Genomic DNA, 57,671 nt, shown 5'->3' with positions numbered 1-57,671 from the left:
CTTCAGCACGACGAAACTCCCTCAGCTCGGCGTCGGTACGGTGGTCAGGCCAGCAGCGCGCGGCGCCGCTCGGCCGCCTGGCCCCAGACGTCCGGGTTGAGGACGGCCGGCGGCTGCTTGCCCTCCAGCGCGCTCAGCAGCTGGGTGGCGGCGGAGAGCGCCAGGGCCCGCTTGGTCTCCACGGTGAAGTCCGCGATGTGCGCGCTGAGCACGAGGTTCTCGATTCCCAGCAGCTCGCTGTCGGCGGGCAGCGGCTCCTCCTCGTAGACGTCCAGGGCCGCGCCGGCGAGGTGGCCGCTGCGCAGCGCCCGGGCCAGCGCGGCGCCGTCGACGACCCGGCCGCGCGAGGTGTTCATGAAGTAGGCGCCGGGCTTCATCTGCGCGAAGGTCTTGTCGTTGAACATGTGCTCGGTCTCGTCGTTGAGCTCCGGGTGGCAGGTGACGAAGTCGGCGCGGGAGAGCAGCTCCTCCAGCGTCTCGACCTTCTCGGCGCCGACCTCGGCCATCTTCTCGGCGGAGACGTAGGGGTCGTAGGCGAGCACGCGCATCAGGAAGCCGCCGTGGGCGCGGCGGGCCATCCAGCCGCCGACGTTGCCGAGGCCGACGATGCCCAGCGTCTTGCCGGTCAGCTCGACCCGGTGGGTGGTCAGGCGGGCGTCCCAGGCCTTCTCGATGCCGTTCCGGCTGATCGCCGTGAGGCCGCGGGTGACCATCAGCAGCAGCCCGAGGGCGTGCTCGGAGACCGGCTTGCCGCCCAGGCCGGGGTTGTTGGCGACGACGACGCCGGCCGCGGTGGCCGCGTCCAGGTCGATGTTGTCCACGCCGCGGCCGCTGGAGAGGACGGCGACCAGGTTCGGGGCGGCGGCGATCAGTTCGGCGTCGATCCGGGCGGGGTAGCGCGCCACGATGCCGTGCGCCCCGGCGACGGCGGCGAGGATCGCCGGCCGGTCCTGGTCGTCCACCCGGACGACGTCGGCGTGCTGCTCCAGCAGTTCCTCGGCCTCGGCGGCGTACATCGAGCCGATCAGCACCACGGTGGGTCGCATGGCGGGGTCTCCTCAGGCAGGGGGGTGGAAGGGGGGTGGGGCCGCGTCACGCGGCCATGGCGGCGGCGAGCAGGTGCTCCAGCGGCTTGAGCTCGCCGCCCCTGCTGGCGGCCAGGAACCGCCGGGTCAGCTCGGTGCGCTCGGTGGGCGCGGGGGTGAAGCGGGAGCGGTCGGCGGCGAGGCGGTCACAGGCCCGGCCGTACAGCTTGCGGCTGTAGGCCTCACTGATCCCGAGCGCGTCGGCGATCTCCCGGTGGCTGTAGTCGAAGGCGCGGCGCAGCAGCAGCACGGCGCGTTCGGCCGGGCCGAGGCGTTCAAGCAGCCAGGTCATCCTGCCGCGCAACGCGTCCTCGTCGCCGACCAGTTCGTGCGGCTCGACGGTGCTCGGCAGGGCCTCCTCGGGCACCAGGGTGCCGACGTAGGAGACCTTGCGGGCGTGAGCGGACTTCAGGTGGTCCGCGCACAGCCGGCTGACCACGGTGGCGAGGTACGCGGCGTGGTTCTCCACGTTCCTCGCGGCGGACCAGCGCAGCCACGCCTCGGAGACGATGTCCTCGGCCTCGGCGACGGATCCGAGCCGCCGGTAGGCGAGCGCCATCAGGCGGGGGCGCTGGCTCTCGAACCGCTCGTCGTGCTGCTGTTCGGGTGCTTGTTCTCGCTCTTGGACGGGGCGGGACAACGGTGCTGCCTCCCAGGGCTGTTCCGGTGCGGGGCCGCGGTCACGGACGCGGCCGCGGCCCCGCACCGGACTCAGGCTCGTGTCAGCGGCCCTCGGCCAGGACTTGGCCCAGGCTCTTGGCGAATGCCGCGGAGTACTCGGCGACCTCCTCCTCGCCCATCGGGGTGGAGATGCAGCCGAGGCCGCTGTCGCCGAGGTGGATGCCGTTCTCCAGCAGCTTCCAGTACAGGGCCTTCATCGCGGTGGCCGCGCTGTCGTACCCGGCGGGGGCGCTGTTGGCGACGACGCGGAACAGCGAGCCGAGGCCGTTGACCTCCCAGTCCAGGCCGGCCTCGGCCAGCGCGGCGCGCATCGAGACCCGGGCCTGCTCGCCGAGCAGGCCGATCCGCTCGTGCGCCTCCGGGGTGAGCAGGCGCAGCGAGGCGATGCCGGAGCTCATGCTGACCGGGTTGGCGTTGTACGAACCCGAGTGCGGCAGGGCGGGCTTGCCCTTGCTCGGGTCGAAGACGCTCATGAAGCGGCGGCGGCCGGCCACGGCGCCGATCGGCATGCCGGCGGCGATGACCTTGCCCATGACGGTGATGTCGGCCTCGGCGCCGAGCAGCTGCATCGCGCCGTGGTAGCCGACCCGGTAGGAGCCGACCTCGTCGGAGATCAGCACCGCGCCGCTGGCGTCACAGAACTCGCGCAGCGCGTCCAGCCACTCCTTGCTGGCGGGCAGCAGGCCGATCCGCCACGGCACCGGGTCGATCAGCACGCAGGCCAGCTCGTCGGCGTGCTTGCGCAGCACCTCCAGCGAGCCCTCCGGGTCGTTGAACGGGATGACCACGGTGTTGCCGACGACGCCCTGGGGGTTGCCGGTGACGGCGTGGCTGATCAGGTTGCCCGAGCCGTCGTTGTTGACCGCGACGGCGTCGTAGGCGCCGTGGTAGGCGCCGGCGATCTTGGCGATCTTGGGGCGCTCGGTGAAGGCGCGGGCGGCCTGGACGGCCATCATCACGGCCTCGGTGCCGGAGCTGGTGAAGCGGACGTGTTCGAAGGTCTCGTTGCGGGCCGACAGCGCCTCGGCGTACTCGACCTCCACCGGGGTGGGCATGCCGAAGCTGGTGCCGTGGCCGACCGCCGCCGCGATGGCCTCGACCATCTCGGGGTGGGCGTGGCCGTGGATCAGCGTGGTGCTGTTGTTCAGGAAGTCGATCCGCTCGACACCGTCGACGTCGGTGACCCGGGCGCCGCTGCCGGAACGGACGTAGACGGGGTAGGGCGAGCTGTAGACGGCGGTGCGGCTGTTGCCGCCGGGCATGACCTCGACGGCGCGGGCGTACAGGGCGGCGGACTTCTCGGTGTTCACGGGCAACCCTTCGGAACGGGCCTGGACGGCTTTCGGAATCGGGCAGGGGTGCGCTCGGCGCGGGGTGCGGCGGGCCGCCGGCGCGCCGGGCGGGTGCGAGCGGTCGGTACGGGGGGACCGGGTCAGTGCGCGGGGCCGGCCGGCGTGTCAGGGGAGAAGTACGGCCCGGTCAGGGCGACGGCGGTGCCGGGCGCGACCCACCGCACGGGTGCGTCCCCGGGCGCCGGGGCGCTCTCTCCCAGCTGCCGCGCGAGACGGGCCGCCAGCTCGGGCAGCAGCGGCTCGGCCGCCACCGCCAGGGCCCGGACGGCTGCGAGCTCCAGGGCCATGCAGGTCCTCGCGGTGGCCGTGGCCGGCTGCACCAGGAGGACGTCCTCGCAGACCTCGGTGAACCGGCGGGCTTCGGCCACGAACTCGCGCAGTTCGCGCGCGGCGGCGCGGGCGGAGAAACGTTTCGGCTCCAGGGCGTTCGCCAGCCGGGTGGCGAACGCGCGGATCCGGCCGTAGAACTGCTCGGCCTCGACGTTCCAGCTGCCCGCCTCCGGCGCCACGCCGCCGAAGTGCTTGCGCAGCCGGCCGTCGACCGAGGCCAGCCAGCCCTCCCACTCGCCGAGCAGCTCGGTGCGGACGAACTCCCGGTAGTCCGCGACGACGAAGTCCCGGCGCCGGATGTCCGGGCTGGTGGCGGCGAGGTAGAGCCGCAGCTGGTCGCTGGTCTCCGGGCGGAAGGCGTCCCGGCCCCAGATCGCGTGCTTGCGTCCGGTCGAGAACTTCTGCCCGTCGAGCAGGTAGAACTCGTTGCACACCATGGTGTCGGCGAGCGCCAGCTTGTCGGTGAAGGCCCCCAGGACGGCGGGGAAGACCACCGCGCGCAGGAAGGCGTTGTCGAAGCCGAAGAACAGCACCGTGCGCGGCGCCTCGGCCTCGGCGTACTCCTCCCAGCCGGACAGGCCCTGCTGACCCGCCAGGTCGTCCACCGCGGTGAGGAAGCGGGCGGCCAGTTCGAAGGCCGAGTACATCCGCTGGCCGTCGGTCGCGCCGGACGGGTCGGCGGGCAGCAGGATGCCGTCCGTGGCGACGGTGCTGACCGGCAGGTCGGGCAGCGGCGAGGCCAGCACCCGGTCCACGTAGGACCGCAGCCGGGCGCTCATCGAGACCGACCGCAGGTAGCTGGTCAGCCGGGCCCGCAGCGGCTCCAACGGCATGTAGTAGCGGGTGAGTTCGCGCTGCCCGGCCGGCGTGCCGCAGGTGCGGCAGCTCGGGTCCACCAGCTCGTCGTCGGCGAAGGGCAGCGCACAGGCCTCGCACTCGATGCCCGCGGTGTCCCGCGAGCCGCAGTGCGGACAGGCCCCCGCGACGAACGCCTCGAACAGGTAGGTCCCGCACGGGGCGCAGTAGTTGGCCTGGACGGTCTTGGCTGTCACCGTCCCGTCGGCGCGCAGCCGCTCGAACACCTCCAGGGCCAGCTGCGGGTAGCGCGGGGAGGACGGCCGGACGAAGACGTCCCACTCGACCCGGGCGGCGGCCAGCGCCTCCTGGATCGCGTCGGTGTTGCGCTCGGCCAGCTGGTAGAACGTCAGCCCCTGTTCCCGAGCGGCGGCCGCGACCTGGCTCTGGTGCCCGACGGTGCCCAGCAGCAGCCGCACCGGGGTGCCCCGCGCGACCAGGCCGCGGCGCAGCAGGTCGGCGTTGAGGAACGGCCCGGCCAGGTGCCCCAGGTGGAGTTCGCCGTTGGGCGTCGGGAAGGAGGGCAGCAGCAGGACGGGGCTCCCGGTCTCCGCGGTGCGGGCGGCGCGGCGGTCGTGCTCGGCGTCCAGCGCGGCGAGGTCCTCCCACCAGAAGGTGAGGAAGGACAGCGGCCGGTCCTCGGCCGGGTTGTGCAGGGTGTGCACGCCCAGCGGCGGGATGCGCAACGCGTCGCCCGCCGTCACCGGCACGGTCTCGCCGTCCGCGGTGACCTCGCCGCTGCCGTCGAGGATCACCCAGACCTCGATGTCGTGGTGGTTGTGCGGGGCCGTGGTCTCGCCGGGCCGCAGGGTCACCCTGCGGACGTTGACGGGGAGTTCGGGGTCCTGGGCCCAGGCCGGCTGGACGCTGCGGACGAAGTCCGGCAGGCTCATCTCGTTGACGGTGCGTGGAACGGTCACGATGTCCATCGTGTGGTGGGGGTGGACTCGCCCCCGGCTCCTCTCCCGGAGTCGTTGGTGCTCGGTCGGTGCTCGGTGCTCGATCGGGTCCGGTACTCGGTCGCCGCCCGCTCAGTACCCGGCGTGCAGGGCGAGTTCGACGGGCGCGTCGTCCTCCTCCTGCGGACCGGAGGAGGCCCAGTCCAGGGCCGTGCTCACCGATCCGGTGTGGTAGCGCGGACGGCCGAGCAGGCTGTTGGTGATCACCGCGCTGCGCCAGGCGAGCAGGCTGAGGTTGGGGTCCGCGACGCCGTACTCCCGCCGCGCGGCGTTCTGGACGAAGATGCGGTTCTCCGCCGGACCGTCCCACTGGAGGCTGAAGTCCGGCCCCACCACCGGCAAGCCGTCGCTGATCGCGAGCCGGTCCTTGAGACCGAGCAGCAGGTCGGGCATGGCGTGCTCGTAGCCGGTGGCGCAGATGACGATGTCCACCGCCTCCCGTACCGGCTTCCCGCCGCGGGCCGGGCGCCAGCCGACGACCAGCCCGTCGTCGCTCTCCTTGAGGTCCTCCAGGGTGTGGTCGAGCAGGATGCGGCAGCTGCGCCCGCGCCCCTCCAGGAGTTCCAGGTCGTAGAGCCGGCGGTAGAGGTCCTCCAGCAGCGGGATGGAGATGCCGTCGCTGGTGAGGCGCAGCCGCTGGACGATCTCCTCGCGCTCGTGCTCCGGCAGGCCGTAGAAGTGGTGGCTGTAGTCCGGCAGGTAGAGCTCGTCGACGAACGGGCTGTCGTCCAGCGGGAGCAGGTTGGTCCGCCGGGTGCCCCAGATGATCTGTGCGGGGCGGCGGTCCTCGCCGGCCAGCAGGTAGTTGACCACCTCGGCGCCGCTCTGCCCGCCGCCGACCACGGCGACCCGCTTGCCGGCGAAGTCACGCGGCCGGCGGAGCAGTTGGTCGGTGTGGAAGACCCGCTCCGGGTCGTGGCCGCGCAGGCTGTCCGGCAGTCTCGGCGACAGGCCGGTGCCCACGACCAGGTTGCGGGCCTGCAGCAGACCGTCGCCGGTGTGGACGACGAAGGCGCGGCCGTCCCACTCGACGTTCTCGGCCCGTACGCCGAAGCGCAGGTTGTCCAGGCCGGACACCACCCATTGGCAGTACTGCTCGAACTCCCGGCGCGGCACCTTGGACCGGCCGGTCACCAGCAGCCGGTAGAGCCGCTTGGTGTCCACCTGGAAGGCCAGGAAGGAGAACGGATTGGTCGGGTCGACCGGCGTGACCAGGTCCTTCAGGAAGTGGACCTGCATCTGGGCGTCCGGCAGCATCAGGCCGGGGTGCCACTCGAACCGCTCCTTGTGGTCGACGAAGACGCTCGACAGGCCCGGTTCCCCCGACGTCAGTGCCGCGAGACTCAGATTCGAGGGACCTATGCCGACACCCACCAGATCGAAAGTCTCCGGCATCTCACTCATGCTGTCTCTCCCGTAGTCACTAGCGTGCTGGGTCAGCCGATCTCGTGCGCCGGCAGCCAGGTCACTCCCCGGTCGGTGAGCGACCGCATCAGTCCGTCGAACTGCTCGGCGGACAGGGTGCGGTGCGGCTTGTGCCAGCCGGGGCCGGTGACCGACCGCCCGGCGAGCAGCCCGGTCGCCCCGGCCAGCGCGAACCCGGTGGTGCGGGCCATCGCGGAGAGGCCGGTCGTCTCGTCCGCGGAGTCCAGGACGGTGCTGCGCAGGCTGGCCGGCGCACCGGCCAGGCGGCCGTGCGCGGTCACCTCCAGGACCACCAGGTCCCGATCGCCGCTGCGGGCGCGCACCTGCGGGGCCAGCACCCGTTCGACCACCCGCTTGGGCGGCACCTCGACGCCGTCCACGTCCACGGCGTCCTCGGCCAGCAGCCCGAGCCTGGCCAGGTCGGAGACGGTCTGGGCGAAGCCGGGCCAGCGCAGGGTCTTCTGGGTGCAGTCGACCCCGTGCAGCAACGGGTGCTCGCCGAGCCAGGGCGCCATGCCGTCGTGGTAGGCCTCCAGTCGGCCGACCCCGTCGATGTCCCGGGTCTCGACCCCGGAGAACCGGGCGTGCCGCACCCTCCGGCCACCGCTCAGGGCCAGCGCCTCGCGCTGGGCGATCGGCAGGTGGTGGTCGTTCTCGCCGCCGAAGAAGGCGGTGTAGCCGAGCGGTTCGCGCGGCTGCTGGGGCACGCCGCCGCAGCAGATCTCCAGCCTCCCGACCTGGTCCAGGCGCTGGGCCACGTGCACCGCGAGCAGCTCGGTGAGGCCCGGTTCGAGCCCGAGCGGCAGCAGCACGGTGGCGCCGGCCGCCCGGAACCAGGCGTCGAGGCCGGGGAGCTCCTCGGTCGGCGGCCGGGTGATGCCGGCCACCGGCACCCTCGGGTCGGTGCGCACCACGGTGCGGATCACCGCCCGGGTCGCCGCCCACGGCAGTGCCGTGGCGACGGCGTCCCGCCCGGCGAGCGCGTCGGCCGGATCGGTCTCGACCCGGACCGGGCGGTCGCCGAACCCGGCCAGCCACCGGGCCACTTCCTCGGCCCGATCGCGGTCCCGGTCGACCAGCGTCAGCTCGGTGGTGTCCGGGCCGGTCGCCAACGCGTACGCGGCGGCCCGGCCCATCTGCCCGCAACCCACCAGCGCCGCCCTCACGAGCGCCGTCCCCGCGCCACGACGCCCCCTGGGGTCGCCACGGCGCCTACTCGCCGTCGACCGCGGTCACCCGGGCCACCGCCTCGGCCGACACCCGGTCCAGCAGCTCGTCCAGCCCGGCCCGGTCGACGTGCCGGGCGATCACCGCGGCGACCCGCTGCTGGCCGAAGTTCTCCGGCGGCAGGGCGACTTCGGTGCCGGCCGGGACCTCGTAGAAGACGTGGTCGACGCCCGCTTGCTCGCAGAGCCCCTGCAGGCCGCCGACCTCCTCGAAGCGGCCGGCCCGCTCGGCGAGCACGAACCGCAGACCCGCGTTGATCCGCCGGTCGTGCTCCAGCCGCAGCGGGTCCCCGGTGGCGACCCGGATGACGTTCTCGAAGTAGTCGACGCCGGTGGCCAGCGGCACCAGGTGCGAGCCGATGTAGTCACCGGCCGGGCGGGCGGCGATCTCGATGAACCGCAGGCCGCGCTCGCCCCACTTGGCCTCCAGGTGGAAGGCGCAGTGGTCGAAGCCCAGGCCGGCCACGATGTCCTTGGTGGTCGCGGTGATCTCGGCCCAGGCGTCGGCGGGCAACGCGCTGGGGACCTTGTGCGACAGCTCCAGGTGGTACGGGACGCTGGTCACCTTGTCGGTGACGGTGACGACGTGGACCTCGCCGTCCGAAACGAAGCCCTCGACGCTCAGCTCGTCGCCCTCCAGGAACTCCTCGACGATGAACTCCGCGCCGAACTGGCGGAACACCGGGTCGAAGTCCGGCTGGGCGATGCCGGCCAGCCGCGCCATGGCCGGTTCGAGGTCGGCCTGCTCGCGCAGCTCGAAGATGCCCTTGGAGCCCGAGGCCCCGGTGGGCTTGACGACGGCCGGCAGCCCGACCTCGTCCAGCGCGGTGCGCAGCTCGTCCAGGCCGGTGACCCGGGCGAAGCGGGGGAGCACGCCGCCGAGGTGGCGCAGCGCCTCCTTCATCGCGTACTTGTTGCGGGCCCGGAGCGCGGCCGTCTCGGACATCCCTCGCAGGCCGAGGTCGGCGGCGATGGCCGCGACCAGCTGGACGTCGACCTCGGTGAAGTTGGCGACGCCGGCCAGGTCGTAGCTCTTGGCGAGCTCCCTGGCGGCCGTCAGGGACGCCTCCCGGTCGTAGGTGTCGACCTGGCGGAATTCATCCACGAGCGGCTTCGCGAATTCGGGGACGGAACGGCCGAGAAGCACCACACCATATCCGAGGCGACGGGCCGCGAGAAGGGATTCCAGGCCCTCCCGCTGAATCCTCCGCAGGTTCACGAAAAGAACATGGCGCTTCGCCACAGGATCCTCCACGTTTCCTTGCCGATTGAGAAAGCCGAGCAGTCTCGACGATGACCCGAGAGGCCTTCAATTGCCTCTCCGCCCTGACTCGCGACCAAACCTGGTTGTCCGTCAGGAACGTGTGGGTCATTCCGCCGCCCGGTAAAGCTCTCGCAGGAAGTTCCGTGCATGACTCCGCGGGTCGCGTCCAAGTGGCACGCGACCGTTCGCGGAGAAGCACACGGAAGGATGATTGATGGGAATCCCGAGTCGGCGGCCTCGGTAGCACCGCGCAGCCCCGGCCCCGGACCGGGCCCCAGGATTCTCCAGTAACACGGGCATCGTCCACAACGCTGCCCTCGGGCTCACCACCAGCATGATTTGCCCTCAGAGACATGTCAACCGGTCTCTTCCAGTCAGCGCCGCCGCCCCGACGGCCACCGGTCGACCCCCGGGGCCGCACCGGCGGGACCGGCGCCGGTGGGCCGTCAAAGGATGTCAGCGGTGGGGCAGTTGGCGGACGCCTCCGTTCCCGCGGCGGGCGGCCCCCGGTCGCGGCGTCCGGGCGTGCGCTGCTGCCCCGGTCCGGCTCGCCCGCCGTGCCGCCTGGCCGAATCCTTTCTTCCGGCGGGAAGTTGTCCGGACCTCGGGCGGGACCGGTCCGCCTCTGGCAGGATGACCAGTCCGACCACGGGCGATCCCGGTGGCCTCCCGTTCCGGCCGTCCGCCTCGTCGACACCACCGAACCCGTCTGCGGCGCAAGCGACTTCCGTCGTGTCCGTGCGCCTCCGTCGGCCCGCCCGCGCCCTCCCGCCCCCGGTCCCGTGTCCGACCCGGCCCCCCATGACTGCCGAGGAGAACGCATGTCAGACCGCGCCCGAAGCGCGCCGTACGGCACCTGGCCCTCCCCCGTCACCCCCGCCGACGTGGTGCGCAGCGGGGTCCTCGTCGAGTGGGTCGGCTTCCTGGGAGCCGACCCCTGCTGGACGGAGGTGCTCCCCGAGGACAACGGCCGCAACGCTCTGATGCGGCGCGGCCCGGGCGGCACCGCCGTCCAGGTGCTGCCGCCCGGCTGGGACGTGCGCAGCGGTGTCATCGAGTACGGCGGCCGTCCGTGGACGGCGGTGTCCGACCGGGCCGAGCACGGCGTGGTCTTCAGCCACCGCGGCGACCAGCGGCTCTACCGCTGGCGCCCCGGGCAGGAGCCCGTCCCGTTGAGCCCGGTGCCGCCGGCCGGCACCCAGCTGCGCTACTGCGACTTCGCGGTGCGCGGCACGGAGGTGTGGTCGCTGCGCGAGACCGTCCTGGACGAGGCCGGCACCGAGGTCGAACGCCACCTGGTGGCCCTGCCGCTGGACGGCGGCGCGGCCGAGGACCCGAAGGCCGTCCGCGAACTCGCCGCCACCCACGCCTTCCTGTCGGGACCACGGATCTCGCCGGACGGCGGCCGGGTGTGCTGGCTGGGCTGGGACCACCCGAACATGCCCTGGGACGGCAGTGAGCTGATGGCCGCCGACGTCCTCCCGGACGGCACGCTCGGCGAGCCGGTCCGGCTGCTCGGCAGCGCCCGCGAGGCCGTGGTGCAGGCCGACTGGGCCGTCGACGGGTCGGGACGGCTGTACGCGGTCTCCGATCCGCAGGGCTGGTGGAACGTCCACGAGGTGGGCCCGGACGGCTCCGTCCGCACCCTCCACCCCGCCGAGGAGGAATTCGGCGAGGCCCCGTGGCGGATCGGCCTGCGCTGGCTGCTACCGCTGCGCGACGGCACCGTCGCCTCCGTCCACGGCACCGGCCGGCGCCGGCTCGGCCTGCTCGGGCCGGACGGCGCGCTGACCGACCTCGACCTCCCGTACACCGAGTGGTCCTCGGTGGCCACCGACGGCCGGCGGATCGCGGCGGTGGTGGCCGGTCCGGAGCACCGCCGCACCGTGGTGCTGGTCGAGCCGGCCCGGGGCACCGCCGAGGTGGTCCGGGCACCGCTGCGGGTCCACGAGGAGTACGCCTCCGCTCCGGTGGTGCGGACCTTCCAGGGCCCGGAGTCCCCGGTGCACGCCTACGTCCACCCGCCGTACCACCCGGAGTACGAGGGGCCGGCCGGCGAGCTGCCGCCGTACCTGGTCTTCGTCCACGGCGGGCCCAACAGCCGGAGCCAGCCGGTGCGCAACCAGGAGTTCACCTACTTCACCAGCCGGGGCATCGGCGTGGTGGACGTCCAGTACGGCGGCTCCAGCGGCTTCGGCCGGGCCTACCGGGAGCGGCTGCGCGGCCGCTGGGGGCAGGTGGACGTCCAGGACTGCGCGACCGTGGTGCGCGCCCTGGCCGCCGAGGGCCTGGCGGACCCGGCCCGGATCGCCATCCGCGGCGCCAGCGCCGGCGGCTGGACGGCGATCCTGTCGGCTCTCGCCGAGCCGGAGCTGTACCGGGCCGCCGGTCTCTACTTCCCGGTGCTCGACCCGGTCGTCTGGCGCACCGGCGGCACCCATGACTTCGAGTCCCGGTACGCGGACGCCCTGATCGGCCCGTGGCCGCAGCGGCGCGCCGCGTACGAGGAGCGCTCGCCGGTGCGGCTGGCGCAGGGCCTGAACGTCCCGGTGGTGCTGTTCCAGGGCGAGCTGGACACCGTCTGCCCGCCGGCCCAGGCGGACCGGCTGGTGGACCGGCTGGTCCGGGCCGGCCTGCCGCACACCTACCTGCTGTTCCCCGGGGAGCGCCACGGCTTCCGCCGCCGGGACACCGTGGTGCGCTGCCTGGAGGCCGAACTCGCGCTGTACGGGCGGGCGCTGGGATTCGAGCCGGCGTGACCGGGCCGTGAACGCGGTGAGCCCGCGGCCCCCGGGTGGGGTCCGCGGGCTCAGCCCCGTCCGTGCGTCACAGCGTGTCGAGCAGCCGGCCGGCCCGGTCGAGGGTCTCGCGGAAGTTCTCCTCGGTGGTCCGCCCGCGCGCCTCGGCCACCGTGAGCCACTCCAGCGGCGACTCCGGGTTCTCCGGCCGGGCCTGCTCCGGTGTCCCGGTGGCCAGCAGGAACCGCAGGTCCGCGTGCTCGTGCGCGGGCTCGCGCGGCGAGGCCGGCACCGGCACCACGGTGAGGTGCACCAGGGAGGCGTCCGGCCACGGCACCAGGTCGGTCAGGTGGGTCTCCTCCCTGCCCTCCCGAAGCGCGATCTCCAGCGGCAGCGTCTCGCCTGGGTCGCCGTGGCCGCCGACCTGCAGCCAGGCCTGCTGGCGGACGTGCCAGCGCAGCAGCACCCGCTTGGTCTCCGGGTGGACGATCAGGGCGGAGGCCGTGAAGTGCAGCGGGGTCGCGCGGTCCCAGGCGTCGGGCTTGCCGACCAGGCCCAGCAGCCGCTCGTGGTCCGCCGTCTCGGCCGCGCCCTGGGGCCGGTAGCCGCCGAGCAGCTCGGCCAGGCCGGGGGTCTGCGTCCCGCTCGTCATCCTCAGCACTCCTCGTTCCGTCGATTCCGCGTCACCGGCCGTCCCCGACCGGGACGTTGTGCCTGTCCGAGTCCCGCCTGGGGGAACGGACCCACCCTACCCGGTGACCACGGAGGGACGTTCGGTGAGCACCGCGGGCCGGCTCGCCCGCGGGGTGTTGCGGCTGGCCAGGAAGCGCACCTCGCCCGCCGTCACGACCGCCGAGACGCCGGGCATGTCGCCGATCGCCAGGGCCTCCAGCGCGGTGCCCGCCGCCGAGCCCCGGGGGGCGTCCAGGACCACGAGGTCCGCCTCGTCGCCCACCCGCAGCCGTCCGGCGGGCAGGCCCCAGACGTCGGCGACGTTGCCGGTGGCGAGCGCCCAGACCCGGGCCGGCTCCACCGGCCCCAGCGCGGACAGCTCCACCACCGTCTTCAGCACCGCCAGCGGGATCACCCCGAAGCCCGAGGGGGTGTCCGAGCCCAGCACGATCCGCTCCAGCGCGTCCTCCTCCACGGCCCGCCGGACGATCCGCAGGGCCGCCCGCAGGTTCCCGGCCTGGACGATCTGCAGCGCCATCCGGCTCTCGGCCAGCAGCCGGTCCACGGCGGCGTCGGGCAGCGCGGTGGGGCCGCCGTTGGCGTGGCCGCAGATGTCCGGGTCGAGCGCCAGCAGGTCCTCGGCGCCGAGCGAGGCGGAGCCGGCGGCGCTGGCGCCCCCGGCGTGGCACATCACCTTCAGGCCGTACGCCTTGGCCCAGCGGATCTGCTCGACGCCGTCCACGGCCTTCTCGTAGGCGCCGAAGCCGAACTTCGCCAGCCACACCCCGCAGCTCGCCAGCTCCGCGAAGTCGGCTTCCTCCAGGGTGGGTTCGAGCAGCACGTTGCCGGCGTGCACGCGCATCCCGCCGGGGCGGAAGTTGTCGTAGGACGCCCGGGCCGCGACCGCGAGCGCCTTGACCCCGGCCCGGTCGCGCGGGCGCCCGGGGACGTGCACCTCCCCGGCCGAGATGCTCCGGGTGACACCGCCGTGGACGTACCCCTCGAGGTAGTCCACGGCCTTCTGGCGGGGCGAGTAGTCGCCGAAGGCGACGTGCCCGTGCGAGTCGATCAGGCCGGGCGCCACGGTGGCCCCGGCCGCGTCCAGGACCCGGTCGGCGGCGGCCAGTCCGTCCGCCAGGTCGGCGGCCCGGCCCACCGCCGTGATGAGGCCGTCCACACACAGGACGGTGTCCGCGCCGTCGACCAGCGGAGCGGTGAGGTCGCCGGAGACCACGCATCCGGCCCCCGTGACTGCCAACGTGCCCATGCCGTAGTCCTCTCCTCGTCCCGTCTCACACCGCTGCGAAGCGCTCGGGCCGGAACGCCGCCGCCAGGTCGGACGGCTCGCCCAGCACCTCCCGCGCGACGATCTCCCCGAGCACCGGTGCCAGGGTGAGCCCGCTGTGGGTCACCACCACGTACAGCGAACCGGCGCCGGGCACCCAGCCCAGCACGCTCATCCCGTCCGCCGGCATCGGGCGGACCCCGACGAAGGCGTCCTCGACCGTGACGTCCGTCCCGGCCGTGCCGGGCAGCACCTCGGCGAGGCGCGCGAGCACCTCCTGCGCGGCGGCCGGCGCCTGCCCCTCGTCGGTCAGCTCCTCGTCCACGTCGTGACAGTGCAGCACCAGCCGCCCGCCGCTGTGCGGACGGATGCTCAGGTGCGGTGCGTGCAGCACCCGCTCCACCCGGACGGGCACCGGGGAGGTCCGCACCAGCAGCCCCCGCACGGTGACCCCGGAGCCGTCCCCCGGCTCCACCAGCGGCACATCCGCGCCGGCGTGGCCGAGCAGGTCCCGCGTGCCGCGCCCGGCGCAGCTGACCACGGCGTCCGCCTCGATCCGCTCGCCGGAGGCCAGCCGGACGCCGCGCACCCGGTCGGTGCCGAGCAGCCCGGTGACGGCGTCCCCGGTCCGCAGCCGGACGCCCACCGCCCTGGCCCGGTCCTGGACGGCCGAGATCAGCCGGTCGCTGACCACGTGGGCGTCGTCCGGGTAGTACAGCAGCGGCCCGTGCAGGCCGTCGAGCGCCAGGCCCGGCTGGAGTTCGCGCAGGGCCCGCTCGGCGTCCAGCTCCTCGACCGGGTAGCCCTTGGCCCGGTAGCCGGCGGCGACGTCGGCGAGCCGCCGGGCCCCGTCCGCGCTGTCGGCCCAGTGCAGGTTTCCGTTCCGGAAGAACCAGGGCTCGCCGTCGGTCGCGGCGGCCAGCCGCTCGTGGGCGCGCAGGCCCTCGGCCGAGAGCCGGTAGTAGGGGTCGAACCCGTTGTCGACCGCGTTGACCCAGCCGAAGCCGTGGGCGGAGAGCCCCTCGGCGGGCTCCCGGGCGTCCACCAGCAGGACCTCGGCGCCCTGTTCGGCCAGGCGCAGGGCCACGCAGCTGCCGATCGATCCGGCACCGACGACGACGATCCTGGTCACCGCTGCTCCTCCTTGCCGAGCGCGGTCCCGCACAGGTAGCCGCCGACCAGGGCGGGCCCGAGGGTGCCGCCGGAGCCCGGGTAGCCCGGACCCATCACCGGCGAGGTGACGTTCCCGCAGGCGTACAGCCCGGGGATGGGCGTGTCGTCGTGCCGCAGCACCCGGCCGCGCTCGTCGGTGACCAGGCCGCCCTTGGTGCCGAGCATGCCCGGTTCGACCCGGACGGCGTGGAACGGCGGCTCGACCAGCGGTGCCAGACAGGGGTTGGGCTCGTGCAGCGGGTCGCCGTAGTAGCGGTCGTGGCTGGTGGCGCCGCGGCCGAAGGCGGTGTCGACGCCGCGGACGGCGTCCGGGTTGAAGGCGGCCAGGGTCTCGGTCAGGCCCTGCTCGTCCACCCCGATCAGCCGTGCCAGTTCGGCGGGGGTGTCGGCACTGGTGTACCAGTCGGGCACCGGGCCGCCCGGCTGCGCGCCGGCGATCGGGTAGCTGCGGCGGAACGCCTCGTCGAAGACCAGCCAGGCGGGCAGGTTGGGGCGCTCGTGCCGGGTGGGGTCGAAGGCCAGGAAGGCCTTGGTGACGTCGTTGTAGTTGACGGCCTCGTTGACGAAGCGCCGACCGTGCCGATTGACCATGATCGAGCCGGGCAGGCAGCGCTCGCCGACCAGGTGCCGGGACATCGGCACCCCGTCGTACTCCTCGCCCCGGCCGGACACCGCGGGCACCCACCAGGCCTGGGACATGGTGCCGAGCGCCGCCCCGAGAACGGTCGCCATCAGCAGGCCGTCGCCGTGGTTCCACGGCGGGCTGACCGGGCGCGTCCCGGCCAGCCCGAGGTGGGCCTGCTTGAGGCGCTCGTTCCACTCGAAGCCGCCGGTGGCCAGCACCACACCGGCCCGTGCCCGGTACTCGACCGGGCCGTCCGGGGTCTCGGCCCGGACGCCGACCACCCGGCCGTCCTCGACCAGCAGCTCGGTGGCGCGCGCCGCGGTCTCGAAGGCCACCCCGCGGTCGTCACAGGCCGCCACCAGCCCGGCCACCAGCGCGGCGCCCACCGTGACGACGCCCTCGGCCTTGCGACGGGCGACCAGCTCGTGGTCGTAGCGCCCGGGGATCTGCCAGCGGTGCCGCTCGTCGTAGGTGACGGCGTCGAAGTGGCTGCCCTTCCTGATCCGCTCCAGCAGGCCGGGCCGGTCGGCGGTCGGGAACGGCACGTTGTCGAGGGTGCGCCCGACGTCCCGGGCGCCGTGCCAGTCCGAGTGGTAGTCGGGCCGGTCGATGGGGAACAGCCGGACGGGCGTCTCGGCGTGCAGGTAGTCGACCACCTGCGGCGCCACCTCGACGTACTGCTCGAGCCGCCACCGCTCGACCTCGCCCTCGGTGACGAGTTCCAGGTAGCGCAGGGCGTCCTCGGCGGAGTCGGGCATGCCGTGCTCGCGCATCACGGAGCTGGCGGGCACCCAGACCATGCCGCCGGACACGGCGGTGGTGCCGCCCAGCACCGAGGTGCGTTCGAGGACCAGCACCCGGTGCCCGGCGTCGGCGGCGCGGCAGGCCGCCAGCAGTCCGGCGCCGCCGGATCCGATCACCAGGGAGTCGGTTTCAACCTTTCGCACGGCAGTCCAATCCTCAGGGGTCGAGCGGGCTCAGGAGTCGATCGGGCTCGGGCACGGGGTCGGGCCCGTGCGGCGGATCCTGCCCGGCGCCGCGCGCCCGGCGAGATCCTCCGGGCCGGCCCTACAGCAGCGGGGCGGGCCGGTAGCCGGACCACTCCGGGTGGCGGGCGGCGAGTTCCTCGATCCGGGCCACCACGGCCGCGACCTGGTCGGTGGCGGCGCCGGTGAAGCCGATCCGGTCGGCCAGCAGGGCGTCCAACCGGGCGCGGTCCAGCGGCAGGCGCTCGTCCGCGGCGAGCCGGGCCATCAGGTGGTTGTCCCCGCCCTCCGAGCGCATGTCCAGGGCGGCGCCGACGGCGTGCTCCTTGATGATCTCGTGCGCGGTCTCCCGGCCGACGCCCGCGCGCACCGCCGCCATCAGGATCTTGGTGGTGCCCAGGAACGGCAAGTAGCGTTCCAGTTCGGCACCGACCATCGACGGGAAGACGCCGAACTCGTCCAGCACGGTCAGCAGCGTCTCCAGCATCCCGTCGAAGGCGAAGAAGGCGTCCGGCAGCGCGACCCGGCGCACCACCGAGCAGGACACGTCGCCCTCGTTCCACTGGTCGCCGGACAGCTCGGCGGCCATCGAGGCGAAGCCGCGCAGCACGATCATCAGGCCGTTGATCCGCTCGCAGGAACGGGAGTTCATCTTGTGCGGCATCGCCGAGGAGCCGACCTGCCCCTCCGCGAAGCCCTCGGTCACCAGCTCGTCGCCGGCCATCAGCCGGATCGACTTGGCCAGCGAGGACGGGCCGGCCGCCAGCTGCACCAGCAGGCTCAGCACCTCGTAGTCGAGCGAGCGCGGGTAGACCTGGCCGACGCTGGTGAGCCGGTGCGCGAACCCGAGGTGGTCGGCCACCCGGTCCTCCAGCTCGACCAGCCGGGCGCGGTCCCCGCCGAGCAGGTCCAGCATGTCCTGGGCCGTCCCCATCGGGCCCTTGATGCCGCGCATCGGGTAGCGCTCGATCAGCTCCTCCAGCCGCACCAGGGCGGCCAGCACCTCGTCCGCCACGGTCGCGAAGCGCTTGCCCAGCGTGGTGGCCTGGGCGGCCACGTTGTGCGAGCGGCCGGCCATCACCAGCTCGGCGTGCTCGGCTGCCAACGCCCCCAGCCGGGTCAGCAGTGCGACGCAGCGGCCGCGCACCAGCAGCAGGCTCTCCCGGATCTGCAGCTGCTCGACGTTCTCGGTGAGGTCCCGGGAGGTCATCCCCTTGTGGATGTGCTCGTGCCCGGCCAGGGCGTTGAACTCCTCGATCCGGGCCTTCACGTCGTGCCGGGTGACCCGCTCCCGCGCCTCGATGGAGGCGTGGTCGATCCGGTCGAGGACCTTCTCGTAGTCGGCCACCACGCCCTCCGGGACGGCCACGCCGAGGTCGCGCTGGGCGCGCAGCACGGCCAGCCACAGCCGGCGCTCCAGGAGGATCTTGTGCTCGGCCGACCAGAGTTCGACGAGCTCGGGCGAGGCGTAGCGGGCGGCCAGGACGTCGGGGATGTCGGTCTTCATTGCCCTGCTTTCGGATGGGGTGTCGTCCGCGCGGTCTTCCGCACGGTGCGCTCCGGTGGGGTTCCGGGTCAGGAGACCTCGGTGGTGATCAGGCCCCGGTTGTTGGCCCGGGTGAACCAGAAGCTCCGGATCAGGCCCCGGTTCTTCAGGTCCCAGGCCCACCGCTCGGCGTCCTGCGGGCGCCGGGTGAAGGCGAAGCAGGCCGGGCCGGTGACGCTGAGCGCGATCGCGTCCACCGACGGGGCGGCCCGGCCGGCCTCCAGCACGCTCGCCACCGCCTCGCCCTGGAAGGCGATCTGCGCCTGCTTGAAGTGGCCGGTGAAGGTGATCTCGTTGACCGCCGCGCAGAACGCGTCGAAGTCCTGTTCCAGGACGGCCGGGGCGAGCCCCATGAACACCAGGTGGGAGGTGCGCCAGGACTCCTCGGCCGGGATCGGCGTGACCGAGTGGAACCAGTCCAGCTCCTCCTGGCCGCCCAGGTGGCGGCCGTGGGTGAGCATCACCAGGATCGGCCAGTCCGGGAAGTCCAGCCGCACCACGGGTTTCGGCGGCGCCACCTGCTGGGCGAAGCGGCTCGGCCGCAGGTACTTCTGCGGCTGCTCGGCGAAGTCCGGCGGGTTGACGTGACCGCCGTCGACCAGGAAGCCGCCGTACGTGGACAGTCCGGTGCTGGCGCCCGAGGTCCGGCCGCGGCCGAGGACGCGGGCCAGCTCCCGCTGGTCCGGCTCCACCCCGCACAGCCGGCCGTAGGCCTGGCCGACGGCCAGCAGCGTGCTGGTCTTGGAGCCGAAACCGCTGTGCTGGGGCAGCGCTTCGAGGACGTCGACCCGGGCGGCCGGGCCGTCCCACAGCTTGCGCAGGGTCTCCACGGCGGCGGTCAGTTCGCGTTCCGTCTCCTCGGCGGTGCCGGTCACCGCGACGATCCCGTCCGCGGCCTCCCGCACCTCGGCGGTCAGGCCGGGCCGGTCGACGGCCATCGCGGCGATGCCGTTGCGGCGCAGCGAACTGCCGTCGAGGCTGATCAGGGTGAAGCTCAGCCGGGCCGGAGCGGACACCCGGACGGCGCCGCTTCGGTCGGGTCGGTCAAGTGCCATGGTCAGACCTCCGATTGATCGTCGATCACGGTCACGGGCGCGCCAGGTCCGCACGCGGAACACGGGGTCCGGGGGTCGCTGGATTCGGGGGGAGGCCGGTCGCCTCCGCCCGTCCTGCCGCCGGTCGTCGGCGCGTCACGCCCCTCGATGACCGGAATCGGCTGCGGGGCCCGCGGCGAGGCAATCTTGGACCGGTTCCGGACGCACCGTCAATCACCGTATTCGGTCGGACCGCTCCTCACCTGGGGTGTCACATCCGCGATGGCCGATTCGTCTCAGGAGTGGAAGCCGATCATCGCGATCGCAGGTCGCTACCACCGAAACGGAGGCCACCAGTGGCTACGCGGAAGGTCAACGAATCCCTGACCCGGGTCGGACCGGGCACGCCCATGGGCCGGATGCTCCGCGAGTACTGGCTTCCGGTGATGCGCAGCGAGCGGCTGGCCGAGCCCGGCGGCGCGCCCGTCCCGGTCGAACTGCTCGGCGAGAAGTACGTGCTGTTCCGCGGCGCCGACGGCCGGGTCGGCTGCTTCGACGAGGCCTGCCCGCACCGCGGCGCCTCGCTGGCGCTGGCCCGGAACGAGGACTGCGCGCTGCGCTGCGTCTACCACGGCTGGAAGTTCGACGTCTCGGGCAAGGTGCTGGCCACCCCCTCGGAGCCCGAGGACGGCGGCCGGTTCGCCTCCCGGGTCTCGCTCAAGCACCACCCGGTGGTGGAGGCCGGCGGCGTCATCTGGGTGTGGCTCGGCGGCACCGGGCGGGAGCCGAACGCCTTCCCGGCGTTCCCCTTCACCAAGCTCCCGGCCGAGCAGGTCTTCGCCACCGTCGCGCTGGTGGACTGCAACTGGTTCCAGGGCGTCGAGGCCGACATCGACTCGGCGCACGTCTCCCTGCTCCACGAGACCGAGGCCCGCAACGGCCCGCTGCGCGACCTGCTCGACGACACCGCCCCGCGCGACGAGATCGACGAGCAGCCGTACGGGCTGCGCTACGCCGCGATCCGCTCGCTGTCCTCCGGCGACTCGCTGGTGCGGATCAAGCCCTTCGCCATGCCCTGGTACACCGTGGTGCCCGAACTGCCCACCGGTGACCGGCTCTGGCACGCCTGGGTGCCCGTCAACGACCACCAGACCATCATGTGGTACCTGTGGTGGAACGAGGACAAGCCCGTGGACCCGACGTACTTCGCCGAGCAGTTCGGCCTCGACCTCGACCGGCTCAACCCGGACAACATCCGCGAGGGCTACACCCGCGAGAACGCCTGGGGCCAGGACCGGGCCGCGATGGCCGAAGGCCGCAGCTTCTCCGGCATCCGCGGCCTGGTGCTCCAGGACGTCGCCGTGCAGGAGAGCATGGGGCCGATCGTCGACCGGACCATCGAGAATCCGGGCAAGAGCGACCGCGGCATCGTCCGGGCCCGCCGCTACATGCTGGACGCCCTCGATGCCCACGCCAACGGCGGGACACCGCCCGGGCTCGGGCCCGACGCCGACTACGGCAAGGCGACCTCCGCCAACATGGTCGTCCCGGAGGGCACCGACTGGCGCGACCTGGTCTCCTGAGCCCGGCCCGCTCAGCCCGCACGGTCACCCACCCGTCAAGCCACTCGGAGGAGGATCTGTCATGGCCCACGTGCTGTCCATCTCGGGAAGTCCGTCCGCGACGTCCCGCACCACCGCCCTGCTGCGCCACCTCGACGTCCGTCTGACCGCCCACGGCCACCGGGTGACCCCGCTGGAGGTCCGGTCGTTGCCGGCCGAGGCGCTGCTCGGCACCGACCCCCGGCACCCCGCCATCGCGGCGGCGGCCGGACTCGTCGAGGCGGCCGACGGGATCGTGGTCGGCACGCCCGTCTACAAGGCCGCCTACTCCGGTCTGCTGAAGTCCCTCCTCGACCTGCTGCCGCAGTACGCGCTCGCCGGGAAGGTGGTGCTGCCGCTGGCCACCGGCGGCACCACCGCGCACGTCCTGGCGGTCGACTACGCGCTGCGTCCGGTGCTCAGCTCGATGGGTGCCGCCCAGGTGACCCCCGGCTGGTTCACCCTCGACCGTGAGATCACCGTGCGGGAGGACGGCACGGCGGCGGTCGCCGAGTCGGCCGCCGACGCCCTGGCCCAGGTCACCGACCAGTTCTCCGTCGCCCTCGGCGGACGCGCCGCGCTGTCCGCGGCCTCCGCCTGAGCCCGCCCCTCGTCCCCCTTCCGTTGGAGTACCTGTGAAGCGCTGGTCCACCAAGGACTTGGAAATCCTCCGCCCGGCGGCCGACGGCCGCCCCGGTGACGGCATCCTCACCTTCACCGACCGCTACTCGGTGTACGACTTCGGCGTGATGCCGGACGAGATCCCCGGCAAGGGCATCGCCTCCGCCACCATGGCCGTGCACTCCTTCGGGCTGCTCGAGGCCGCCGGCGTTCCGACCCACTTCGTGGAGCAGGTGGACGAGCGCTCCCTGCGCATCCGGCTGCTGGACATCGACCTCCTGGGCCGACGCGCCGCGACCGGCCCGGCCGGGATGATTCCGCTCCAGGTGGTGTACCGCAACGCGCTGCCGCGCGAGTCCTCCGTCCACCGCCGCACCGCCGCCGGCACCCTGGACCCGACCTCCGTGCCGCCGTACGGCGCCGCCGGGGCGCCCTGGCTGGCCTCCCCGATGGTGGAGTTCACCACCAAGTTCGAGGAGACCGACCGCTTCGTCACCGCCGAGGAGGCGGCCCTGGTCGGGAGGGTCCGCCCCGGCGATCTGGCCGGGATCGTCGAGCTGACCCGCACCGTGGCCGGGGTCCTGACCGCTCACGCGGACGCGGTCGGACTGCGGCTGGCGGACGGCAAGGCCGAGTACGGCTTCGACGAGCACCGCCGTCCGCTGCTGATCGACCACGTCGGCACCCCGGACGAGAACCGCTTCTACTTCCACGGCACCCCGGTCTGCAAGGAACTGCTGCGGCTGCTCCACCCCGGGCTGCGCGACCAGGTGCAGGCGGCCGTGCGCAACGGCACGCCGCGCTCCGAATGGCCGCGTCCGGAGCGGCTGAGCGACCGGCTGGTGACGGCCACCGCCGAGGTCTACCAGGCGCTCACCGCGTTGTGGACCGGCGGCCGCCCGGACACCCCGGACCCCGGGCAGAGGCTGACCGCGGCGGTCGAGGAGTTCCACGCCGCACTGCCCGCACCGCAGTTGCTGGAACGGGTCGGTCTGGTCGGGGCCGCGGGCAACTAGACTACGGGACATGGAGGTTGGGGAGGTGGCCGAGCCGGAGCAGGTGGCCGCAGCGCTTCGCCGCGCCGGGGTCGGAGCCGACGGTTCCACGCGCCGCAGGGCGTCGTACTCCGGCGACGCCACGCTCCACCGGATCGTGCCGCTCGCCGTCGCGTTCCCGGGCAGCGCCGAGGAGGTCGTGGCGGCGCTGGAGGTCTGCCGCTCGCTCGGCGTTCCGCTGGCGGCCCGGGGCGCCGGTACGTCGACCGCCGGGAACGCGGTCGGTCCCGGCGTCGTCCTGGCCTCCTCCCGCCACCTCGACCGGTTGCACCGGACCGACCCGGAGGCCCGAACGGCGCTGGTGGACCCGGAGTCCGGGCCGGCGCCGCCGTCCGGGCAGCCGACGGCTGTCGCGGGACCGGCGGGGAACTTCGGCGCCGAGCGCGGCCACGACGAGACCAGCGCGCAGGTCGCCGACACCTCCCTGCTGCCCGCTGTCCGCGCCGCCGGGCCGGACACCCGCCTGCTCGCCGACGGCTTCTCCGGCCGCACCCGACTCGACCAGCTCGCCCACCGCGAGAGCCTCCACCTCGCCGAACCACTGGACCGCCGATGACCACCAAGCGCCCCCTGCTGATAGGCACCGTCACCCTCGACTACCTCCACGAGGGACCGGTCGGCCGCGCCCTGCCACCCGCGGCACTGCGCTGGGGCGGAGTCATCCACAACGTCGCGTGCGCGATGGCCGCCCGCGGCAGCGACCCGCTGTTCCTCACCGCCGACTACACCGGCGACCTCGCCCCCGCCGTGGACGCACACCTCGCCGCCCACGGCGTCGACCGGATCGCCCTGCCCGTCCGGACCCCGCTCCCGCTGTTCGAGGCCCAGCTGGTCGACGGCTCGGTCGTCGACAAGCACTTCGTCGGTCAGGACGCGCTCGACCTGCTCACCCCCGAACTGCTCGGCACCCGCCCGGAGTTGTTCGACCAGGCGTCCGTCATCGTCTCCGGCACCGACGGCCACCCCGCCACCCTGGCCTGGCTGTGCGCCACCGCCCGCGGGCGGGGCATCCCGTTCTGGCTGCTCTCCGCCGACCCGACCGAGGTGCACAAGCTGGTCCCCGAGGGCGAGCAGGCGACCTTCGTCTCGCTCAACGCCCGCGAACTCTCACTCTGGGCCGGCACCGAGCCGGCCGACCCGGCCGACCTGCCCGAGCACGAGGCGATCTCCGCCGCCCGCAAACTCGTCCCCGCCGACGGCCACGTCCTCGTCACCCTCGGCCCCCTCGGTTCCGTCCTCGTCCCCGGGGACGGCGGCGCCCCGCTGCACCAGCCCGCGCCCACCGTCGACGGGCAGCCGCTCACGGTCGGCGCCGGCGACATCCTGTTCGCCTGCCTCCTCGCCGCCCGGCTCGCCCCCGCCCCCTGGCCCGAGGCGCTCCGGGAGGCCGCCGCCCTCACCACGGCGTACCTCGCCACGTCGTCGTACGCCGCCCTGCGGTGTTAGGGCGTGTCTGACAATTCGCGTCGGATCGGCGCGCGGCATTGGGGTGCGTGCACCGCAAGGCGGAGGCTGGGGGCCATCGGCGACCGACGACAACGCGGCGAGGTGCGTGCCCTGGGGGTCCCTCCCGGCCGAAGGCTGGGGGAGCGTCGCGCGCCCGGCGGGAATCGTCGGACACGCCTTGGGACTGCGCTGGCCGAACACCTCGTCCTCGCTGGTCGGGTCGCCGTCCTGCACCCGCCTGGCAGGGCGCCGGAAAGGCCTCTCCACACGCCCCGCCGGGCACCGCGCCGGCGGGCAGGGCGCGTTCAGGCCGCCGATGGTGTGGAGGACGAACGGCTCGGTACGCCTCGTCCCCGCGGTCGTCGCGCAGTTCGTCGACTCCGGCCCTCCCCCGCCCCGCCCGCCGCCCTCGGTCCGCTCCGGCCCTCCCCCGCCCCGCCCGCCGCGCCGCCGCCCTCGGTCCGCTCCGGGCGTCACCGGCACGTGGGCAGGACGCGCGAGGAGGACGCCTGAGCAGGACGCGCGAGGAGGACGCCTGACGAAGGCTCCCCAGGACGACGCCTGACGAGGGTGCCCACCAGGCTCGCCACCGTCACGGTGTCGAAGACGAAGGCGACCGCCGAATCGGCCGACACGGTCCGCCGCATCCCCCGCGACGTCACGTTGACGTCGGTCGCGCCGAAGGCCGTCATGACCGACATGGCGAAGTACACGTAGTCGGCCCAGGCCGCGGTCCCCTCCCCGGGGAACTCGAGCGCCTGCTCGTTCTCCACGAGGTCGTCGGCGTCGAAGGCGACCGCGAAGGGCGCCATCACGCAGACCCGGGCGTCGGCGACCAGGACGAGGGTGACCGTCACCGGGTCGGATGTGCGGCGCGGGCCGCCCGCCGCGTCCCGCGGGAGCGGGCGACGCCTCGTTCCGGGCCGGGGGGAGGACCCGGAACGAGGCCGTGGCGGGCTTCCCTCCGGGGCCATCGGGTCACCGCCGCGCCGTCCAGTGTCGGGGCCGCCCCCAGAGCGCCGCTAAAGCCCTGGTGAAGCGGGCCGGTACGGCGGCGGGCCGGGCGGCCGGCGTGCTTCGCGCGGCACCGCCCGGGAGAACCGGCCGCGCAACTTGCTGCCACCGTCACCGGATGTCGGCGCACCTCCCGGTGCGGCGATGCTGGGGCGTGGCCTGTCGACACCGCGGCCACCAGCCGATCCGGGTGAGGAACCGCCATGACCATCGAGAGCACCGCGATCGTCGGCGCCGGGCTGGACCACGGGCTGCTCGGTCACGCCACCCAGCACCTGATCCACTGCCCGCCCTCCTGGGACCACTACCTGCTGGAGGCGCCGAGCGGCGGCGAGGAGCGGTTCCTGCTCACCGGGGACGCGCCGAGCACCCACCCGCTCTTCAACGACGGGCCGGGCCACTTCCACGACCCGCAGCTGGTCACCGAGGCGGTCCGGGAGATCGGCGAGTTCGTCGGGCAGCAGTACTTCGGCGTGCCCGCGGACCGGCCCGGCCTGTTCTACCGGGTCGGCCTCGGCGTGACCGAGGTGGCGGCCTGGCGCGCCGGGCGGGGCCCGGCCCGGATGACCACCGAACTGCGGGCCACGCCCGCCAACACGGTCAACGGGGTGCCGCGCGGCATGGACTTCCACCTGGAGGTGTCGCTCGACGACGTGCCGTGCGCGACGGGCACGGCGAGCCTGGTCTTCGTCATGCCCGGGCTGCACCGCAAGCAGCTCGCGCACAGCCGGTGGGCGGTGCGGGCGGCGCCCGAGCTGGCGGACGAGCCGGACGGCCCGGTCCGGCCGGTCGAACCCGGCGCGGTCGGCCGCGACTCGGCGGGGAACGTGGTGGTGAGCCAGCCGACCCAGTCCTCGCGGGGCCGGCTCAGCACGTGGGTCCTGCCGCACCGGGACGACCCGGCGCTGGGCGCCACCGCGGACGGCCACCTGAGCGGCACGCTGCTGATGGAGTCCCTGCGGCAGGCCTCGGTGCTGACCGCCGGGCGCGCCGTCGGGCTGGTCCCCGAGCGGGCCATGCTGGCCGCCTGTGACGTGCACTTCCGCGGCTACGCCGAGGCTGACCTCCCGGTGCGCTGCGCGACCGTCCCCGAGACGATCGGGCGGGACGCGGCCGGGCGGCCGAGCGTCCCGGTCACGCTCACGCTGACCCAGAACCGGAGAACGGTGGCCGAGGCACGCACCACTGTGGTGCAGGACTTCTGACCCGGCGCCGGCCGGCGGGTCGCCGTCACCGCCGGGTACGCGGCGGCAGAGAGCACGGGGGGTGGGCCCGGTGAGGTTCCGGATCCTGGGACCGATGGAAATCGAGGGCAGTGGGGGCCCCGGGGTCTCGCACACCCCGCAGGCGGCCAAGCTGCGGGTGGTGCTCGGCACCCTGCTGGTCCGGGCCAACCAGGTGGTGTCGGTGGACAGCCTGGTCACCGAACTGTGGCAGGACGAGCCGCCGCGCACGGCCACCTCCACCCTGCACGTCTACGTCTCGCAGTTGCGCAAGCTGCTGGACGCCGTCGACCCCGCCCGGGGCCGGGAGCTGCTGCGCACCCAGCCCCCGGGCTACCGGCTCTCCCTCGCACCGGAGCTGCTCGACCTGTCCGTGTTCGAGGAGCTGCACCGGCTCGGCCGGGAGGCACTGGCCGACGGCCGCTACCACAGCGCCGCCGACCTCCAGCGCCGGGCCGTTGCGCTCTGGCGCGGCCCGCTGCTCTCCGACACCCCGCACGGGCCGCTGCTCGAAGGGGCCGCCGCCCAGCTCGCCGAGGCCGGCGCCGCCGCCCTGGACCAGCGGATCCGGGCCGACCTCGAACTCGGCCGACACCACGAGCTGATCGCCGAACTGCGGTCGCTGGCCGCCGAGCACCCGCTGCGCGAGGAACTGCAAGGCCATCTGATGCTGGCCCTGTACCGGGCCGGGCGGCAGGCCGAGGCGCTGCGGTCCTTCACCGAGCTGCGGAAGCTGCTGGTGAACGAGCTGGCGGTCGAACCCGGTCCGCCGTTGCAGCGGCTGCACCGGCGGATCCTGGCCGGTGATCCCGGGCTGCTGCTCACCGCCGCCGGGGGCGAGGAGCCCGCGGCCGACCGGAAGGGCGCGCAGGGCGCGGTGCCGCTCGACGTCCCGGGCGGTGCCGCGCTGCCCCCCGCCGATCCCGTCTTCACCGGCCGCGACGTCGCGCTCGCCCGGGTCGAGGAGCTGCTGCGCAACGGCCCGGCCGGGTCGTTCGTCGCGGTGGCGGGGCAGCCGGGCGTCGGCAAGACGGCGTTCGCCCTGGAGGTCGCCCACCGCTGCGGTCCGGCCTTCCCGGACGGCCGGCTCTTCCTGGACCTCCAACCCGAGCCGGGGCACCCGCTGCCCGCCACGAAGGCGATCTCCACGCTGCTCCGACGGCGCGGGGTGCGGCTGGCGCACGGCGCCGGCGCGGGCGAGCTCCGCGACGCCTGGCAGGAGCAGTTGACGGGCCGCCGGTTGCTGCTGGTGCTCGACAACGCCGACTCCGAGGCGCAGCTGCGACCGCTGCTGCCGACCACCGCCGGGAGCAGCGCGATCGTCACCGCCCGTCGGCTGCCCGCCGGGCTCGGCGGCATCCGGCCGGTCCTGCTGGACGCCCTCGACCCGGAGGAGGCCCGGGCGCTGTTCGCCGCGGCGGCGGGACCGGAGCGGGAGGCGGCGGAGCCGGCCGCCGTCCGCGAACTGCTGGAGCTGTGCGGCCGGCTGCCGCTGGCCGTCCGAGTGGTGGCCGCCCAGTTGACGGCCCGCCCGCACTGGAGCGTCGCCTCGCTGGTGGACCGGCTGCGGGACGAGCGGTTCCGGCTCGGCGAGCTGAAGATCGGCGAACTCGACGCCCGCGCACCGCTGTTGCGGGCGTACCAGGACGCCCGGCCCGAGTTGCGGCAGGCCTTCCGGCTGCTCGGGCTGCTGCCGGCCGGCCCGTTCGGGCGCGCGGCGGCCGGCGCGGTGTTCGGCCGCTCCCCCGCCGAGACCGCCCGGCTGCTGGACGGGCTGGTCGACGACCGGCTGCTGGTCGCCGCCGACCGGGCCGGCTACCTGGTCCCGGAGCTGTTGCGGGTGCTGGCCGTCGAGCGGCTCACCGAGGAGGAGAACCCGCAGGACATCGGGGACGCGATCGAGCGGCTGTGCGCGGAGTACGCCCGCGCGGCCGAGCGGGTCGTCGCCGTACTGACGCACGCCCGGCCCTGCGGGGACGCGCCGCCCGAGCCCGCCGGCTGGTTCACCCGGGAGCGGGAGGCGCTGGTCCGCGCCGTCCGGCAGGCCCACGGGGCCGGCCGGCTGAGCGCCGCCGTACGGCTGGTGGCGGCCTTGGACGGCCACCTGGAGACGCACGCCGCGTGGGGCGCCTGGGCCGAGACGCACGCGCTCGCGCTGGACGCGGCCCGGCGCTGCGGCGACCGGGCGGCGGAGGTGCGCACGCTCCGCTCGCTCGGCGACCTCGCCTGGCAGCAGCGGCGGTTGGCGGAGGCCGAGGAGCACTACGGGCTGGCCCGCCGGATCGCCGAGGAGACCGGCCACCGGGCGGAGCTGAGCCGGGCCCTGGCCGGCCTGGCCGAACTGCGGATGGACGCCGGGGACGGCACCGCCGCGCAGGAGCTGCTGACCGCCGCGCTCGCCGCCGACCCCGAGCCGGCCGACCGGCGGGCCCGGTTCGAGGTGCTGCGCGCTCTCGGGTTCCACGCGCTGGCGGGCGGCGACCGCGCCCGGGCGCGCACCCGCTTCACCGCCTGCGTGGACCTCGCCCGCGCCCTCCATGACCGCCGGCTGGAGTCCTTCGCCCGCCGGGCCCTGCGCAGCGCCCGGTCCGACCCCGGCCACCGGCTGGAGGTCCGTCCCGGCGTCTGGCGGCTGCACGAGCCCCGTCCGCAGCCCGCGCCGGCCCTTTAGCCGGCCTTAAGCGGGACCGGCGACGGTGGTAGGACCAGGACCCGTGGCGGCTCAGGCCTCTTGGCGGGCCGGGGCCTCGGCGGACCGGGACCCCCGGCCGATCGGGGCCCTGGTGGACGGGGAAGCGCAGGACGGGGGGCGGGGAGTGCCGGCAACACGAGAGGGGTGGCGGTCGGTCCGGGCGGCGCAGCCTTCGCTACGCTCCACCGGAGCCGTCGAACTGATCGGACGTGAGCGCGAACTGCTCGCCCTGGACGCCCGGTTGGCGGACCGGTCGCTACGGCTGCTCACCCTCACCGGGCCCGCGGGGGTCGGCAAGAGCCGGCTCGCCGCGGCCGCCGCGCCCGCGGCCGCCGGCTTCACCGCCGCCCGGTCCGTCGACCTGGCCGACGTGACCGGGGAGCGCCTGCCGGAGGTCGTCCGGCGGGAGGCCGCCGCGCCGCGGCCGACCGACGACGGGAACGGCCGGCTGCTGCTCCGCCTCGACACCTGCGACGGCCACGGGCGCGCGCTCGCCACCGCCGTCGCCGAGGTCCTCGCCGCGCAGCCGGACCTGGTGGTGCTGGCGACCAGCAGGTCGCCGCTGGGGGTGTCGGGCGAGCGACTGCTCCCGGTCCGCCCGCTGCCGGTGCCGGAGGCCGCCGCGGCGGCCGAGGACGAGCCGGACGCGCTGCTCCGGCTCCCCTCCGTCGCGTTGTTCGTCCGGCGGGCGCACGACATCGACCCCGACTTCGCCCTGACCACCGAGAACGCCGCCGCGGTCGCCGGGATCTGCGCCCTGCTGGAGGGGCTGCCGCTCGCCCTGGAGCTGGCGGCCCGGCAGCTGCGGCTCTACTCGGCGGAGGCCCTGCACGCCCGGCTGCGCCAGCGCGGCGCACTGCTCGGCGGCGGCCCGCTCGACATGCCCGAGCGGCACCACTCGCTGGCCGCGCTGGCCGCCTGGAGCCGGCGCGGGCTGCAGCCCGTCCAGCGCGCCCTGCTGGAACAACTCGCCGTCTTCGAGGGAGGGTTCGGCCTCCCGATGGCCGAACGGGCCGCCCCGGCCGGGGGCGCCGCCGTCGAGACGGCGCTGGAGGTCCTGCTGGACCGCCACCTGCTCACCGTGACCGGCAAGGAGGAGGGCGAGCCCCGCTTCGCGGTGCCCGAGCCGATCCGCTCCGCCTGTCTGGCCGAACTGGCGGACAGCGGCCGCGCGGACGCGGCCCGGGACCGCCACGCCGAGGCGTTCCGCCGGCTGCTCACCGCCGTCGAACCCCGGCTCACCGGCAGCGAGCAGGACCACTGGCTGCGCACCCTGGCCGGCGAGGGCGACAACCTGTCGGCCGCGCTGCGGCGGCTGCACGACCGCGGTGACACCGAGGGCGCCGCCGGGCTGCTGCTGGCCTGCCGCCGCCCCTGGCTGCTGTCCGGGCGGCTGCGCGAGGGCCGCGACTGGTGCGACCGGCTGGGCTCCGACCGCTCCCTGCCCGAGCCGCTGCGGGCCCGGCTGACCGATCTCTGCGGCCGCTTCGCGAACGCGCTCGGCGATCCGGAGACGGCCGTCCAGCGCCACCGCCTCGCCCTGGAAGCCGCCCGCCGGCTCGGCGACCGCCGGCAGGCCGCCGCCGTCTCCGCCCGGCTCGGCGCCGCGCTGCTGCGGCTCGGCGACCACACCGCCGCCGAGGCCGCGCTCGCCCCCGCCCGCGAGGTGCTCGTCTCGCTGGGCGCCGCGCACCTGGCCGCCGGGGCCACCGTCGACCTGGCCCGGGTGCTGCGCGCCCGCGGCGAGCAGCGCAAGGCCGCCGCTCTGCTGGAGGAGGGCCTGGCCGCGCACCGTCGGCTGCGGCACAGCCAGGGCGTCGCCGACGCCCTGGGCGAGCTCGCGGCCGCGGCCGCGGAGGCGGGCGACCCGGCGGCGGCGGACGGCGCGCTGCGGGAGAGCCTGCGGGTGGCCGACGCGCTCGGCGACCGGGCCGGACTGCCCGGCACCCTGGAGCAGTTCGCCCTGCTGCTGGCCCGCACCGCCGCCCATCAGCAGCCCCGGGTGCTCCGGCTGCTCGCCGCCGCCGGGGCGCTGCGGCGGGCACTCGGGAGCCGCCCGGACGAGGCGCGGCGCGCGGCGCTGGCGGAGGCCACCGCCGCGCTGCGTGCCCGGCTGAGCCCGGCCGACTTCGCCACCGCCGAGGACGAGGGCCGCCGGCTCACCCCGGCCGGCGCGGTGCTGGAGGCGCTCGCCGCGCCCGTGCCGGCGGCCGGGGCCGATCCCGTCGATCCCGTCGATCCCGCCGGGCCCGCGCGCCGGCCGTTGACGCCGCGGCAGGTCCAGGTCGCGATGCTGATCTCCGAAGGGCTGACGAACCGGCAGATCGCGGCTCGGCTGAAGATCTCGGAGTGGACGGTGGTCAACCACGTCCGCGAGGTGATGCGTCGGCTCGGCTGCTCCTCGCGGGTGCAGGTCGCCTGGTCGGTGAGCCGGTGGTGACCGGTGACCGGCGGCCCGACCGGCCCACGCCGCCCGGGCGGGCCCCGGGGCAGGCCCTCGCGCCCGAGACGCTCGCCGCGATCCGCCCACCCGGGGACGTGGCCGCCCGGTTCCGCGAGGCCGGGTGGTGGCGTGACGAGACCTTTCTGCACGACCTGTACCGGACGGCCGCGCTCGACCCCGAACGGCCCGCGATCGTCGCCCACCGCCGCCACCGGGCCGCCGGGCACCGCACGGTCACCGTCGGCTACGGCCGGCTGGCGCACACCGTCGACCGGTTCGCGGCCGCGCTGCGCTCGCTCGGGCTGGCCGAGGGCGACCCGGTCGCCGTCCAGCTGCCCAGCCGGTGGGAGACCGCCGCCCTGCTCCTGGCCTGCCTGCGGGCCGGCACCCCGGCCGTCCCGGTGCTCCCGGCCGTGCGGGCGCACGGGCTGGAGCGGATCCTGGCCGCCTCCCAGGCCCGGGTCTGCGTGGTGCCCGACCGGTGGGAGGGCTTCGAGCACGCGGAGGCACTGGCCGAGATGGCCCCCCGGCTGCCCTGGCTGCGCCAGCGGGTCGTCCTGGGCGACGCCGCGCCGACCGGGGCGCTGGACTTCGACGGGTACTTCCGGCGCGTCCCGCACGAGCGCGGCCGCCACGGCGACGGCCTGGCCCTGGGCGCCGACCGGGCCGACCGGATCGGCCTGATGGTCACGGTGATGGGCCTGGGCGACCGCTACACCGCCACCCTGCACACCCCCAACACCCTCTACGCGAACGTCGTCCCCCGCCGCCCGGCCGGCGGGCCGGGGCCGGAGCGCGGCGAGGTGATCTACTCCTCGCTGCCGCTCACCTCGCTGGCCTCGCTGCTGTTCACCGTCTACTGGCCGATCGCGCTCGGCGGGACCGCCGTCTTCCAGGACGTCTGGGACCCGGGCACCTGCCTGGACCTGATGGCCGAGGCCGGGGCCACCCTGGCGTACGCGGGCCCGGACCACTGGTCGGAGGTGCTGTCGGCGCAGCGGGAACGGCCCCGGCGGCTGGAGGCGCTGAGCCTGGCGCTCTCCGGCGGGCGCACCCGCACCTCCGCGCCGCTGCTGGCCGAGCTCCCGGCGGCCCTGGGCGCCCCGGTGCACGCGGTGTGGGGGTCACCGGAGGTGGGCCTGGGCACGGTCGCCCGGGGCGAGACACCCGCCGAACGCGCCGGCGAGAGCGACGGGCGCCCGCTGCCGGGGCTGGAGCTCTCCGTCCTGCCGGCCGGTCCCGGCCCGGTCGGCGCGCGGGAGCCGGCTCCGCTCCTGGTGCGCGGTCCCTCGGTCGCCGCGGCGGTGTGGCGGCACGGGGACCCGGCCCCGGTCGTCCCCTGGGAGCAGGACGGCTGGCTGGACACCGGGGACCTGGGCCGGGCGGACGGCCTCGGCGGGGTCGAGGTGCTGGCCCGGGCCGGTGAGCGGGCGGGCGGCATCTTCATGGTCCCGACGGCGGAGGTCGAGGAGGCGCTGCTGACCCACCCCCGGGTGGCGGAGGCGGCGGTCGTGGACTACCTGCACGAGGAGCACGGGGAGCTGCCGTGCGCGGTGGTCGTCCCGACGACGGAGGCGGAGCCGCCCGGCCTGGTCGAGCTGCGCGAGCACCTCGCCGCGCGGGGCGTGGGCGCGGGATTCCTGCCCACCCGGCTGGAGTTGGCCCGCGCGCTGCCCCGGGACGACCACGGCGGCGTCCGCAAGGAGGCCCTGCGCGGCTGGCTGACCACTCTCCGCCCGGGCACCCCGCGCACCCTCTGAACCCGGAGGCGGCTACCCGCGGCCGGCGGCCAGGCCCGTGGCCAGGGTGGTGAGTTCGGTGCGCCAGAGCGGGGAGAACGGGGCGGCCGCGACCATCCGGCGGACGCGGCCGAGCAGGTGGGCGATGGTGCGCTCGGCGCGGTCGCGGTCCTCGGCGCCCAGCAGCACCTCCCGCAGCAGGTCGCCGTACCAGTCGCGGTCCCCGCCGCCGCTGAGGAAGCCGCGCACCCGCCAGGCGGCGTGCAGCAGGCGGGCGTAGTCCTGGTAGACCACCGCCAGGTCGCCGCGGCCCGCCAGGGCCGCGCCGATCAGCAGCGGGTGCTGGAGCGCGTACCAGCCGCTGGCGCAGCCGCGGGCGCAGCCGACGAGGCAGCCGGCCGGCCACGGGTCGGCCAGGTAGCGGCTGGAGAGCGCGGAGTCGGCGTAGCTGCCGCCCAGCCGGCCGATCCGCAGGTCGTGCCAGACCTGCCGGGCGGCGTCCGGCAGGTCGGCGGCGAGCCGGTCGGCGAGGGCCGTCGCCAGGTCGCCGACGAGGGAGGCCATGCCGACGCCGAAGCCCCGGGCGTCGCCGCCCCAGCCGTTGCGTTCGTGCTCGGCGGCGTGCAGGACGTGCAGGGTGGGGGCGCCGTGCCGCAGCAGGGCGTTGTCCCGGACGTCACGGCGGATCAGGTAGCTGGTGTCGAGGAGTTCGAGGGCCACGGCCGCGTCGACGGCGGGCCCGCCCGCCGGGTCGCCGCCCGCCGCGAGGTAGCCGGTGAGCAGGACGGTGGGCCGGATCCGCTCGCCGTCGGCGGTGACCAGGTCGGCCAGGGCCTCCGCCATGCCCGCGGCCCGGGGGTCCACGGCCCGGCACCGGGCCCGTTCGGCGTGCAGCAGGCCGCGCGTCCGCTCCTCGACCCGGGCCAGCATGTCGGTGCGCAGCACCTCGGGCAGGGCCGCGTCCGGCGGCATGGGCTGCGTCGTCATGGCGTCTCCGTGGGTAGGCGCGGCATCGCACCGAGCCTCTCCGGCGGACGGCTGGTTCGGCAACGGCGGCGGGCGCGGGTCCGGGAATCCCCCCGGCCGACGCACCGTGACCGACTGATTCCTATCATCCGCGGCGCGGTGCGTTCACCGCATTGCCAGACTCCTGTCATGCGGGTCGCCGAACCGTTACACCCGGCCGTTCGAGCTGTGCAGGTGGAGCTGCGCGGGCAGCTCCTGACGGCGGGTGATGTTGAGCTTGCGGTAGACCCGGGTGAGGTGCTGCTCGACGGTGCTGACGGTGATGTAGAGCTTCATCGCGATCTCGCGGTTGGTGTGGCCGTGCACCGCGAGCATCGCCACCCGCTTCTCCGAGTCGCTGAGCCGGGCCTGGAGTTCGGCGAGGTCGACGCCGCCGGGGCGGGTGTCCTCGGACGCTCCGCCGGCCTGGCCGGGGCCGGGGGCGAGCTGCTCGCGGAGGGCGTCGGCGCCGCATTCCTTGGCGAGCTGCCAGGCCCTCCGGTTGACCATGTCGGCCCGGTTGCCGTCGCCGAGCTCCTTCAGCACCCGGGCGAAGTCGGCCAGCGTCCGGGCGAGTTCGTGGCGGTCCTCGGAGTCGTGCAGCTCGTCCACCGCGCGGGCGAGCAGGGCGTGCCGCTCCTGGGGCTCGCACAGGGAGGCCCGCACGCGCAGGGTGAGTCCGGCGATCCACGGGTGGGCGGCGTCCCGGTGGGCGAGCTGGTCGGCGATGAAGCGGGTGGCCTGCGGGGCCTCGCCGAGGCGGATCAGCGCCTCGGCCGCACCGGTGCGCCAGGGCATCAGCAGCGGCCGGTCCAGGCCCCAGCGCTTGAGGCTGCGGCCGATGTCGAGGAAGTCGCCGAGTGCGGCGTGGAAGCGGTGGGTGGCGAGGTGGTACTCGCCGCGGGCCCGCAGGTAGGCGAGGCCGTGGATGCTGCCGGCGAGGCCCTCGGGCAGGGGGCGGCCGAGTTCGCGGGCGGCGGTGTCGTGGTGGCCGGCCGCGGTGGCGGCGCGGATGAGGGTGGCGGCCACGCCTCCGGCGAAGGCGCTGCCGCCGCGCTCCGGCAGCAGGTCCAGAGCGGCCTCGGCCTGCTGCCGCGCTCCGGTCAGGTCGCCCTGCCGGAGCAGGGCCTCGGCGTGCAGGGCGGTGAAGGCGGTCTGCCAGCCGGGGGCGCGGCGGCGGACGGCCTCCTCCACGAACACCTGGCACCAGGGCAGTACGCGGGAGGGCCCGTCGGTGGCCAGCAGGGCCCGGAGGGCCTGCACGATCGCGGCGGCGGTGCCGTCGCCGAGGGTGGCACCGCGCAGGAAGGCCTCGGCCGCGGCGCCGGCCGCGCCGTCCGCCGCGTACTCGGGGGCCGCCCACAGGGCGGCGGGTGCCGGGATCCGGGCCGGCAGCGGTTCGCCGGGCCGGGCGGCCGCACCCGGCTGGGCCGGGCCGGCCCACCAGGGGAAGGCGGAGAGGCCGTCCAGCGGGCCGGCGCCGCGGCCGAGCCGGGCGGGCCGGCCGGCGCGTTCGGCGTCGCGGCCGGCGGCCAGCTGGTCCAGGGCCTGGCCGGCCTCGTCGATCCGGCCCTGTTCGGTGAGCAGCCGGGCGAGCGGGCCGAGCGGGGCCGGGCCGAGCTTCCCGGCCCGTAGGGTCTCCAGCGGTCCGGCGAGGTCGCGCTCGGCGGCGCTGGGGTTGGTCCGCCAGGTGATGGCGGCGAGCTTGGTACGGAGCTGGGCGCGCTGTCCGTCGTCGGCCCGGCCGCGGCAGGCGAGTTCGAGGCAGGCGACGGCCAGGTCGGTGGCGCCGTCGGCGAGCAGCTGCTCGGCGGCGGTGGAGAGCACCGTCACCGCCCACGGCAGGTCGGTGGGGCCGACGGCGAGCAGCTGGGCGGCCACGGCGGTGGTCGGGGCGCCGTCCCGGTGGGCGAGTTCGGCGGCGCGGCGGTGCAGGGCGGTCCGGTCGTCGGGGTCCATGCGGTCGAGCACCGCCTGGCGGGCGACGGCGTGGCGGAAGCGGTAGCCGTCGAGGATGCCCGCGGCGTCGAGGGCGGCGCTGCCCCGGACGACGGTGCCGTCGGTGCTGCCGAGCAGGCGGACGGCGAGTTCGCGCGAGGCGAGTTCGTCGAGGACCGCGAGCACCTCGGCGAGGCGGCGCGCGGCCGGGCCGCAACGGTGCAGGCAGGCGAGGACGGCCTGGGTGAAGGCGCCGCCGAGTTCGGGGGCCCGGCCGGAGGCCCGGTGCTCCTCGATCAGGGCGCGCAGCAGCAGCGGGTTGCCGCCGGCGGCGTCGGCGGCGGGCGGGGTCCTGCCGTCGGCCGGGGCGGCGGCCGGTCCGGCGGCCAGTTCGGCGGCCGCCAGCCGGCCGGCCGCCTCGGGGCGCAGCCGCTCGGCCCGGATCCGGACGAAGCTGCGCTGGCGCAGCAGTTCGGTGCCGTAGGCGGGCTCGTCGCCGCGCTCGTGGACGGACTCGGTGCACACCAGCAGGACGCGGGCGGCGCGGGTGCGGCGGACCAGGTGGAGCAGGTACCGGCAGGACAGGTCGTCGACGTGGTGCAGGTCGTCGACGCAGATGACCACCGGCGCGGTCTCGGCGAGCTGGTGCACGGCGGCGCACAGGGACTGCATGACGTCGATCCGGGACGGGTCCGGGGCGGTCGCCGGGTCCGGCAGGGTCCCGGCCGGGGCGGCGGCCAGCAACTGGCCGAGCACGCCGAGCGGGAGGTCGTGTTCGACGGCGGTGCCGATGGCGCGCAGCACCACGGCGCCGGAGGCGGCGGCGCGTTCGGCGACCGTCTCGACGAGTTCGCTCTTCCCGCAGCCGACGGCGCCCTCGATCAGGACGGTCCTGGGGTTCCCCCGCAGGCAGTCCGCGAGGGCGGATTCGAGTACGGCCAGTTCTCGTTCACGGTCGATCAGCACTTGTGGGCCCCCCGGCTTCGTCCGCCTCGCGGTCGGCGCGCCCGCCCACGGCGATCACCGGAAGGTCGCGGGCGCGGTAGAGACTTGCCACCCGGACATCGATCCGCCGGCGGTTTCGAGTCTAAGCAGCACGCACCGCGCGGGCGGCGGGCCGCATGCCGACCGGAAGTTGCACGGCAACAACTTCCCTCGACGCCGCCGCGCGGCCGCGCCCCTGCCCGGACCGGCCCTACCGGGCGCGGAAGATCGGGCGGGGTACGTCGCGGGGGCCGGTGCGGGCCCGCCACTCGCGCGGGTAGCCGACCGACACCTCCTCGAACCGGACGCCGTCGTGCCAGCTGGTGCGGGGGACGTGCAGGTGGCCGTAGACGGCGGCGGCGGCGCGGAACCTGAGGTGCCAGTCGGCGGTGCGCTCGGTGCCGCACCACTGGGCGAACTCGGGGTGGCGCAGGATCCTGGTGGGCTCCCGGACCAGGGGGTAGTGGTTGACCAGGACGGTGCGCAGCTCCGGGTCGCAGTCGGCCAGCCGGCGCTCGCTCTCGGCGACGCGGGCGCGGCACCAGGCGTCCCGGGAGGGGTGCGGGTCGGGGTGCAGCAGGTACTCGTCGGTGCAGACGATGCCGGCCTCGTGCGCCTGGGCGAGGGCCTGGGCCTTGGTCGCCGCGGTGGGGGTGCGGAAGGTGTGGTCGTACAGCACGAAGAGCGGGGCGACCACCAGGGGTCCGCGGGGACCGCACCAGACCGGGTAGGGGTCCTCGGGAGTGAGGACGCCGAGGGAGCGGCACAGGTCCACGAGGTGCCGGTAGCGGGCTTCGCCGCGCAGTTGGACGGGATCGCCGGGGGTGGTCCACAGGTCGTGGTTGCCGGGTGCCCAGATGACGCGGGCGTAGCGGGCGCTGAGCACGGAGAGCGCCCACTCGATGTCGGGGAAGAGCTCGCCCACGTCGCCGGCGACGATCAGCCAGTCCGCGGCGCTGTCGGGGTGGAGCGCCTCGACGAACTCCCGGTTCTCCCGGTGCGCCACGTGCAGGTCGCTGATCCCCATGAGCTGTCCGTGCGGCATGGGGCGAGGCTACGGGCCGCGGGCCGCCGGCCGACACCCCTGCCGACCCCTTATGGCAACCGCATGGCAAGCGCGCCCGGGCGGGTGGCAGGGCACCGGCTGGGCGTCGGCGGGCCGGGCTCGGGGTAGCAGTCGGCTGGGAGGCCGGGGGCGGCGGCGGGGGCCGCGCGGACGGGCGGGCCGGTGGGCGCTGGCGGTGGCGGGAGGACCGGCCGAGGGTGGAGGGACCCACGTCGAGGTGCTCGGAGGATATCGTGATCAGCACGCTGTTGCCCGCCGCGGCCGTTGCCGTCGAGTCGACCGTCGACCGGGACGTCGCGCTCTTCCCCGAGGAGGCCCACCAGGTCCGCAACGCGGTGGTGGGCAGGCAGCGCGAGTTCACGACGGTCCGCTGGTGCGCGCGCCAGGCGCTCGGCCGGCTGGGCCTGCCCGTGGTGCCGATCCTGCCGGGCCGCCGGGGCGCGCCGCAGTGGCCGGGGCAGCTGGTGGGCAGCATGACGCACTGCACGGGCTACCGGGCGGCGGTGCTGGCCCCGCGCTCGGAGGTCTCCGCGATCGGCATCGACGCCGAGCCGAACGCCCCGCTGCCGGACAGGGTCCTGGACTCGATCTCCCACCCGGAGGAGCGCGCCTGGATCGAGCGGCTGCGCTGGTCGGCCGCGGACGTGGCCTGGGACCGGCTGCTGTTCAGCATCAAGGAGTCCGTCTACAAGACGTGGTTCCCGCTGATGGGCCGTGAACTCGGCTTCGAGGACGCCATCGTGACGGTGGATCCCGAGCAGCGGACATTCCGGGCGCAGCTCCTGCTGGACCGCGAGGTCCGCGCCACCGGCGCACCGACCTGGTTCGACGGTCGGTTCGGAACGGCCGGCGGCGTGCTGCTCACCGCGATCGCCCTGCCGGCCCGTCAGCCCGGCAGCCCGGCGGACGCCGACCGCCACCTGCCGTCGGGCGTCCGGTAGCGCTGACGCGGATCCGGCCGGGGGCGCTGGTCGTTTCTCGCGCTCCCGGCCGGGCGGCCCGTCCGACGGTGTCCCGCGGGGATCAGCCCCAGCGGTCGTCGTCCTGCCGCGCGATGGTGACCGTGAAGCCGCCCAGGCCCTCACCGGCGCCCGCGACGCGCAGGTCCTTGTCGAGGCCGAGGTAATCGCCGTGGACGATGGGCTGTATCGGCGTGGTGATGCCCCACCGGTCGTCGGCGATGGTGGTCACGCCGACGCCGGACGCCGAGGTGTGGCCGAGGCCGATCAGAGCGGCGACGCCCACGGCCAGCAGCGCGCTCATGGCGGCACCCCGGAGCCGCATGGTCGAGTCCTTCATCTTGCCCCCCAGGCAGTCGGAACTGGTCGATAAGTCCGGCAGGCGACGGGCCCCGTGGCCTGTGACGCCTTGCCTCGGGCCCTACTCTGCCGCGCACGGAGCGCCAGGTCCGAGCGGATCTCGATGGCGTAAAGTTGCATGGCAGCAACTTCGCACTCCGACGGGGGCCTCTGAGTGTTCGGACACCCACAGTTCCAGACCGGCTTCGCCGAACTCGACGATCTGAGTGCGAGCGCCTACGGGCACGCGGTCGAGTTAGGGCGGTTCGACCGGCACGCCATCGCCGCGGTGTTGAAACTGGAAGAAGCCGAGGTCAACCGCATCGAGCAGGTGCTGCGGCGGATGCACCTGCTGCAGCCCAGGCCCGGCGATCCGAACGTCCTGGTCCCCGTGAGTCCGGACGTGGCCGCCGCCGATCTGGTCGGCCCGGCGGAGCACCAGATCCGCGACCTGATGCAAGCGGTCACCGATGTGCGGGGCAAGTTGCTGTCACTCACCCCCCTGTACTTCGAGGGCCGTCGGCTGCGCAACCGGTTCGAGGCCTTCGACGTGGTGACCGACGTCGACGCGATCCAGAACATGCTCGACCACCTCGGGCAGACCTGCCGCAAGGAGGTGCTCACGGTCCAGCCGGGCGGCGCCCGCCCCTCCACCCTGCTGCCGGCCGCGCGGAAGTCCGCCGAGGGCATGCTGGAGCGCGGGGTGCGGATCCAGACCATCTACCAGCACACCGCCCGCAGCGACCTCGCGACCAAGGCGTACGTCCGCGACGTCACCGCGCTGGGCGCCGAGATCCGCACCGCGGACCAGGTGATCGACCGGCTGCTGATCTACGACCGCGAGACGGCGTTCCTGCCGGTGCGCACCGAGGACGCCGAGGAGTCGACGGGCGCCGCCATCGTCCGCGAGCCGACCCTGGTGGCCTTCCTGTGCGCGGTGTTCGGGCACCTGTGGGACAGCGCGACCCCGTTCGTCTACGACACCCCGAAGGCCACGCCGACCACCGACGACCTCAAGCAGTCGATCATCCGGCTGATGGCCCGGGGCTACAAGGACGAGATGGTGGCGCGCCGCCTCGGCATGTCGGTGCGCACCTGCCGGCGCCACATATCCGAGATCACCGAGGAGTTGGAGGCCACCAGCCGCTTCCAGGCCGGGTACAACGTGGCGATGGCGGGCCTGCTCGGCAAGGGGGCTCCGGCTACGGCGGCCGAGCAGCAGCCGCCGCAGCCGGAACCCCCTACCTGACGGGGCGTCGGGCCGCGTCACGCCCGCCCCCCACCGCCCCCGTTCCGCAACGCCTCCTCGATCGCGTCCACGCAGTCCTGGTCGAGCATCGTCGTCATGTCCATGTCTCCGATGGTGCCGAAGCCCGCGTCGTACACCGCCACGCTGACGCAGTACCCGCTGTCCAGCACGAAGGTGTGGAAGCCCCACTCGTCACCGGTGCCGGTGCTGCCGTCGGGGCGCTGCACCCGGACCGGCCGGCCGTCCGGACCGAAGCCGAACTCGGTGAAGCTGAACTGCATGCCCTGCCCGATCGCCTTGCTGTACGCCTCCTTGAGCGTCCACAGCCGCACCAGGGCCGGGTTGCGCTCCTCCTCGGGCTGGGCGGCCAGCGTCACCAACTCGTACGGGGTGCACACGTGGCGGCCCAGGCCGCGCTGGTACATCGGGCGGTCGGCGCGCTCCGCGTCCACCCCGATCAGGCCGCGGGTGGTGATGCCCACCAGCAGCAGGTCGCCGGTGTGGCTGAGGCTGATGTCCACCTGGTCGCAGCCGCGCAGGTACGGCCGTCCGGTCGGCCCGTACGCCAGCTCCAGGGCGTTCGGGTCGCCGTTCAGGACCGCACCCGCCGCGAGCTTCAGCAGCACCCTGGACGCCGCGTAGCGGTGCCGCACCTCGGGGTGGGCGAGGTCCAGGTAGCGCGACCAGTCCCGGCCGAGCAGCGCGCGCAGCTCGTCGCCGGTCGGCAGATCGGGTTCCAGGTCGGCGAGGTCGGCGTGGACCACGGCGGTGCCGTACGCGGCCAGGTCGGCGCGCACCGCCTCCCAGACCTCGCCGCGCGCGACCACCCGCATGGGCCGGCCGACGGACGGTCCGAGCGTGGAGTCTCCGGGATCGGTCATGCCTGTCGCTCCAGAACTGAGTGGATCTCCGCGAGGCTGCGCGCCTCCAGGACGGCGTGGACGGGGAGCCGGCGGCCGGTCTCCGCCTCCAGCAGGGTGACCAGCCGCAGCAGGTTCATCGAGTCCCAGCCCGGCAGGTCGGCGAGATCGCGGCCGGCGTCCCCGTCGCCGACCGCGAGGTCCAGTTCCTCGCGGACCAGGCGCAGGAACGCCTCCAGGCCGTCGGGTTCACGCATGGGCCGCCCCCTCCACTCGCAGGTCGAGGCGGATGTGACCGGGGGCTTCCGGACGCTCCGTCAGATCGTGGCGGTAGTACACCTGGTCCCCTTCGCGGGCGATCTCGGTGAAGCCGAGCGCGGGGTAGAAGTCCCGCGCCCGTAGGTTCCTGGCGGTCGGCCGGTACCGGGCGTCCACGGCCCGCAGCCCGGTGGCGGCGGCGTGGGCCAGCAGGGCGGCGAGGCAGGCCTGCTCGATGCCCCGGGTGAGCACCCGGCAGCTGAGCCAGACGTTCTCCAGCAGCAGCCGGTCCTCGGTGCGGCGGCCGAGCAGCGCGCCGACCAGCCCGTTGGGGCCGAACCGGTCGGCCGACCGGACGGCCAGCAGCAGCCGCTCGGGGTCGGCCGCGAGCAGGGCCGGCTCGGCGGGCTGGAGCCGCAGCCCGGTGAGATTGAACTGGTTGGTGCGCTGGGTGAGTTGGGCCAGCCGCGGGTACTCGTGCGGGCGCGGCGGGGCGATCTCCACGGTGACGCCCAGCTCGGCCAGGAACTCCGCGAGCGAGCCGCTGCCCTCGCGCAGCCGGCGGCGCTCCCCCTCCGTCCGGTACTGGGCGGTGCGGTCGCGGTCCTCCTCGGTGAGCCGGGGCACGTCGAACCAGCCGTCCGCGAGCAGCCGCACCGGGTGCAGCGCCGGCTCGTCGTCGAGCGGCAGCACCGCGACGCCCGGCGCGCCGTGCCGCACCCGGGCCCGCTCGGCCGGTGAGTCGTCGGCGAAGACCAGGGCGTCCGGGGCGAGGCCGAGCCGGTCGGCGATGTCGAGCAGATGGGCCGCCTTGTCCGACCAGTCGGCGTTCACCCGGACGAAGTCCGGCTCGCGGAGCACCAGATCGGGGTGCTCGCGGAGCGTCCGCAGCACCTGCGCCCGGTCGTTCTTGCTGCTCACCGCGAGCAGCACACCCTGGGAGGCGAGCTGGCGGACGTGGCGCTGGAAGGCGCCGAAGGCCTCCCCGCGCAGGGTGCCGGCGGCCGCGACACCGTCGGGGCCGTCCTCCGCCAGCACGCCGTCCCACAGGGTGTGGTCGAGGTCCAGCACCAGGCACTTGCGGGTCCGCCCCCGCAGGGCGCGGGCCAGGTGGCCGATCTCCCGGGCGTAGGCGGCGAGCAGCGGCGCGGACAGCCGCGCCTTGGCGTAGGCGGCGAGCCTGGGATCGTGCGCCGGCGGGCCGTCCGCGACGAGCGGGTCCAGGTCGATCACGACCGGCGACGGGTGCTCCTCGGCCAGCCGCAGCAGCCCGGCGTTGAACTCGCGCCAGACGGCGCCGAGCCGGGCCCGGGAGCGGTGGTCGACCAGCTGGTGGGAGTGGGTGCGCAGCAGGGGCACGGTGTTGAGCACCAGCGTGCCGGCCGAGATCCGCTGGTACTCGGCGACCAGCCCGGCGAGCCGGCCGAGCACCCGGTCGGCCGCGGCGGCGACGTCCTCGGGCTGCCACGGGGTGGGGACCTCGGCGAAGACCGTCTCGGCGTCGAGCAGGCACAGGGCGAGGTCCGGTGCGGCGGGGTGGACCGGTCCGGCCGGGTCGGTCAGGTCGCGCAGGTAGCCGCCGAAGTCGCCGAGGACCGGCCGCAGCAGCATTCCGTGCCGGGCGAGTTCGGCGGTCAGAGGGTCGACGAGCTCGGCGACCGTGGACTGGCCGGTGATCGCGACGGTGAGGACGGGGGTGTCCGGGTGGTGGCGCAGGACGGCCTCCGGGCCGACGCCCGCGAGCAGCCGGCCGGCCCGGTACAGGTCGGCGGTGCGGCGGGCCGGGTCGGCGTCGTCGAGCAGGCCGGCGAGCAGGCCGGGCACCTCGTGGTACGCGCCGGCCAGTCCGCCGTCGGCCCGCAGGGCGCGGAGCCGGTCGAGTGGTGGGGTCATGGGGTGCCTCAGACCTTCTCCAGCGCGAAACCGGTCTTGATCCACTTGCTGGACTCGACCGTCACCCCGACCGCGCGCTGCCCGGCTCCGAGCTGCGGCAGCAGTCGTTCGAGCTGCAGGAACGGCAGGGCGTTGCCGGTGTTGCCGGTGTCGCTGACGCAGCTGACCTCGTGGGCGGAGGGGACCGCCAGGTGCTCGACGATGCGCGCGGTCATCCGCTCGGAGAGCTGCGGCGGCAGCAGGTGGTCGACGTCCGAGGTGCTCCAGCCGACCCGGTCGAGCAGCTCCCAGAAGATCTCCACGGCCATCACCGGGACGCGCTCCTCGATGGCCTTGTAGTCCTCGGCGAGCATCGGCCGCTCCGAGTGCCGGTCGCTGACGCCGTACCAGTCGACCGTCTGCCCGGCCGGACGGCCCAGTCCGGCGAAGCTGTTGAGCACCCCGCGGACCGCGACCCGCTCGCCGAGGGGCTCGGCGGTCAGCACCGCGGCGCCCGCGCCGTCGCCGAACAGCACGTAGTTGACCAGCTCCTCGGTGGGCATCCGGGCCGGGTCGCGCCGGACGTCCAGGTGGCGCGCGGTCAGGTCGCCGCCGAGGACGAGGCCGGCGCCGGCGCCGCCCGCCAGCAGGCTCCGGCCGAGGTCGAGGGCCTGCACGGCGCCGGAGCAGCCGGCCTGGAGCTGGAAGACCGGCAGGTGGTCGAGGCCGAGCCGGTCGGCGACCTGGGTCGCGCTGGTCGGCAGCAGGGTGTCGGGGGTGGCGGTGGAGAGCACCACGAACTCGATGTCGGCGGGCTCCAGCCCGGCCGACTCCAGTGCCCGGGCCCCGGCCTCGGCGCACAGGTCGACGAGGGTCCGCCGGACCTCACCGGTCTCCAGGTCCCAGGCGAAGTGTCTGGCCCTGGTGCCGACGAAGATGTCGATCCACTCCTCGCTCACGCCGAGTAGCCGGCCCAGGGTGGCGTTGTCCACCGGCTCGCCGGGCAGGGCGGTGCCGACCGCGGCGAGGTGGGCCGTCGCGGCGTCGTCGATTCGGGTCATGGTGCGCTCCTTCTCCCCTCGTCCGGGCTACGCCGCCTTGGCGGTGACCAGCTCGCCGTAGAGCTCCGCGAGCGAGGCGATCGACACGAGGGCGGGCAGTAGTTGGTGGATCGAGACCTCGCCGGCCTGCGGCAGCCGGGCCTCGACGGCGTCCTTGAGCTGCATGATCATCACGGAGTCGAAGCCCAGGTCCTCGTAGAACCGGGCCGCGGGGACGACCAGTTCCGGCGCGTAGCCGCCGACCTCCAGGACGGCCTCGATCACGACCGCGACCACCGGGTCCGCCGCCGGGGAGACCGGCGCGGGCGCCGTCCGCGCCGCGGCCGGGCGCACCGGCTCCGGACGCACCGGCTCCGGGCGGTGGGCCGGGGCGCAGCCCCAGTAGCGGTTCCCGGTGGCGAAGACGTACGGCCGCAGCCGCTCCGGGGCCGGCGGGTCGGGCGGGTAGAGCGCGCTCCACCGCGGGTCGAGCCCGGCCCGGTAGAGCGCGGCCACCACCTCGGCCAGGTCCCGACCGGTGGCCTCGGGGCCCGGCGACGGGTGCAGGAACTCCACGCCGACCGCCCGGCCGGAGCGGCCCGCGAGCGGGAGCAGGTGCGGACGCGGCCCGATCTCCACCAGGTGGGTGGGCGCCACGTCGTCGAGCAGCGCGCCGAGCGCGTCGTCGAACAGCACCGGATCGGCCAGCTGGCCCGCCCAGTAGTCGGCGTCCATCGGGCGGTCGCCGAGCAGCCCGCCGTACCGGGTGGAGGCGATCGGAAGCCGGGGCACGCCCGGGCGGACGGCCGCGGCCGCAGCCCGGAAGGCCGCGGCGGCGGGGGCCATCCGCGGGGAGTGGAACGCGTGCGAGACCTCCATCCGGGAGGTGCGGACGCCGTGCCCGGCCAGCGTCCGCTCGGCGCGGTCCAGTTCGGCGACCGGGCCGGAGAGCACCGCGTCGGCGGGGCCGTTGACCGCCGCGACCGTCAGCTCCGGCTGTTCGGCGAGCAGCCCGGCCAGGTCGGCGGGCGCGGCCCGGACCGCCAGCATGCCGCCGCCGGCCGGCAGTTGCTGCATCAGGGAGGCGCGGGTGGCGACCAGTTCGGCGGCCCGGCCGAGTTCGAGCACACCGGCGAGCACCGCCGCCGCGAACTCGCCGACACTGTGGCCGATCACGGCCGCCGGCCGCACGCCCAGCTCGACGAGGGTGGCGGCCAGCGCGTAGCCGACCGCGAACAGCGCCGGCTGTGCGGGGCCGGTCTCCCGGACGGCCTCGTCGCCGCGCAGCACGAGGTCCCGGATCGAGCCTCCGACGTGCGGAGCCAGCGCCGCGTCCGCCTCCGCCAGGTGGCGCCGGTAGACGGCGGACTCCCGGTGTAGCCCGGCCGTCATGGCCGGGAACTGACTGCCCTGGCCGGTGAACAGGAAGGCCACCACCGGCTTGGCCCACGGCCGCTGGGCGTACCCGCCGGTGCCGTCCTCGGCGGCCCGGCGCAACCGGCCGGCCAGCTCCTCGGTGTCCCGGGCGGTGACGGCGTACCGGTACGGCAGCCCGGTCTTCACCCGGTTGCTGCTCCGGCACAGCGCGGTCACGCCGCCGCGCGGGCGCCGGGCGATCGCCTCGGCCTGGGCGGCGAGGTTGCGGCCGAGCCCCTCCGGGCTGTCGGCGGTCACCGTGAACACGCCGACCCCGCCGCTCTGCCGCGGCCCGGCGCGGCCGGCGGTGCGGGGCGCGGCGGCGAGGACGGCGTGCGCGTTGGTGCCGCCCATGCCGAAGCTGCTGACCCCGGCCACCACCGGGCCGGGCGGCAGCCGCAGCGGGGACTTCAGCAGCCGCAGCCCGCGCTCGGCGAGCCGCAGCTGGGGGTTCTCGCGGTCGGCGAAGCGACTGGCCGGGACGATCCGGTGGTGCAGCGCCAGCACCGTCTTGATCAGCCCGGCGATCCCGGCGGCGCCCTCGGTGTGACCGAGGTTGCCCTTCACCGAGCCGATCGCGCAGGGCCGTTCGCGCGCCACCCCGTGCACCGCGCCCAGCGCCGCGCACTCGATCGCGTCGCCCAGCGCCGTGCCGGTGCCGTGCGCCTCCAGGAAGGAGACCTGCTCCGGCGTCACCCCGGCCCGCCGGTAGGCGGCCTGGAGCACCTTCTGCTGCGACCACCGGTTGGGCGCGGTGACACCGTTGCTGCGCCCGTCCTGGTTGACGGCGGTGCCCTTGATGACGGCGTAGATCCGCTGGCCGTCGGCCACCGCGTCGGCCAGCCGGCGCAGCACCACCAGGCCCACGCCGTCACTGCGGCCGATGCCGTCGGCGTCGGCGCTGAACGGCTTGCAGCGGCCGTCGGGCGAGGCCAGCCCGAGCTGGCTGTAGACCAGCCCGAGCGCCGGGGTGAGCAGCAGGTTCACGCCTCCGGCGAGCGCGGTGTCGCACTCGCCGGACAACAGGGCGTTGCCGGCCAGGTGGACGGCGACCAGCGAGGAGGAACAGGCGGTGTCCACCGCGAGGCTCGGCCCGGTCAGGTTGAGGTGGTACGAGATGCGGTTGGCGGCCATGCCCGCGCTGCTGCCGGCGCCGAGCTGCGGGCTGATCCGCTCGGGGTCGGCCATCCGCAGCCGGCCCCACTCGCCGCCCATCACCCCGACGAACACCCCGGTGTCGGTACCGGCCAGCTCGACCGGCGAGCGGCCGGAGTCCTCCAGGGCCCGCCAGGCGCACTGCAGCAGGAGCCGCTGGTGCGGGTCCATGGCGGCGGCCTCGCGCGGGGCCAGCCCGAAGAAGTCGTTGTCGAAGCAGTCGGCGTCGGCGAGGAAGCCGCCGCGCAGCAGCGCCGTCCGGTGCGCGTCGCGCACGGCGCCGGGCAGGTCGTCGGCGGTCCAGCGGGCCTCCGGCACCTCGCCGACGGCCTCCCCGCCGCGCATCAGCAGGTCCCAGTAGGCGTCCGGTCCCACGGCGGAGGGGAAGGCGCAGTCCAGCCCGACGACGGCGATGTCCCGCTCGTGTCCGGGTGGCGGGCCGGGCTGCGGGTGCCGGTCCGGCCGCTCGGGCGGGGCCTGCCGGTCCGGCTCGTCGGGCCGGTCGGGCCGGTCCGCCGGGGCGTGTCCGGCCATCAGAACCGTCCGCGCAGCGCGTCCGGCTGCTCGACCAGGTGGGCGGTGAGGGCCTCCAGGGTCGGGTGGTCCCAGATCAGGGTCGGCTCGACCTCCAGGCCGAACTCGTCCTCCAGGTCGCCGCAGAGGCTGAGCGCGCACACCGAGTCCAGGCCGTACTCGGCGAGCGGGACGGTGGGGTCGATGCTCTCGGCCGGCCGCTTGAGGTAGAGGGAGATCCGGTCGAGCAGCCAGCCGTGCGGGACCAGGCCCGGCCGCGCGGCGTCCCGGCTGGTGGAAGTGGTCATCGCTGAACTCCTTGCATGAGGGGGGCTCCCGGCCCCGGCGGCCCGCGGCGCCGTCGGTCAGCCGGGAACGGGGGTGTTGTACAGGTCGAAGCTGCGCCGGTCGGCGAAGCGCAGTTGCAGCTCGTGCCGGACCCTCGTCCCGCACTCGGCCGGCAACTCCCCCACCGGGGTGCCGAGTTGTCTGGCGATCCGGTGCAGCGCCAGGGCCGCCCAGCTCGGGTCGGCCAGGAACGGGTCCCGCCCGTCCCGGCCGTGCCGCCACACGCCCGCGACCGAGGCCGCCGCGAGCAGCAGCGCGTACCGGTCCACCAGGGGGAAACTGACCGCGCCGCGCGGCCCGGCCCGGTCCGCGTCGGACAGCGCGAGCACCCGTTGCCGCAGGTCCCGCAACTCGCCGACCAGCCGCCCGGCCAGGCTGCGCAGCGCCCGCTCGGCCGGCGAACCCCCGGGAGCGCCCTCCGCGACCGCCACCAGCTCGGCGCTGAGGCCGTCCCGGCCACAGGCCAGGCTGAGCCGGGTGCGGTCGAGCGGCGGGACCTCGGTCCCGAGCCGGAAGAGCTCCGCCGGCGGCTCCGGCTCGGCGAACCACGACCCGCGGGCCAGCCACGGCAGTTGCGGGATGACGGTCGCCTGGCAGGCCACCGTCCCGGCGTGGCCCAGGCTCAGCACCGGGACGTCGCGGACGTGCTTCTGGAAGATGCCGAGGTTGCCGTCCCGGGTGTAGATCCCGGCGCCGAGCACGACCGACAGGTCGTACATGGTCTTGATGAGCACCTTGGGCAGCAGGTACTTGAGCGAGGCGGAGTAGACGCTGGTCTGCTCCGGCAGCAGGTGCAGCGCCCGGGTGGCGACCACCGCGAGCGAGTCGTACAGCAGCAGGTTCACGAACGCGTTGACGAGCGCCTGGTCGATCCTCGCCGGGTCGGTCCAGGAGCCGGACGAGCCGCCGAGGCGGCGGTCCAGGTCGAACCGGACGGCGGTGCGCAGGCTGGTGTCCACCGCGGCGAGGGCCAGCGAGGCGATCACGGTGCGGCTGATCTGGAAGGAGCGCAGCGCCGTCCCGACGCCGCTGCCGACCGGCCCGAGCAGGGCGGACTCCGGAACCGGGCAGTCGTCGAAGGCGATCCCGGTCCACAGGCAGCCGCGCAGTCCGACGGCGTGGTGCCGGGGCAGCACGGTGGCCCGCCCGGCGGGCAGCTGCCGGGGGTCGAGCAGCAGCACCGAGTGGCTGCGGCTGCCCGGCTCGGGATCGGTGCGGCAGAACAGGACGAGCGCCTCGGCCCGGCTCAGGTTGTTGATCATCGGCTTGGAGCCGGTGACCACGAAGCCGTCGCCCGCGCGGCGCGCGGAGACCTGGCTGCGCACGTAGTCGTTGCTGTGCGCGGTCTCGTGCTGCGCGATCGCGGCCCGCCCGCCCCGGAGCAGGAGGCCGGCCATCCACTCCTGCTGGGCGGGGGTGCCGGTGATCCAGACGTCGGAGGCCGCCATGAAGGTGTGCATGCCGTAGCCCATGCCGAGCCCGACGTCCCGGCGGAACAGCGGCCGCATCACCCGGACCAGGGTCTCGATCGAGTCCAGCCGCCCGCCGAGGTGCCGCGGCACGTACTCGGCGCTCACGCCGAGCCCGTCCAGCAGCTCCTCGGCGGCCGCGAACGGGACGGCCGCGCGGTCGGCCGGGAGCAGCCGGTGGTAGCCGTACGGGTTGCCCTCGTCGGTCGGGTCGCCGAGCGCGGTCTCGATCTCCGCGACCCGGGCGGGGGCCGGGGCGGGCGAGAGCAGCGCGGTCATCGTCGCAGCCCCCCGCCGGCGGGTTCGGGCCCCCGCAGGCCGTCACCGAGCAGGCCGTCACCGAGCAGGTCCTCGCCCGACAGGCCGTCACCGAGCAGGTCCTCACCCGGCAGGTCCGCGCGACCGCGCACCAGGGCGCGCATGACCGGGTCGAGCACCTCGTAGTCGCCGCGCAGCTCGCCGTCCAGGAAGAGCCGCCGCATCAGGGTGCGCTGCACCTTGCCGCTGGTGGTGCGGCGGACGGTGCCGGGCGGGACGAGCAGCACGTTGCCGGCCGGGACGTTGAAGTCGCGACCGAGCAGCGCCTGGATCCGCTGGGCGAGCAGGCGCAGCCCGCCGGCGTCGGTGTCCGCGCCGAGGCCCTTGACCTCCTGGACCACGACCAGCTGCTCCCGGCCGGCCTGTGCCGCGAAGGCCGCGCCGAGGCCGAACGCCGGGTGGAGGCCGCGCACGGCCCACTCGACGTCCTGCGGGTAGACGTTGCGGCCGTTGAGGATGACGACCTCCTTCAGCCGCCCGGTGACGTACAGCTCGCCGTCCTCCAGCACGCCGAGGTCGCCGGTGCGCAGGAAGCCGGTCTCGCCGTCGCTCAGGGTGGCCCGGAAGGTCTCGGCGGTCTCGGTGTGGCGCTGCCAGTAGCCCCGGGCGACGCTGTCGCCGCGCAGCCAGATCTCCCCGACCGCCCCGGGGGGCAGTTCGCGGTGGGCGACCGGGTCGACGATCCGCAGGTCGAAGCCCCGCACCCGGCCGCAGCCGACGAGGGTGCGGAAGGGCTGCTCGATCCGGTCGGGGTCGGCCGGGGTGAAGCGGTCGCGCTCCAGTTCGGTGGCGTCGACGGCCGTCGCGGCGTACGCGGTCCCGGGGACACCGCCGGAGACGATCAGGGTGGCCTCGGCGAGCCCGTAGCACGGGTACACGGCCTCCGGGCGCAGTCCGGCGGCGGCGAAGCGTTCGGCGAAGGCCTTCAGGGTGGTCTGGCGGACGGGCTCGGCACCGTTGAGCGCCAGCCGCCACCGGGAGAGGTCCAGCTCGGCGAGCTGGTGGTCCGTCACCCGGCGGACGCACAGGTCGTAGCAGAAGTTGGGGCCGCCGCCGACGGTCACACCGTGGTCCTGGATCGCCCGGAGCCAGCGGTGGGGCCGTTTGACGAACGCGGTGGGCGTCATCTGCACCGAGCAGCTGCCGAGCCAGATCGGGTGCAGCAGGTGCGCGATCAGACCCATGTCGTGGTAGTGCGGCAGCCAGCCGCCGAAGCGGTCCTCGGCGGTGGTCCCGAACGCCTCCTGCAGGGCCCGCTGGTTGGCCAGCAGGTTGCGGTGGGAGACCATCACGCCGCGCGGGTCGGAGACCGAGCCGGAGGTGTACTGGAGGAAGACGAGGTCGTCCGGGTCGGCGGGGGCGGGCTCCAGCCAGTTCTCGGGGTCGCCGAGGCCCGGGGTGTCGGTCGCCAGGCAGACCACGTCGGCGCCGTGCGAGTCCGCCAGGCAGAGGGCGACCTCGGGGGCGCTGGCGGTGTCGGTGAGCACCAGCCGGGTGCCGACGTCGCGGAGCACCGCCGCGGTCCGGTTCAGCCGCTTGCTGTCGCCCTCGGAGCCGGGCAGCGGGACGGGGACCGCCACCGCGCCGGCGTACAGGCAGCCGACGAATGCCTTCAGGAACTCGGTCGTCGACGGGTAGAGCAGCAGCACGGGCCGGCCCTCGGCGCGGTGCGCCTGGAGGACGGCCGCGATCCGGCGGGCCTCCCGGTCGAGCTCGCCGTAGCTGAGCGTCTCGGCGACCAGCCCGCCGGGGGTGTCCCGAAGGAAGATGTGGGCCGGCGCGTCGGCGAGTTCGGCGGTCCGCGCCCGCACGAGCTCGGTGAAGGTGACGAAGCGTGACAATGACATCCCCTCGGATCATCTCCGGCACTGCGGGCCCCGCACACCGGGCCCTTCGTACCGTCCGATGATCTCGCCGGGCTCTAAAGCCCCGCTTAGGGCCTCTTTTAGAAGGCGTCGGAGGCTCTGGGGGCGCCGACGGCGACGGGGACGCGGCGGCGACGGGGGCGCCGGGTCAGGCCGTCGGGGGCGCTGAAGGGGTCGATGGCGCGGGAGGTGCGGGCGGGCGTCGACGTGGCGGGCGTCGCAGGTGCGTCCGGCCCGCTGCGGCCGGCCCACCGCTCGCGGTGGTCGCGGGCCCGGGGCGGTCAGCAGCGGGGGCAGCCGGTCTCGCAGGCGGCGGTGGCGGCCGTCGGCGCGGACAACGCGCACGGCAGCTCCATGGTCAGCCGGGTCGGCCCCCCGGGCGGGCTGCTCAGCGCGAGCGTGCCGTCGAACGCCGCGAGGCGGCACTGGATGCCCCGCAGCCCGCTGCCGAGCAGGGGGTCGGCGCCGCCGTGGCCGTCGTCGGCCACCTCGGCGCGCAGCAGCCCGGCGGTGTGGGAGAAGGCGACGGTGGCGTGCCGGGCGCCGCTGTGCTTCGCGGCGTTGGCGAGCGCCTCGCTGACGGCGAAGTAGACGGCGGACTCGACCGGGGACGGCACTCGGCCGGGCACATCGGCCCGCACCTCGACCTCCAACGGGACGTCCAGGACGAGGTTGCGCACCGCGTCGACCAGTCCGCGCTCGGCGAGGACCGGAGGGTGGATGCCGCGGACCAGGTCGCGCAGCTCCTGGAGCGCCCGGGTGACGTTCTCCTGGGTCTCCGTCACCAGCTTCTTCGCGGCCTGCGGGTCCCGGTCGATGAGCGCCCCGACCGCGCCGAGGCGCAGGCCCACGGCGACCAGCCGGGCCTGGGCGCCGTCGTGCAGGTCGCGTTCGATCCGGCGCAGTTCGGGGGCCTGCGCCTCGACGGCGGCCGGCCGGATCCCGGCGGGCTGCCTGGCCCGGTGGACGGGCCCCGCCCGCTCGGCGGGCCCGAGCAGGGCCCGCGTCCAGTGGCCGTGCAGGCGCAGCATCCGCTCCGCCGCGCCGAGGCCGGCGACGGCCAGGGCGAAGCCGAGGAGGGCGGCGTCGGTGCCGTCCAGCGGGAGGAGGGCGTAGCCGGGGGTGGTGTGCAGGGCCGGCTGGGCGAGGCCGAACAGGCCGTAGCCGAACAGGAGGGGCGGAACGGCGGCGGTCGCGCCGCCGATCAGCGGGTTCAGCAGCACCCACAGGTAGTCCCGCCAGGTCGCCGGGTCGGTCCACAGCCAGCCGATGGTGCGGGTGGTTCCGGCGGACCGGCCGGGCCCGTGGGGGTCGTGACCGGTCCGCAGCCGGCCGTACGGGGTGCGCTCGGGCTCCGGGCGCGGCAGGTACGGCGACGGCACGGGCACCCCGGACCACTTCCCGGCGAGGCGCCGGGCGAGACCTGCGGCGGCCCTGGTGAGTCCGGTCACCGCCGGGAACAGCGGGAGGAATCCGAGGCAGAACCAGAGCCCGAAGCCGACCAGCGTCGTGGCGAGCAGTCCGAGCGCGAACGGGACCAGGGCGACGAGCACGGTGAGCCGCCCGAGGGCCGTCGCGTGTCCCCGTGCCCGGGCCACGGCGGGCACACCCGTCGGCCGCTCGGCCACTGGGGACTGCATGCTGCTCACGGCACCTCCAGCGGTCGGTCCGGTACCGTCGGCTCGACACCCGTCTACCGCGGTCACGCTCCGAACCTTCGTCATTCGACAGTAGGGCGCGCGGGCGGAGGGCAGGATCCACTCGCGCCCCGGTTAGGGGTCGGGCGGGGCCGGACCCCTATCGGCGCGGCCCCGGGTCAGGGGTGACCGCCGCCGCGTCAGGGGTTGCCCACCGCGCCGCCGGCACGCGGCGCCCGGTCGCGCGCCTTCCGGGCCCGCGCAGCGGGAGCCGTACACCGGGAGCCGTACTCGGGCCTATCCCGGCGGCCGTATCCCGGCCGCCGTATCCCGGGGGCGCATTCCGAACGCTTTTCCGGTCCGATAACCTACCCGCGCCCGCCGACTTGTGTGCAGAATCGTTTCAGTGCGACTTTCATTTGAGAGTCGAAATCGAACGCATGGCCTGGAAATCGGTGGGGATAGGCCCCACTAAGCCTGGGGCATAGCGGGGTGGCAGGGCAGGGTCGGCGGACCGTAGGTTTTCAAGCCCCGGCCCCACACCGGCACACGCAGACAGGCATGCGAAAGGACGACGAATGTCCGTGGTGATTGACGTGCGGAACCTCCGCAAAACGTACGGTGACCTGGTGGCGGTCGACGATGTCTCGTTCACCGTCGAGGAGGGCGAGATCTTCGGGATCCTCGGGCCCCGCGGGGCGGGCAAGACCACGATCGTCGAATGCGTCGAGGGGCTGCGGGACCGGGACGGCGGCCGGATCGGCGTGCTCGGCCGCGATCCCCGGCCGGCGCGGTCCGGGGTCACGCGGCAGATCGACGCCCGGTTGCGGGACGGCCGGGCACCCGACCGGACACAGGTCGCGGAGGCGCTCTCGCTCTACAGCTCCTTCTACCGCGACCCCGCCGACTGGCGGCGGCTCATGGACGCGGTCGGGCTCACCGCCGGGCCCGGGGGCGACGGTCCGTCCGGCCGGACGGACGAGCAGCTCGCCGCCGTGCTGGCGCGGGTCGGCAACCCCCAGGTGGCGGTGTTCGACGAGCTGACCACCGGGCTGGACCGGCAGTCCCGGGAGGACACCTGGGAGCTGATCGAAGCCGTCCGCGCCAGTGGCGTCACCATCCTGCTGGCCACCGAGTTCTGGGAGGAGGCCGAGCGGCTCTGCGACCGGATCGCCCTGGTGGACAAGGGCCGTCTCACCGTCACGGACACGCCGGCCAGGCTGCTCGAACGCGTCCGCAGCGGGCAGCGGATCCAGTTCCGCCCCTCCGCGCCGTTCGACCACGACCTCCTGGCGGGACTGCCCGACGTCAGCGGCGTCAACCGGCAGGGCGACCACGTCGTGGTGACCGGCAACGACAACGCGCTGGGCGAGGTCACCTCCCTGCTGGCGGACCACCGGGTGCTGGCCGGGAACCTGCGCGTCGACCAGGCCGCGCTGGACGCCTTCCTCGCGCTGATCAGCAAGCGCTCCGCCACCTGATGACGCGCCCTGTTCAGGATTCGGGATTCACGATCCGGGCCCGCCGGTTCAGCTCCTGGGCGAACTCCTCCCAGATCTGCGAGTTCTGGCGGGAAAGCTGAATGATCAGTTCGATGCAGTGCGAGGGCACGGACGCACAGATGTCCGTCATCTCCTTGGCGCCCAGCACGTTCTCCTTGAACATCCGCAGCAGTCGCCGGCCGAGTTCGCTCTGGCGCAGGGACGGATCGCGCATGAGCTTCTCGAGCGTGACGGTCGACGGGGGCCCCACGACGGCCGGGACCGCGGCCGGCAGGGGATCGCGCCGGGTCTCCGCGGCACCGCCGGTGTTCCGCTGACAGGGGACGGGCCCCTCACCGCGCTCCAGCCGCCGGCGCACGTCCAGCGCCGTCGCCGGCGAGACGCCGGCCGACCTGGCCACCTGGCGCAGCGAGGCCTCGGGGTTCTCCCGGATCAGCTCCGCCACCCGCAGCCGCCCCGTCGCGCCGTTCAGCGGACGGACCTTGCCGTCCCGCCCGACGCGGAAGTTCGACGGGGGCACGGCGTCGGACGAGCGGCGCAGCTCCGCGACCGCCCTGGCACCCAGGCCGGTCGACTTCGCGACGGCCCGGTCCGACATGGTGGGGTGCGACTTGAGGATCCGCAGCGCGGCCGCGGTGCGGTCGGCATGCGACAGCGGGAGACCGTGCTCGACGTTCGCCTCGACCGCCTTGAGGAACGCCTCCTCGCGGCTGCCGTCGAAGAACCTGACGTCGATCGCCTTCCGCCCCTTGAGGGAGGCCGCCATCAGACGGTGGATCCCGTCGATCACCCGCATCGTCCGCCGGTCGACCAGGATCGGCGGCAGCGGACTCTCGATCGCCGCGAGCCGCAGGACGTGGACCTTGTCCTCACCCTCCAGCCGCGGCGAGTCCCCGGGCAGGATCTCCATGATCGGAACCGAGACGGTCTCCGGCTCGTCGTCCCAGCGGTCGTCGATTCCGAGCGGTATTACGCTGTGGGCTAGCAGGCCCATACTGCACCCCCATGACAACTCCGGCGAGTCATTTGCAGCAGTGGAGCGGAAATCTGGTCAATGGCCTTGCGGGCTTTTTCGAATTGACGTGGATCACACGCTAACAGCCGCATCCGCACCCCGGAACCCGCCGCCCGGGGACTTAGGGGTCCCCTCCCCGGAGTTAAGGGCCCCCTGCTCCGGGCCGCGCTCAACCGGGCCGGCACACCGGTTGAACGGCCACGACGCGGCGGAGCTCCGGCCCGGATGACCCTGAGTCACCCCGGCCGGAGCTCCGCCGCGTTCGCACCCTCCGCCGCCTCGGCGGACCGTCGCGCCGCCGGGCTACGCCACCTCGGCGGCCGGCTCCTCGGCCGGCGCCTGCGGCACCGCCGGGACGCTGAGGCCGGGAACGGTGAGATCCGGAACCGTCTTCACCGACTCAAGGGCCGATTCGATCGCCTCGGCCAGGGAGGGCGAGACCTCGTCGTCGAAGTCGATCCTCGTGACCGCGACCTCCGCGTCGGTGGGAAGGGCGTCGGTCGAGAACACCGCGCCGGCGAAACCCTCCTGCAGGACCGCCGACTCCTCGTCGGTGATCTCCCGACTGAGGACCAGGGAGAACTTGTGCCCCACGTACGTCACCTCTCAATGTCGCCGCGTATTTCGGAATGCAACCGGGATGATCGGGACAACGCAACAGGCAGCCACGTTCCCTCGCCACCAATAGATACCAGCCGGGCCGCCGGGACCGGTCGCCGTTCAACTGTCCCGTCCCCACAGTTGAGCGGACGAACGCGGCGGCCGCATTCGCTATGTTCGGATGTCGAATCGACGATCCGGTGTGACTACCTTCTGGAGTGGCATGTCTCGGCCTTCGCCCGGAGATGAACTGTGGTGCCGACGCTTTCATCCTGCCGAAAACCCGTCCGCGCGACTGGTGTGCCTCCCGCACGCGGGGGGTTCGGCGTCCTTCTACCTGCCGGTCTCGGCGGCGCTGAGCCCCGATGTGGACGTCCTCGCCATCCAGTACCCCGGCCGGCAGGACCGTCGGATGGAGCAGCCCATCGACGACCTCGCGGTCCTCGTCGACCGCATCCACGAGGTGCTCCGGCGACAGCCGGAACTCCCGCTCACCTTCCTCGGCCACAGCATGGGCGCCGTGATCGGCTTCGAGCTGACCCGCCGTCTCGAGGCCGAGGGACACGGCCCGGTGCGGCTGTTCGCCTCCGGGCGCCGCGCGCCGTCGACGTTCCGGCAGGAGAACACCTTCCGCAGTGACGACGCGATCCTGGCCGAGGTGCGCCGGCTCAGCGGCACCGCCTCGGCCCTGCTCGGGGACGACGAGATGATGCGGGCCGCGCTGCCCGCGCTCCGGGCCGACTACAAGGCGGTCGAGGCGTACCGCTGCGCGCCCGGGGTCACCGTGGACTGCCCGATCACCGTGCTGACCGGCGACAGCGATCCCAAGACCACCCTCGACGAGGCGAAGGCCTGGGCCGACCACACGACGGAGCCGCTCGACCTCCGGGTGTTCACCGGTGGGCACTTCTTCATCAGCGAGCGTAGCAAGGACGTCATGGAGGTCCTCGTCGAGCACTTCCAGCAGGAGCGCACCCCGACCGCCGGCTGACGGTCCCGAGCCAGGGAGGCGCCGGCGCCGCCTCCCGCCCCCCGACGGCCCCGGGGGGGGAGGGGAGGGCGGGGGGGGGGGGGGGGGGGGGTGGTGTGGTTTCGGGGGGGGGGGGGGGAGTGGGGGGGGGGGGGGGGGGGGGGGGGAGGGGGGGGGGGGGGGGGGGGGGGAGGGGGGGGGGGGGGGGGGGGGGGGGGGGGGG

The 57,671-nt window shown here is 74.8% G+C and carries 44 protein-coding genes (1 of these 44 running past the window's edge); 14 read left to right on the top strand and 30 right to left on the bottom strand.

The annotated features are described in order from the left end of the window. The 8 genes from ACZ6Y7_RS08310 to ACZ6Y7_RS08275 all read right to left on the bottom strand — a co-directional run. Positions 1–9, bottom strand: the start of a protein-coding gene (locus ACZ6Y7_RS08310) for an adenylosuccinate synthase (protein ID WP_465757058.1). The gene continues 1,263 nt to the left of window position 1, outside the view; 9 of the gene's 1,272 nt are visible here — the first part of the coding sequence; it begins with the start codon at positions 7–9; the stop codon falls past the left edge of the window. 35 nt (positions 10–44) lie between these two features. Then, positions 45–1,046, bottom strand: coding sequence for a hydroxyacid dehydrogenase (locus ACZ6Y7_RS08305; RefSeq protein WP_465757057.1), 1,002 nt, complete (start codon positions 1,044–1,046; stop codon positions 45–47). 46 nt (positions 1,047–1,092) lie between these two features. Next, on the bottom strand, positions 1,093–1,725 hold the full coding sequence (locus tag ACZ6Y7_RS08300; protein WP_465757056.1) for a sigma-70 family RNA polymerase sigma factor: 633 nt from the start codon (positions 1,723–1,725) through the stop codon (positions 1,093–1,095). Between the two features lie 82 nt (positions 1,726–1,807). Continuing rightward, positions 1,808–3,076 (bottom strand): aspartate aminotransferase family protein, encoded by a 1,269-nt coding sequence (locus tag ACZ6Y7_RS08295; protein WP_465757055.1) that lies wholly within the window; start codon positions 3,074–3,076, stop codon positions 1,808–1,810. 122 nt (positions 3,077–3,198) lie between these two features. Then, on the bottom strand, positions 3,199–5,223 hold the full coding sequence (locus tag ACZ6Y7_RS08290; protein ID WP_465757054.1) for a class I tRNA ligase family protein: 2,025 nt from the start codon (positions 5,221–5,223) through the stop codon (positions 3,199–3,201). Between the two features lie 111 nt (positions 5,224–5,334). Then, positions 5,335–6,666 (bottom strand): lysine N(6)-hydroxylase/L-ornithine N(5)-oxygenase family protein, encoded by a 1,332-nt coding sequence (locus ACZ6Y7_RS08285; protein WP_465757053.1) that lies wholly within the window; start codon positions 6,664–6,666, stop codon positions 5,335–5,337. Between the two features lie 32 nt (positions 6,667–6,698). Continuing rightward, positions 6,699–7,853 (bottom strand): saccharopine dehydrogenase family protein, encoded by a 1,155-nt coding sequence (locus ACZ6Y7_RS08280; protein WP_465757052.1) that lies wholly within the window; start codon positions 7,851–7,853, stop codon positions 6,699–6,701. 46 nt (positions 7,854–7,899) lie between these two features. Further along, the gene (locus ACZ6Y7_RS08275; RefSeq protein ID WP_465757051.1) at positions 7,900–9,132 is read right to left on the bottom strand and encodes an ATP-grasp domain-containing protein; all 1,233 of its coding nucleotides are present in this window, start codon (positions 9,130–9,132) and stop codon (positions 7,900–7,902) included. A gap of 866 nt (positions 9,133–9,998) precedes the next feature. On the opposite strand from ACZ6Y7_RS08275, the gene ACZ6Y7_RS08270 reads away from it, so the two are divergent. Beyond that, the gene (locus ACZ6Y7_RS08270; RefSeq protein ID WP_465757050.1) at positions 9,999–11,936 is read left to right on the top strand and encodes an alpha/beta hydrolase family protein; all 1,938 of its coding nucleotides are present in this window, start codon (positions 9,999–10,001) and stop codon (positions 11,934–11,936) included. A 67-nt stretch (positions 11,937–12,003) separates the two neighbouring features. On the opposite strand, the gene ACZ6Y7_RS08265 is transcribed toward ACZ6Y7_RS08270, so the two are convergent. The 6 genes from ACZ6Y7_RS08265 to ACZ6Y7_RS08240 all read right to left on the bottom strand — a co-directional run bounded on the left by ACZ6Y7_RS08265 (position 12,004) and on the right by ACZ6Y7_RS08240 (position 19,257). Then, positions 12,004–12,567 (bottom strand): NUDIX hydrolase, encoded by a 564-nt coding sequence (locus ACZ6Y7_RS08265; protein WP_465757049.1) that lies wholly within the window; start codon positions 12,565–12,567, stop codon positions 12,004–12,006. Positions 12,568–12,663: 96 nt separating this feature from the next. Continuing rightward, positions 12,664–13,854 carry an amidohydrolase family protein gene (locus ACZ6Y7_RS08260; RefSeq protein WP_465757048.1) on the bottom strand — a complete coding sequence of 397 codons (1,191 nt, stop codon included), beginning with the start codon at positions 13,852–13,854 and terminating at the stop codon, positions 12,664–12,666. A gap of 25 nt (positions 13,855–13,879) precedes the next feature. After that, positions 13,880–15,004, bottom strand: a complete 1,125-nt coding sequence (locus ACZ6Y7_RS08255) for an NAD(P)/FAD-dependent oxidoreductase (protein WP_465757047.1) — start codon at positions 15,002–15,004, stop codon at positions 13,880–13,882. Next, entirely contained in the window at positions 15,001–16,617 is a 1,617-nt protein-coding gene (locus ACZ6Y7_RS08250; RefSeq protein ID WP_465757046.1) for an FAD-dependent oxidoreductase, read from the bottom strand. Before ACZ6Y7_RS08250 ends, ACZ6Y7_RS08255 begins: the two co-directional genes overlap by 4 nt. A gap of 121 nt (positions 16,618–16,738) precedes the next feature. Beyond that, positions 16,739–18,163: an adenylosuccinate lyase gene (purB, locus tag ACZ6Y7_RS08245; RefSeq protein ID WP_465757045.1), complete on the bottom strand. Its 1,425-nt coding sequence runs from the start codon at positions 18,161–18,163 to the stop codon at positions 16,739–16,741. A gap of 68 nt (positions 18,164–18,231) precedes the next feature. Further along, entirely contained in the window at positions 18,232–19,257 is a 1,026-nt protein-coding gene (locus tag ACZ6Y7_RS08240) for a beta-ribofuranosylaminobenzene 5'-phosphate synthase family protein (RefSeq protein ID WP_465757044.1), read from the bottom strand. A 335-nt stretch (positions 19,258–19,592) separates the two neighbouring features. Here ACZ6Y7_RS08240 and ACZ6Y7_RS08235 point away from each other — a divergent pair, with 335 nt between their 5' ends. The 5 genes from ACZ6Y7_RS08235 (at position 19,593) to ACZ6Y7_RS08215 (ending at position 23,959) form a co-directional block, all read left to right on the top strand. Further along, complete coding sequence (locus tag ACZ6Y7_RS08235; protein WP_465757043.1) at positions 19,593–20,819, top strand: Rieske 2Fe-2S domain-containing protein; 1,227 nt, start codon at positions 19,593–19,595, stop codon at positions 20,817–20,819. A gap of 61 nt (positions 20,820–20,880) precedes the next feature. Next, on the top strand, positions 20,881–21,438 hold the full coding sequence (gene ssuE / locus ACZ6Y7_RS08230; protein WP_465757042.1) for an NADPH-dependent FMN reductase: 558 nt from the start codon (positions 20,881–20,883) through the stop codon (positions 21,436–21,438). A gap of 34 nt (positions 21,439–21,472) precedes the next feature. Further along, positions 21,473–22,474, top strand: coding sequence for a phosphoribosylaminoimidazolesuccinocarboxamide synthase (locus tag ACZ6Y7_RS08225; RefSeq protein ID WP_465757041.1), 1,002 nt, complete (start codon positions 21,473–21,475; stop codon positions 22,472–22,474). 10 nt (positions 22,475–22,484) lie between these two features. Further along, entirely contained in the window at positions 22,485–23,069 is a 585-nt protein-coding gene (locus tag ACZ6Y7_RS08220; RefSeq protein ID WP_465757040.1) for an FAD-binding oxidoreductase, read from the top strand. Next, the gene (locus tag ACZ6Y7_RS08215) at positions 23,066–23,959 is read left to right on the top strand and encodes a carbohydrate kinase family protein (RefSeq protein ID WP_465757039.1); all 894 of its coding nucleotides are present in this window, start codon (positions 23,066–23,068) and stop codon (positions 23,957–23,959) included. Before ACZ6Y7_RS08220 ends, ACZ6Y7_RS08215 begins: the two co-directional genes overlap by 4 nt. 473 nt (positions 23,960–24,432) lie before the next feature. Here the strand turns inward: ACZ6Y7_RS08215 and ACZ6Y7_RS08210 are convergent, their stop codons facing one another. Beyond that, positions 24,433–24,816, bottom strand: coding sequence for a DUF1345 domain-containing protein (locus ACZ6Y7_RS08210; protein WP_465757038.1), 384 nt, complete (start codon positions 24,814–24,816; stop codon positions 24,433–24,435). A gap of 360 nt (positions 24,817–25,176) precedes the next feature. On the opposite strand from ACZ6Y7_RS08210, the gene ACZ6Y7_RS08205 reads away from it, so the two are divergent. The 4 genes from ACZ6Y7_RS08205 to ACZ6Y7_RS08190 all read left to right on the top strand — a co-directional run bounded on the left by ACZ6Y7_RS08205 (position 25,177) and on the right by ACZ6Y7_RS08190 (position 33,091). Then, positions 25,177–26,178, top strand: coding sequence for an AfsA-related hotdog domain-containing protein (locus ACZ6Y7_RS08205; RefSeq protein ID WP_465757037.1), 1,002 nt, complete (start codon positions 25,177–25,179; stop codon positions 26,176–26,178). A 94-nt stretch (positions 26,179–26,272) separates the two neighbouring features. Then, a complete protein-coding gene (locus ACZ6Y7_RS08200) occupies positions 26,273–28,867 on the top strand; it encodes an AfsR/SARP family transcriptional regulator (RefSeq protein ID WP_465757036.1) in 2,595 nt (864 codons plus the stop codon). Between the two features lie 145 nt (positions 28,868–29,012). Then, entirely contained in the window at positions 29,013–31,328 is a 2,316-nt protein-coding gene (locus ACZ6Y7_RS08195) for a helix-turn-helix transcriptional regulator (protein WP_465757035.1), read from the top strand. Then, positions 31,325–33,091, top strand: a complete 1,767-nt coding sequence (locus ACZ6Y7_RS08190) for an AMP-binding protein (protein ID WP_465757034.1) — start codon at positions 31,325–31,327, stop codon at positions 33,089–33,091. The genes ACZ6Y7_RS08195 and ACZ6Y7_RS08190 overlap by 4 nt, the downstream gene beginning before the upstream one ends. A gap of 12 nt (positions 33,092–33,103) precedes the next feature. On the opposite strand, the gene ACZ6Y7_RS08185 is transcribed toward ACZ6Y7_RS08190, so the two are convergent. From ACZ6Y7_RS08185 to ACZ6Y7_RS08175, 3 genes are all read right to left on the bottom strand, one after another. Further along, a complete protein-coding gene (locus ACZ6Y7_RS08185) occupies positions 33,104–34,057 on the bottom strand; it encodes a polyprenyl synthetase family protein (protein WP_465757033.1) in 954 nt (317 codons plus the stop codon). Between the two features lie 186 nt (positions 34,058–34,243). Continuing rightward, positions 34,244–36,979 carry an AAA family ATPase gene (locus ACZ6Y7_RS08180; RefSeq protein ID WP_465757032.1) on the bottom strand — a complete coding sequence of 912 codons (2,736 nt, stop codon included), beginning with the start codon at positions 36,977–36,979 and terminating at the stop codon, positions 34,244–34,246. Positions 36,980–37,208: 229 nt separating this feature from the next. Then, on the bottom strand, positions 37,209–38,042 hold the full coding sequence (locus ACZ6Y7_RS08175; RefSeq protein WP_465757031.1) for a metallophosphoesterase family protein: 834 nt from the start codon (positions 38,040–38,042) through the stop codon (positions 37,209–37,211). Positions 38,043–38,296: 254 nt separating this feature from the next. Here ACZ6Y7_RS08175 and ACZ6Y7_RS08170 point away from each other — a divergent pair, with 254 nt between their 5' ends. Next, positions 38,297–39,004 carry a 4'-phosphopantetheinyl transferase family protein gene (locus ACZ6Y7_RS08170; protein WP_465757030.1) on the top strand — a complete coding sequence of 236 codons (708 nt, stop codon included), beginning with the start codon at positions 38,297–38,299 and terminating at the stop codon, positions 39,002–39,004. Between the two features lie 82 nt (positions 39,005–39,086). Here ACZ6Y7_RS08170 and ACZ6Y7_RS08165 read toward each other — a convergent pair whose 3' ends face one another. Then, entirely contained in the window at positions 39,087–39,347 is a 261-nt protein-coding gene (locus tag ACZ6Y7_RS08165; protein WP_465757029.1) for a hypothetical protein, read from the bottom strand. Positions 39,348–39,536: 189 nt separating this feature from the next. Between ACZ6Y7_RS08165 and ACZ6Y7_RS08160 the strand changes: the two genes are divergently transcribed. Beyond that, positions 39,537–40,610, top strand: a complete 1,074-nt coding sequence (locus tag ACZ6Y7_RS08160; RefSeq protein WP_465757028.1) for a hypothetical protein — start codon at positions 39,537–39,539, stop codon at positions 40,608–40,610. 17 nt (positions 40,611–40,627) lie between these two features. Here the strand turns inward: ACZ6Y7_RS08160 and ACZ6Y7_RS08155 are convergent, their stop codons facing one another. The 9 genes from ACZ6Y7_RS08155 to ACZ6Y7_RS08115 form a co-directional block, all read right to left on the bottom strand. Beyond that, positions 40,628–41,491, bottom strand: a complete 864-nt coding sequence (locus ACZ6Y7_RS08155; RefSeq protein WP_465757027.1) for a 4'-phosphopantetheinyl transferase family protein — start codon at positions 41,489–41,491, stop codon at positions 40,628–40,630. Beyond that, complete coding sequence (locus ACZ6Y7_RS08150; protein WP_465757026.1) at positions 41,488–41,727, bottom strand: acyl carrier protein; 240 nt, start codon at positions 41,725–41,727, stop codon at positions 41,488–41,490. The genes ACZ6Y7_RS08155 and ACZ6Y7_RS08150 overlap by 4 nt, the downstream gene beginning before the upstream one ends. Beyond that, positions 41,720–43,621 (bottom strand): HAD-IIIC family phosphatase, encoded by a 1,902-nt coding sequence (locus ACZ6Y7_RS08145; protein ID WP_465757025.1) that lies wholly within the window; start codon positions 43,619–43,621, stop codon positions 41,720–41,722. Before ACZ6Y7_RS08145 ends, ACZ6Y7_RS08150 begins: the two co-directional genes overlap by 8 nt. Before the next feature lie 8 nt (positions 43,622–43,629). Continuing rightward, positions 43,630–44,661 (bottom strand): 3-oxoacyl-ACP synthase III family protein, encoded by a 1,032-nt coding sequence (locus tag ACZ6Y7_RS08140; RefSeq protein ID WP_465757024.1) that lies wholly within the window; start codon positions 44,659–44,661, stop codon positions 43,630–43,632. Positions 44,662–44,688: 27 nt separating this feature from the next. Beyond that, positions 44,689–47,745 carry a type I polyketide synthase gene (locus ACZ6Y7_RS08135; RefSeq protein WP_465757023.1) on the bottom strand — a complete coding sequence of 1,019 codons (3,057 nt, stop codon included), beginning with the start codon at positions 47,743–47,745 and terminating at the stop codon, positions 44,689–44,691. After that, complete coding sequence (locus tag ACZ6Y7_RS08130) at positions 47,745–48,032, bottom strand: acyl carrier protein (RefSeq protein WP_465757022.1); 288 nt, start codon at positions 48,030–48,032, stop codon at positions 47,745–47,747. The genes ACZ6Y7_RS08135 and ACZ6Y7_RS08130 overlap by 1 nt, the downstream gene beginning before the upstream one ends. 57 nt (positions 48,033–48,089) lie before the next feature. Next, positions 48,090–49,820: an acyl-CoA dehydrogenase gene (locus ACZ6Y7_RS08125; RefSeq protein ID WP_465757021.1), complete on the bottom strand. Its 1,731-nt coding sequence runs from the start codon at positions 49,818–49,820 to the stop codon at positions 48,090–48,092. Next, complete coding sequence (locus ACZ6Y7_RS08120) at positions 49,817–51,706, bottom strand: fatty acyl-AMP ligase (RefSeq protein WP_465757020.1); 1,890 nt, start codon at positions 51,704–51,706, stop codon at positions 49,817–49,819. The genes ACZ6Y7_RS08125 and ACZ6Y7_RS08120 overlap by 4 nt, the downstream gene beginning before the upstream one ends. A gap of 299 nt (positions 51,707–52,005) precedes the next feature. Further along, positions 52,006–53,364 carry a sensor histidine kinase gene (locus ACZ6Y7_RS08115; protein WP_465757494.1) on the bottom strand — a complete coding sequence of 453 codons (1,359 nt, stop codon included), beginning with the start codon at positions 53,362–53,364 and terminating at the stop codon, positions 52,006–52,008. 626 nt (positions 53,365–53,990) lie between these two features. On the opposite strand from ACZ6Y7_RS08115, the gene ACZ6Y7_RS08110 reads away from it, so the two are divergent. After that, on the top strand, positions 53,991–54,842 hold the full coding sequence (locus ACZ6Y7_RS08110) for an ATP-binding cassette domain-containing protein (protein ID WP_465757019.1): 852 nt from the start codon (positions 53,991–53,993) through the stop codon (positions 54,840–54,842). A gap of 13 nt (positions 54,843–54,855) precedes the next feature. Here the strand turns inward: ACZ6Y7_RS08110 and ACZ6Y7_RS08105 are convergent, their stop codons facing one another. Together ACZ6Y7_RS08105 and ACZ6Y7_RS08100 are read right to left on the bottom strand one after the other, a co-directional pair. Then, positions 54,856–55,857 carry a ParB/RepB/Spo0J family partition protein gene (locus tag ACZ6Y7_RS08105; RefSeq protein ID WP_465757018.1) on the bottom strand — a complete coding sequence of 334 codons (1,002 nt, stop codon included), beginning with the start codon at positions 55,855–55,857 and terminating at the stop codon, positions 54,856–54,858. Positions 55,858–56,181: 324 nt separating this feature from the next. Then, the gene (locus tag ACZ6Y7_RS08100) at positions 56,182–56,472 is read right to left on the bottom strand and encodes a hypothetical protein (protein WP_380332122.1); all 291 of its coding nucleotides are present in this window, start codon (positions 56,470–56,472) and stop codon (positions 56,182–56,184) included. 229 nt (positions 56,473–56,701) lie between these two features. On the opposite strand from ACZ6Y7_RS08100, the gene ACZ6Y7_RS08095 reads away from it, so the two are divergent. Beyond that, positions 56,702–57,469 carry a thioesterase II family protein gene (locus ACZ6Y7_RS08095; protein WP_465757017.1) on the top strand — a complete coding sequence of 256 codons (768 nt, stop codon included), beginning with the start codon at positions 56,702–56,704 and terminating at the stop codon, positions 57,467–57,469. Positions 57,470–57,671: the final 202 nt, after the last annotated feature.

It is taken from the genome of Kitasatospora sp. NPDC053308 (assembly GCF_055585785.1).
This window is presented reverse-complemented; position numbering and strand designations above follow the sequence as displayed.

What these genes read in the sequence shown, in the direction of transcription:
- ACZ6Y7_RS08165 (WP_465757029.1), bottom strand. Translation starts at nt 39,347, where the DNA reads ATGCGGCTCCGGGGTGCCGCCATGAGCGCGCTGCTGGCCGTGGGCGTC.
- ACZ6Y7_RS08220 (WP_465757040.1), top strand. Translation starts at nt 22,485, where the DNA reads ATGGAGGTTGGGGAGGTGGCCGAGCCGGAGCAGGTGGCCGCAGCGCTT.
- ACZ6Y7_RS08120 (WP_465757020.1), bottom strand. Translation starts at nt 51,706, where the DNA reads ATGTCATTGTCACGCTTCGTCACCTTCACCGAGCTCGTGCGGGCGCGG.
- ACZ6Y7_RS08115 (WP_465757494.1), bottom strand. Translation starts at nt 53,364, where the DNA reads ATGCAGTCCCCAGTGGCCGAGCGGCCGACGGGTGTGCCCGCCGTGGCC.
- ACZ6Y7_RS08105 (WP_465757018.1), bottom strand. Translation starts at nt 55,857, where the DNA reads ATGGGCCTGCTAGCCCACAGCGTAATACCGCTCGGAATCGACGACCGC.
- ACZ6Y7_RS08270 (WP_465757050.1), top strand. Translation starts at nt 9,999, where the DNA reads ATGTCAGACCGCGCCCGAAGCGCGCCGTACGGCACCTGGCCCTCCCCC.
- ACZ6Y7_RS08145 (WP_465757025.1), bottom strand. Translation starts at nt 43,621, where the DNA reads ATGACCCCACCACTCGACCGGCTCCGCGCCCTGCGGGCCGACGGCGGA.
- ACZ6Y7_RS08215 (WP_465757039.1), top strand. Translation starts at nt 23,066, where the DNA reads ATGACCACCAAGCGCCCCCTGCTGATAGGCACCGTCACCCTCGACTAC.
- ACZ6Y7_RS08185 (WP_465757033.1), bottom strand. Translation starts at nt 34,057, where the DNA reads ATGACGACGCAGCCCATGCCGCCGGACGCGGCCCTGCCCGAGGTGCTG.
- ACZ6Y7_RS08140 (WP_465757024.1), bottom strand. Translation starts at nt 44,661, where the DNA reads ATGACCCGAATCGACGACGCCGCGACGGCCCACCTCGCCGCGGTCGGC.
- ACZ6Y7_RS08155 (WP_465757027.1), bottom strand. Translation starts at nt 41,491, where the DNA reads ATGACCGATCCCGGAGACTCCACGCTCGGACCGTCCGTCGGCCGGCCC.
- ACZ6Y7_RS08205 (WP_465757037.1), top strand. Translation starts at nt 25,177, where the DNA reads ATGACCATCGAGAGCACCGCGATCGTCGGCGCCGGGCTGGACCACGGG.
- ACZ6Y7_RS08200 (WP_465757036.1), top strand. Translation starts at nt 26,273, where the DNA reads ATGGAAATCGAGGGCAGTGGGGGCCCCGGGGTCTCGCACACCCCGCAG.
- ACZ6Y7_RS08095 (WP_465757017.1), top strand. Translation starts at nt 56,702, where the DNA reads ATGTCTCGGCCTTCGCCCGGAGATGAACTGTGGTGCCGACGCTTTCAT.
- ACZ6Y7_RS08130 (WP_465757022.1), bottom strand. Translation starts at nt 48,032, where the DNA reads ATGACCACTTCCACCAGCCGGGACGCCGCGCGGCCGGGCCTGGTCCCG.
- ACZ6Y7_RS08285 (WP_465757053.1), bottom strand. Translation starts at nt 6,666, where the DNA reads ATGAGTGAGATGCCGGAGACTTTCGATCTGGTGGGTGTCGGCATAGGT.
- ssuE (WP_465757042.1), top strand. Translation starts at nt 20,881, where the DNA reads ATGGCCCACGTGCTGTCCATCTCGGGAAGTCCGTCCGCGACGTCCCGC.
- ACZ6Y7_RS08240 (WP_465757044.1), bottom strand. Translation starts at nt 19,257, where the DNA reads ATGGCACTTGACCGACCCGACCGAAGCGGCGCCGTCCGGGTGTCCGCT.
- ACZ6Y7_RS08150 (WP_465757026.1), bottom strand. Translation starts at nt 41,727, where the DNA reads ATGCGTGAACCCGACGGCCTGGAGGCGTTCCTGCGCCTGGTCCGCGAG.
- ACZ6Y7_RS08125 (WP_465757021.1), bottom strand. Translation starts at nt 49,820, where the DNA reads ATGACCGCGCTGCTCTCGCCCGCCCCGGCCCCCGCCCGGGTCGCGGAG.
- ACZ6Y7_RS08260 (WP_465757048.1), bottom strand. Translation starts at nt 13,854, where the DNA reads ATGGGCACGTTGGCAGTCACGGGGGCCGGATGCGTGGTCTCCGGCGAC.
- ACZ6Y7_RS08175 (WP_465757031.1), bottom strand. Translation starts at nt 38,042, where the DNA reads ATGCCGCACGGACAGCTCATGGGGATCAGCGACCTGCACGTGGCGCAC.
- purB (WP_465757045.1), bottom strand. Translation starts at nt 18,163, where the DNA reads ATGAAGACCGACATCCCCGACGTCCTGGCCGCCCGCTACGCCTCGCCC.
- ACZ6Y7_RS08265 (WP_465757049.1), bottom strand. Translation starts at nt 12,567, where the DNA reads ATGACGAGCGGGACGCAGACCCCCGGCCTGGCCGAGCTGCTCGGCGGC.
- ACZ6Y7_RS08135 (WP_465757023.1), bottom strand. Translation starts at nt 47,745, where the DNA reads ATGGCCGGACACGCCCCGGCGGACCGGCCCGACCGGCCCGACGAGCCG.
- ACZ6Y7_RS08305 (WP_465757057.1), bottom strand. Translation starts at nt 1,046, where the DNA reads ATGCGACCCACCGTGGTGCTGATCGGCTCGATGTACGCCGCCGAGGCC.